The organism is Pseudooceanicola profundus, assembly GCF_054919315.1.
In genome coordinates, this window is the sequence record NZ_CM142898.1 from 4261897 (window position 1) to 4316901 (window position 55005).

At 68.5% G+C, this 55005-nt stretch carries 54 protein-coding genes (2 of these 54 cut by a window edge); 31 read left to right on the forward strand and 23 right to left on the reverse strand.

Going from position 1 to position 55005, the window contains the following annotated elements; translation table 11 throughout:
• Both ACX9MO_RS19455 and tgt read right to left on the reverse strand, forming a co-directional pair.
• Positions 1–918 carry the 5' portion of an alkene reductase gene (locus ACX9MO_RS19455; protein WP_462213050.1) on the reverse strand. The gene continues 180 nt to the left of window position 1, outside the view, so the window shows 918 of its 1098 coding nt (coding positions 1–918); it begins with the start codon at positions 916–918; its stop codon lies off the left edge, out of view.
• Positions 919–1281: 363 nt separating this feature from the next.
• Positions 1282–2409, reverse strand: a complete 1128-nt coding sequence (gene tgt / locus ACX9MO_RS19460) for a tRNA guanosine(34) transglycosylase Tgt (protein ID WP_462213051.1) — start codon at positions 2407–2409, stop codon at positions 1282–1284.
• Between the two features lie 338 nt (positions 2410–2747).
• Between tgt and ACX9MO_RS19465 the strand changes: the two genes are divergently transcribed.
• From ACX9MO_RS19465 to tpiA, 6 genes are all read left to right on the forward strand, one after another.
• The gene (locus tag ACX9MO_RS19465; RefSeq protein WP_222490213.1) at positions 2748–3110 is read left to right on the forward strand and encodes an SUF system Fe-S cluster assembly protein; all 363 of its coding nucleotides are present in this window, start codon (positions 2748–2750) and stop codon (positions 3108–3110) included.
• Positions 3111–3165: 55 nt separating this feature from the next.
• A complete protein-coding gene (locus tag ACX9MO_RS19470; RefSeq protein ID WP_462213052.1) occupies positions 3166–3795 on the forward strand; it encodes a hypothetical protein in 630 nt (209 codons plus the stop codon).
• A gap of 354 nt (positions 3796–4149) precedes the next feature.
• Positions 4150–4863 (forward strand): DUF3307 domain-containing protein, encoded by a 714-nt coding sequence (locus tag ACX9MO_RS19475; protein ID WP_462213053.1) that lies wholly within the window; start codon positions 4150–4152, stop codon positions 4861–4863.
• Positions 4864–4900: 37 nt separating this feature from the next.
• Positions 4901–5251, forward strand: coding sequence for a HesB/IscA family protein (locus ACX9MO_RS19480; protein WP_222490216.1), 351 nt, complete (start codon positions 4901–4903; stop codon positions 5249–5251).
• Entirely contained in the window at positions 5251–5646 is a 396-nt protein-coding gene (locus tag ACX9MO_RS19485; RefSeq protein WP_462213054.1) for a TfoX/Sxy family protein, read from the forward strand. The genes ACX9MO_RS19480 and ACX9MO_RS19485 overlap by 1 nt, the downstream gene beginning before the upstream one ends.
• A gap of 320 nt (positions 5647–5966) precedes the next feature.
• Entirely contained in the window at positions 5967–6719 is a 753-nt protein-coding gene (gene tpiA, locus ACX9MO_RS19490) for a triose-phosphate isomerase (protein WP_462213055.1), read from the forward strand.
• 170 nt (positions 6720–6889) lie between these two features.
• On the opposite strand, the gene ACX9MO_RS19495 is transcribed toward tpiA, so the two are convergent.
• Positions 6890–8704, reverse strand: coding sequence for an ABCB family ABC transporter ATP-binding protein/permease (locus tag ACX9MO_RS19495; RefSeq protein WP_462213056.1), 1815 nt, complete (start codon positions 8702–8704; stop codon positions 6890–6892).
• Positions 8705–9081: 377 nt separating this feature from the next.
• Positions 9082–10557, reverse strand: coding sequence for a LysM peptidoglycan-binding domain-containing protein (locus tag ACX9MO_RS19500; protein WP_462213057.1), 1476 nt, complete (start codon positions 10555–10557; stop codon positions 9082–9084).
• 107 nt (positions 10558–10664) lie between these two features.
• Here ACX9MO_RS19500 and ACX9MO_RS19505 point away from each other — a divergent pair, with 107 nt between their 5' ends.
• Positions 10665–11216, forward strand: a complete 552-nt coding sequence (locus ACX9MO_RS19505) for an LOG family protein (protein ID WP_462213058.1) — start codon at positions 10665–10667, stop codon at positions 11214–11216.
• Between the two features lie 412 nt (positions 11217–11628).
• Here the strand turns inward: ACX9MO_RS19505 and ACX9MO_RS19510 are convergent, their stop codons facing one another.
• From ACX9MO_RS19510 to ACX9MO_RS19520, 3 genes are all read right to left on the reverse strand, one after another.
• A complete protein-coding gene (locus tag ACX9MO_RS19510; protein ID WP_222490221.1) occupies positions 11629–12096 on the reverse strand; it encodes a baeRF12 domain-containing protein in 468 nt (155 codons plus the stop codon).
• Positions 12096–12317, reverse strand: coding sequence for a hypothetical protein (locus tag ACX9MO_RS19515; RefSeq protein ID WP_462213059.1), 222 nt, complete (start codon positions 12315–12317; stop codon positions 12096–12098). The genes ACX9MO_RS19510 and ACX9MO_RS19515 overlap by 1 nt, the downstream gene beginning before the upstream one ends.
• Positions 12318–12490: 173 nt before the next feature.
• Positions 12491–13090, reverse strand: coding sequence for a superoxide dismutase (locus ACX9MO_RS19520; protein ID WP_222490223.1), 600 nt, complete (start codon positions 13088–13090; stop codon positions 12491–12493).
• A gap of 429 nt (positions 13091–13519) precedes the next feature.
• Here ACX9MO_RS19520 and ACX9MO_RS19525 point away from each other — a divergent pair, with 429 nt between their 5' ends.
• Positions 13520–15370: an ABC-F family ATP-binding cassette domain-containing protein gene (locus ACX9MO_RS19525; protein WP_462213060.1), complete on the forward strand. Its 1851-nt coding sequence runs from the start codon at positions 13520–13522 to the stop codon at positions 15368–15370.
• Positions 15371–15693: 323 nt separating this feature from the next.
• Here ACX9MO_RS19525 and ACX9MO_RS19530 read toward each other — a convergent pair whose 3' ends face one another.
• The 3 genes from ACX9MO_RS19530 to ACX9MO_RS19540 all read right to left on the reverse strand — a co-directional run bounded on the left by ACX9MO_RS19530 (position 15694) and on the right by ACX9MO_RS19540 (position 17071).
• Positions 15694–16149 carry a hypothetical protein gene (locus ACX9MO_RS19530; protein ID WP_462213061.1) on the reverse strand — a complete coding sequence of 152 codons (456 nt, stop codon included), beginning with the start codon at positions 16147–16149 and terminating at the stop codon, positions 15694–15696.
• Between the two features lie 103 nt (positions 16150–16252).
• Positions 16253–16582, reverse strand: a complete 330-nt coding sequence (locus ACX9MO_RS19535) for a DUF2218 domain-containing protein (protein ID WP_462213062.1) — start codon at positions 16580–16582, stop codon at positions 16253–16255.
• Positions 16583–16600: 18 nt separating this feature from the next.
• On the reverse strand, positions 16601–17071 hold the full coding sequence (locus ACX9MO_RS19540) for a PadR family transcriptional regulator (protein WP_222490227.1): 471 nt from the start codon (positions 17069–17071) through the stop codon (positions 16601–16603).
• A gap of 449 nt (positions 17072–17520) precedes the next feature.
• Between ACX9MO_RS19540 and ACX9MO_RS19545 the strand changes: the two genes are divergently transcribed.
• From ACX9MO_RS19545 to ACX9MO_RS19560, 4 genes are all read left to right on the forward strand, one after another.
• Positions 17521–18501: a Hint domain-containing protein gene (locus ACX9MO_RS19545; protein WP_462213063.1), complete on the forward strand. Its 981-nt coding sequence runs from the start codon at positions 17521–17523 to the stop codon at positions 18499–18501.
• Between the two features lie 212 nt (positions 18502–18713).
• Positions 18714–19325, forward strand: coding sequence for a MarC family protein (locus ACX9MO_RS19550; protein ID WP_222490229.1), 612 nt, complete (start codon positions 18714–18716; stop codon positions 19323–19325).
• A 141-nt stretch (positions 19326–19466) separates the two neighbouring features.
• Entirely contained in the window at positions 19467–20051 is a 585-nt protein-coding gene (locus ACX9MO_RS19555) for a retropepsin-like aspartic protease family protein (RefSeq protein ID WP_462213064.1), read from the forward strand.
• Between the two features lie 47 nt (positions 20052–20098).
• Positions 20099–20536 (forward strand): NUDIX hydrolase, encoded by a 438-nt coding sequence (locus ACX9MO_RS19560; protein ID WP_462213065.1) that lies wholly within the window; start codon positions 20099–20101, stop codon positions 20534–20536.
• A 36-nt stretch (positions 20537–20572) separates the two neighbouring features.
• Here the strand turns inward: ACX9MO_RS19560 and ACX9MO_RS19565 are convergent, their stop codons facing one another.
• Together ACX9MO_RS19565 and ACX9MO_RS19570 are read right to left on the reverse strand one after the other, a co-directional pair.
• Positions 20573–21040 carry a DNA polymerase III subunit chi gene (locus ACX9MO_RS19565; RefSeq protein ID WP_462213066.1) on the reverse strand — a complete coding sequence of 156 codons (468 nt, stop codon included), beginning with the start codon at positions 21038–21040 and terminating at the stop codon, positions 20573–20575.
• The gene (locus tag ACX9MO_RS19570) at positions 21033–22502 is read right to left on the reverse strand and encodes a leucyl aminopeptidase (protein ID WP_462213067.1); all 1470 of its coding nucleotides are present in this window, start codon (positions 22500–22502) and stop codon (positions 21033–21035) included. The genes ACX9MO_RS19565 and ACX9MO_RS19570 overlap by 8 nt, the downstream gene beginning before the upstream one ends.
• Positions 22503–22681: 179 nt before the next feature.
• Between ACX9MO_RS19570 and lptF the strand changes: the two genes are divergently transcribed.
• Genes lptF through rsmA form a run of 5 tightly spaced genes read left to right on the forward strand, consistent with a single transcriptional unit; the run spans position 22682 to position 29266 of the window.
• Positions 22682–23806, forward strand: coding sequence for an LPS export ABC transporter permease LptF (gene lptF / locus ACX9MO_RS19575; protein WP_462213068.1), 1125 nt, complete (start codon positions 22682–22684; stop codon positions 23804–23806).
• Positions 23803–24906, forward strand: a complete 1104-nt coding sequence (lptG, locus tag ACX9MO_RS19580; protein ID WP_462213069.1) for an LPS export ABC transporter permease LptG — start codon at positions 23803–23805, stop codon at positions 24904–24906. Before lptF ends, lptG begins: the two co-directional genes overlap by 4 nt.
• Entirely contained in the window at positions 24906–27161 is a 2256-nt protein-coding gene (locus tag ACX9MO_RS19585) for an LPS-assembly protein LptD (protein ID WP_462213070.1), read from the forward strand. Before lptG ends, ACX9MO_RS19585 begins: the two co-directional genes overlap by 1 nt.
• Positions 27162–27187: 26 nt before the next feature.
• Positions 27188–28414: a peptidylprolyl isomerase gene (locus ACX9MO_RS19590; RefSeq protein ID WP_462213071.1), complete on the forward strand. Its 1227-nt coding sequence runs from the start codon at positions 27188–27190 to the stop codon at positions 28412–28414.
• A 9-nt stretch (positions 28415–28423) separates the two neighbouring features.
• The gene (gene rsmA, locus ACX9MO_RS19595; RefSeq protein WP_462213072.1) at positions 28424–29266 is read left to right on the forward strand and encodes a 16S rRNA (adenine(1518)-N(6)/adenine(1519)-N(6))-dimethyltransferase RsmA; all 843 of its coding nucleotides are present in this window, start codon (positions 28424–28426) and stop codon (positions 29264–29266) included.
• A gap of 93 nt (positions 29267–29359) precedes the next feature.
• On the opposite strand, the gene ACX9MO_RS19600 is transcribed toward rsmA, so the two are convergent.
• Entirely contained in the window at positions 29360–29944 is a 585-nt protein-coding gene (locus ACX9MO_RS19600; protein WP_222490238.1) for an HNH endonuclease, read from the reverse strand.
• 345 nt (positions 29945–30289) lie between these two features.
• On the opposite strand from ACX9MO_RS19600, the gene ACX9MO_RS19605 reads away from it, so the two are divergent.
• Positions 30290–30742 (forward strand): VOC family protein, encoded by a 453-nt coding sequence (locus ACX9MO_RS19605; RefSeq protein ID WP_462213073.1) that lies wholly within the window; start codon positions 30290–30292, stop codon positions 30740–30742.
• Positions 30743–30829: 87 nt separating this feature from the next.
• Here the strand turns inward: ACX9MO_RS19605 and ACX9MO_RS19610 are convergent, their stop codons facing one another.
• The 5 genes from ACX9MO_RS19610 to prfA form a co-directional block, all read right to left on the reverse strand.
• Positions 30830–31495: an alpha/beta hydrolase gene (locus ACX9MO_RS19610; protein ID WP_222490240.1), complete on the reverse strand. Its 666-nt coding sequence runs from the start codon at positions 31493–31495 to the stop codon at positions 30830–30832.
• Position 31496: 1 nt separating this feature from the next.
• The gene (locus ACX9MO_RS19615; protein WP_462213074.1) at positions 31497–32138 is read right to left on the reverse strand and encodes a DNA-3-methyladenine glycosylase family protein; all 642 of its coding nucleotides are present in this window, start codon (positions 32136–32138) and stop codon (positions 31497–31499) included.
• Positions 32139–32245: 107 nt separating this feature from the next.
• Positions 32246–32953, reverse strand: a complete 708-nt coding sequence (locus ACX9MO_RS19620) for a DUF4167 domain-containing protein (RefSeq protein WP_222490242.1) — start codon at positions 32951–32953, stop codon at positions 32246–32248.
• Between the two features lie 384 nt (positions 32954–33337).
• Positions 33338–34180 (reverse strand): peptide chain release factor N(5)-glutamine methyltransferase, encoded by an 843-nt coding sequence (prmC, locus tag ACX9MO_RS19625; RefSeq protein WP_462213075.1) that lies wholly within the window; start codon positions 34178–34180, stop codon positions 33338–33340.
• A complete protein-coding gene (gene prfA, locus ACX9MO_RS19630) occupies positions 34177–35226 on the reverse strand; it encodes a peptide chain release factor 1 (RefSeq protein WP_462213076.1) in 1050 nt (349 codons plus the stop codon). Before prfA ends, prmC begins: the two co-directional genes overlap by 4 nt.
• 496 nt (positions 35227–35722) lie before the next feature.
• Between prfA and ACX9MO_RS19635 the strand changes: the two genes are divergently transcribed.
• A complete protein-coding gene (locus ACX9MO_RS19635; RefSeq protein WP_462213077.1) occupies positions 35723–36097 on the forward strand; it encodes a hypothetical protein in 375 nt (124 codons plus the stop codon).
• On the opposite strand, the gene ACX9MO_RS19640 is transcribed toward ACX9MO_RS19635, so the two are convergent.
• Entirely contained in the window at positions 36045–36527 is a 483-nt protein-coding gene (locus tag ACX9MO_RS19640; RefSeq protein WP_462213078.1) for a hypothetical protein, read from the reverse strand. The two genes, ACX9MO_RS19635 and ACX9MO_RS19640, sit on opposite strands and share 53 nt — an antisense overlap.
• Positions 36528–36681: 154 nt before the next feature.
• Between ACX9MO_RS19640 and trkA the strand changes: the two genes are divergently transcribed.
• The 4 genes from trkA to hflX all read left to right on the forward strand — a co-directional run bounded on the left by trkA (position 36682) and on the right by hflX (position 41222).
• The gene (gene trkA, locus ACX9MO_RS19645; RefSeq protein WP_222490245.1) at positions 36682–38058 is read left to right on the forward strand and encodes a Trk system potassium transporter TrkA; all 1377 of its coding nucleotides are present in this window, start codon (positions 36682–36684) and stop codon (positions 38056–38058) included.
• A 4-nt stretch (positions 38059–38062) separates the two neighbouring features.
• The gene (locus ACX9MO_RS19650) at positions 38063–39583 is read left to right on the forward strand and encodes a TrkH family potassium uptake protein (protein WP_462213079.1); all 1521 of its coding nucleotides are present in this window, start codon (positions 38063–38065) and stop codon (positions 39581–39583) included.
• A gap of 128 nt (positions 39584–39711) precedes the next feature.
• Positions 39712–39951, forward strand: a complete 240-nt coding sequence (gene hfq, locus ACX9MO_RS19655) for an RNA chaperone Hfq (RefSeq protein ID WP_100162369.1) — start codon at positions 39712–39714, stop codon at positions 39949–39951.
• Entirely contained in the window at positions 39951–41222 is a 1272-nt protein-coding gene (gene hflX, locus ACX9MO_RS19660; RefSeq protein ID WP_222490581.1) for a GTPase HflX, read from the forward strand. The genes hfq and hflX overlap by 1 nt, the downstream gene beginning before the upstream one ends.
• Positions 41223–41563: 341 nt before the next feature.
• On the opposite strand, the gene mazG is transcribed toward hflX, so the two are convergent.
• A complete protein-coding gene (mazG, locus tag ACX9MO_RS19665) occupies positions 41564–42370 on the reverse strand; it encodes a nucleoside triphosphate pyrophosphohydrolase (protein WP_222490247.1) in 807 nt (268 codons plus the stop codon).
• Positions 42371–42436: 66 nt separating this feature from the next.
• On the opposite strand from mazG, the gene ACX9MO_RS19670 reads away from it, so the two are divergent.
• The 3 genes from ACX9MO_RS19670 to ACX9MO_RS19680 all read left to right on the forward strand — a co-directional run bounded on the left by ACX9MO_RS19670 (position 42437) and on the right by ACX9MO_RS19680 (position 45847).
• On the forward strand, positions 42437–43597 hold the full coding sequence (locus tag ACX9MO_RS19670; protein WP_462213080.1) for a M20 aminoacylase family protein: 1161 nt from the start codon (positions 42437–42439) through the stop codon (positions 43595–43597).
• A 75-nt stretch (positions 43598–43672) separates the two neighbouring features.
• Entirely contained in the window at positions 43673–44638 is a 966-nt protein-coding gene (speB, locus tag ACX9MO_RS19675; RefSeq protein WP_462213081.1) for an agmatinase, read from the forward strand.
• Between the two features lie 204 nt (positions 44639–44842).
• Positions 44843–45847: a Fe(3+) ABC transporter substrate-binding protein gene (locus ACX9MO_RS19680; RefSeq protein ID WP_222490582.1), complete on the forward strand. Its 1005-nt coding sequence runs from the start codon at positions 44843–44845 to the stop codon at positions 45845–45847.
• Positions 45848–46009: 162 nt separating this feature from the next.
• Here ACX9MO_RS19680 and ACX9MO_RS19685 read toward each other — a convergent pair whose 3' ends face one another.
• Entirely contained in the window at positions 46010–46912 is a 903-nt protein-coding gene (locus ACX9MO_RS19685) for a hypothetical protein (RefSeq protein ID WP_462213082.1), read from the reverse strand.
• 115 nt (positions 46913–47027) lie between these two features.
• On the opposite strand from ACX9MO_RS19685, the gene ACX9MO_RS19690 reads away from it, so the two are divergent.
• The 4 genes from ACX9MO_RS19690 (at position 47028) to eda (ending at position 50899) form a co-directional block, all read left to right on the forward strand.
• The gene (locus tag ACX9MO_RS19690; RefSeq protein WP_462213083.1) at positions 47028–47969 is read left to right on the forward strand and encodes a nucleoside hydrolase; all 942 of its coding nucleotides are present in this window, start codon (positions 47028–47030) and stop codon (positions 47967–47969) included.
• Entirely contained in the window at positions 47966–48412 is a 447-nt protein-coding gene (locus ACX9MO_RS19695) for a GNAT family N-acetyltransferase (protein WP_462213084.1), read from the forward strand. The genes ACX9MO_RS19690 and ACX9MO_RS19695 overlap by 4 nt, the downstream gene beginning before the upstream one ends.
• A 326-nt stretch (positions 48413–48738) precedes the next feature.
• Positions 48739–50169 (forward strand): protein adenylyltransferase SelO, encoded by a 1431-nt coding sequence (locus ACX9MO_RS19700; protein ID WP_462213085.1) that lies wholly within the window; start codon positions 48739–48741, stop codon positions 50167–50169.
• An 88-nt stretch (positions 50170–50257) separates the two neighbouring features.
• Positions 50258–50899, forward strand: coding sequence for a bifunctional 4-hydroxy-2-oxoglutarate aldolase/2-dehydro-3-deoxy-phosphogluconate aldolase (gene eda / locus ACX9MO_RS19705; protein ID WP_462213086.1), 642 nt, complete (start codon positions 50258–50260; stop codon positions 50897–50899).
• 366 nt (positions 50900–51265) lie between these two features.
• Here eda and ACX9MO_RS19710 read toward each other — a convergent pair whose 3' ends face one another.
• Complete coding sequence (locus ACX9MO_RS19710; protein WP_462213087.1) at positions 51266–51532, reverse strand: hypothetical protein; 267 nt, start codon at positions 51530–51532, stop codon at positions 51266–51268.
• On the reverse strand, positions 51532–54432 hold the full coding sequence (locus ACX9MO_RS19715; protein WP_462213088.1) for a bifunctional [glutamine synthetase] adenylyltransferase/[glutamine synthetase]-adenylyl-L-tyrosine phosphorylase: 2901 nt from the start codon (positions 54430–54432) through the stop codon (positions 51532–51534). The genes ACX9MO_RS19710 and ACX9MO_RS19715 overlap by 1 nt, the downstream gene beginning before the upstream one ends.
• Before the next feature lie 140 nt (positions 54433–54572).
• Here ACX9MO_RS19715 and ACX9MO_RS19720 point away from each other — a divergent pair, with 140 nt between their 5' ends.
• Positions 54573–55005, forward strand: the 5' portion of a protein-coding gene (locus ACX9MO_RS19720) for a YbaK/EbsC family protein (protein ID WP_462213089.1). It continues 35 nt past the right edge of the window; the window shows 433 of its 468 coding nt (coding positions 1–433); its start codon is at positions 54573–54575; its stop codon lies beyond the right edge, outside the window.

Below are 55005 nucleotides of genomic sequence, written 5' to 3' on the forward strand. Positions count from 1 at the left end.
GGCGTCCAGCGCCATCTGCCGGTCATAGCCGTTGTTGGCCATGTAGGGCCCGTCGAAGAGCTTGCGCAGCGCCTCGATGCTCTCGCCCTCGGCCAGTTCGCGCGGGCCGCCGGTGGCGCCCTCGACCATGTGCAGGTAGGCCAGACCGAAGCGGTTCAGCGCCTTCACGACGTATTCGAAATCCGCCTGCGGCTCCGCATCGCTGATCCCGTTCGCCGGCGAGAAGGGCGACAGACGCAGCCCGACATGGCCGCCGGGCCATTCCTCGCTCACCGCCTCCAGCACCTCCAGCAGCAGCCGTGCGCGGTTCTCGATCGGCCCGCCATAGGCGTCCTCGCGGTGGTTCGCGCCGGTCTTGAGGAACTGGTCCAGCAGGTAGCCGTTCGCGCCGTGGACCTCGACCCCGTCGAAGCCCGCCAGCCGCGCCATGCGCGTGGCATTGCGGTATTCCTCGATCAGCCGCGGGATCTCGTCCAGCTCCAGCGCGCGGGGCTCCGAGGTCTCGACGAAGCCCTCCTTCACGAAGGTCTTCGACTGTGCCCCGATCGCCGACGGCGCCACCGGCTTGGCCCCGCCGGGCTGCAGCGAGGTATGGCTGATCCGGCCCACGTGCCACAGCTGGACGACGATCTTGCCGCCCGCCTCGTGCACCGCGTCGGTCACCTTGCGCCAGGACATGGCCTGCTCACGGGTGAAGATGCCGGGGGTCTGGATATAGCCGCGCGCCTCCCAGCTGATGTTGGTGGCCTCGGTGATGATCAGGCCCGCGCCCGCCCGCTGGCGGTAATAGGCGACATGCATGTCCAGCACCTCGCCGGTCTCGTCATCGGCCCGGTTCCGGGTCAGCGGTGCCATGACGACGCGGTTGGACATCTCGATCGCCCCCGCGGTGAAGGGCGTGAAGAGGGGTTCTGCCATTTCGGCCTCCTGTGGGTTGTCCGGTCAGGTCGGACCTGCCGCGCCCCTCCTCCAAGACGCCGGCCCGTCAGACAGCCGAGGTAGGCTTTCTGCGACCGCAAACAACCCCCTCACTCCAGACACGCCCCCTGACGCCGGTGCCCCTGTCATCCACTGTTCCCAAGTATCCTCGGGGGGAGTCGCGCCAGCGACGGGGGGCAGACAGCCCCCCTCCGCCCCGTCAGGGGCACCGGGACGGATGACCCTGGGGAGCCCTCACAGACTATCAAGACGAGCCACTCAGACGGGCCCTCCAGACGGGCCAGCCAAGCAGTCCATCCCCCACAGGCCACCATCCACAGGCCACCATCCACTGGCCCACCCTCAGAGCGGCGGTATATCCCCTTCCGCGCGCCCGGCATGGAAGTCGGCCTCCCAGGCGCCGAACCGGCCCTCCGCGATGGCCGCCCGCATCCCCGCCATGATGTCCTGGAAATACTGCAGGTTGTGCCAGGTCAGCAGCATGCCGCTGATCATCTCCTGCGAGCGGTAGACGTGGTGCAGGTAGGCGCGCGAGTAGTTCCGGCAGGCCGGGCAGGCACAGCCCTCGTCCAGCGGCCGGGGATCGTCCGCATGGCGCGCGTTCTTCAGGTTCACCACCCCGTGACGGGTGAACGCCTGACCCGTGCGGCCCGAGCGCGAGGGCAGCACGCAATCCATCATGTCGACGCCGCGTTTCACCGCGCCCACGATGTCATCGGGCTTGCCCACCCCCATGAGGTAGCGCGGACGATCCGTGGGCAGCATGTCCGGGGCGTAATCCAGCACGCCGAACATCGCCTCCTGCCCCTCCCCCACGGCCAGCCCGCCGATGGCATAGCCGTCGAAACCGATCGCCTTCAGCGCCTCGGCGCTCTCGCCGCGCAGCTCTTCCGTCACGCCGCCCTGCTGGATGCCGAAGAGCGCGTGGCCCGGACGGTCCCCGAAGGCATCGCGCGAGCGCTGCGCCCACCGCATCGACATCCGCATGGACTGCGCCACGCGCTCCTCGGTGGCGGGCAACGCGGGGCATTCGTCGAAACACATCACGATGTCCGAGCCCAGCAGCTTCTGGATCTCCATCGAGCGCTCCGGCGTCAGGTGATGCTCCGAGCCGTCGATATGGCTCTTGAAGCGCACGCCCTCCTCGTTGAGCTTGCGCAACCCGGAGAGGCTCATCACCTGGAAGCCGCCCGAATCCGTCAGGATCGGCTTGTCCCAGTTCATGAACTTGTGAAGACCGCCCAGCCGGTCGATCCGCTCGGCCCCCGGGCGCAGCATCAGGTGATAGGTGTTGCCCAGCAGGATGTCGGCCCCGGTCGACGCCACGCTTTCGGGCATCATCGCCTTCACCGTCGCCGCCGTGCCCACGGGCATGAAGGCCGGCGTGCGGATCGTGCCGCGCGGCGTGGTGATCTCGCCCAGCCGGGCCTTGCCGTCCGTGGCCTTGAGGGTGAATTCGAAACGTTGCATCCGCTCTTTCCTGGTTCGGCCCTGGTTCGGCGCCCTCATGGGCCAATTGGGCGCAAAAGCCAAGCGAAACGGGGCGTCCGGCGCCTTGGCACCGCTCTCCGACCGGGCCCGTCCCCGGCCCCATGCGCAGAAGCGTTTTCCGTAAAACGCTTCCCAAAAATCTTTCTCAAGATTTTTGCCCGCCTGCCGCACCCGACCATCTCTTCAGCACTGGGCTCGTCAGCACCTGGCACAGGCCCGCCACGCGGAGAGACGCGCAGCGGCACGCAAGCCGCGCGGGCACTGGACCTCGGCCCCGGATATTCCTATATAATCGCTCAGGAAACCGGCAGGACGCAATGACAGACAGCCCCGAACAAATGGAAGGCGCGCCGCTGATCGCGCCGTCGAGCACCGATCATCCGCTCTACGACCAGGTGGTGGAAGCCTGCCGCACGGTCTATGACCCGGAGATTCCGGTGAATATCTATGACCTTGGCCTGATCTACACGATCGACATCTCCTCCGAGAACGAGGTCAAGGTGGTGATGACCCTCACCGCCCCCGGCTGCCCGGTGGCCGGCGACATGCCCGGCTGGGTGGTCGATGCGGTCGAACCGCTGGACGGCGTGAAGCACGTCGACGTCTCGCTCACCTGGGATCCGCCCTGGGGCATGGACATGATGAGCGACGAGGCCCGTCTCGAACTGGGCTTCATGTAAGGTCTTCACCAACCGGGATGCGAGAACGCCCATCCCCGGGCCGGAGGGTTTCACCATGGGACAGGCCGTGCTGACCGGCGATCTCGTCGGGTCCTCCCGCGCGGGGGCCGCTGCCACCACTTCCGCCATGGAGGTGCTCTCGCGCGAGTGCGCCACCATGGCCGACTGGGCCGGTGGCGACCTGCGCTTCACCCGCTTCCGCGGCGATGGCTGGCAGGCCGTCGTCCCGGCGCCCCAGAAGGCCCTGCGCGTGACGCTCACGCTTCTGGCCTGGCTGCGGGCCTCCGACCTGCCCACCAGCCGTGTCGCCATCGGCTTCGGCGAAATGCAGCTGCCTGCCACCCGCGATCTCTCCGCTGCGGCCGGCCCCGCCTTCGAGGCCGCGGGCCGCGCACTCGACGAGATGGGCCGCGACACCCGCCTTGCCTGCGCCGGGCCCGCCGACCGCGCCCTTGTCGGGGCGCTGCCGCTGGCCGATGCCATCGTGCGCGGCTGGACCGTGAAACAGGCCGAGGCGCTGATCCACACCCTGCCCCCCGAACCGCCGGCACAGATCCGCATCGCCGAGGCGCTGAACATCCGCCCCCAGTCGCTCAGCGAACGCCTGGAAGCCGCCCGGTTCTGGGCGCTGGAGGCCAGCCTCGCCGTGATCGAGAAGGGCAACGGATCAGGTCACAAGGCCTGATTTTCAATTATCAGGCCCTCAAGGCTGATTTCCGATCTAACCGAGAATACCCCCCGGCGCCGGGCCCTGCACCGGGGCCCGTCATTTCCTATGCCCCACCAAAGGCGACCCAAGCGGCCCGACTTCGCCACGGCGTCTTCCGTTCATGGCCCTTTGGCCGAAGCACGCTGTCCCCGCCGTCGTCCCTCGCCCGATCCCGCCGCAGACCACCTCCCCTTTGACCGCCTCTCACCTCACGGCCCCTTAGCTCAGTCCCTCAACCCTGATACGCGCGGATCAGGCCCCCAAACCTGATTTCAGCGCCCCCGGCACATTCCCCTTGCCCGCCCTGCGGCAAGAGGCCAGCTTCGCCCCATGATCGAGACCTTCGCCGCGCTGCTCTTCGCCCATGTGATCGCCGATTTCGTGCTCCAGACCGACTGGATCGCGCGCAACAAGGCGCGTCCGCTGGCCTTCCTGCTGCACGGGCTCCTCGTCCTGATCGCGGCGCAGGCGGCGACCGGGCAATGGGCCGCGCCGGCGCTCCTGATCCTCACCGGGCTGCACCTCGCCATCGACGCGGTGAAACTGGCCTCGAAGTCCAGCGGTCTGGCGGCCTTCCTCTGGGATCAGGGCGCGCACCTCGTCACACTCGCGGGGGTCGCCTGGCTCTGGCCCGGTCTCTGGGCCGCGGGGCCCTGGGCCGGGGCGCCCTGGCTGCTGCCGCTCATGGTGCTCGTCGCAGGGGCGGTGCTATCGATCCGGGCCGGGGAATTTGCCGTCGGCCTGCTGATGCGTCCCCATGCGATGCGGGTGCGCAACAACGGGCTGCGCAACGGCGGGCGGCTCATCGGCCAGCTGGAGCGCGGGATGATCTACGCGCTGATCCTGCTGAACCAGCCGCTCGGCGTCGGCTTCCTCGTGGCGGCCAAGTCGATCCTGCGCTTCGGCACCGCCACCCGGGACCAGCGGACGGCGGAATACGTGATCATCGGCACGCTGGCCTCCTTCCTCTGGGCGATCCTTGTCGCCTACGGGAGTGCCAAGCTGCTGGCGCTGCTTCCGCCGCTTGAGATCGGCGCCCAGTGACCTTACATTGACGGGAAGGTACGAAAGGATCCCTCCCATGTTCGGCATTCCCGGCAAACAGGCCGTGACGATCACCCCCGCGGCGGCCAGCCAGATCTCCAAGCTGATGAGCCGTGACGGCCATCAGGGCCTGCGCATCGGCGTCAAGAAGGGCGGCTGTGCAGGCATGGAATACACCATGGACTACGTGACCGAGGTCGACCCGATGGACGAGGTCGTGGAACAGGACGGCGCCCGGGTGATGATCGCCCCGATGGCGCAGATGTTCCTCTTCGGCACCCAGATCGACTACCAGACCTCGCTGCTGGAATCGGGCTTCAAGTTCAACAATCCGAACGTGTCCGAGGCCTGCGGCTGCGGCGAGTCGATCAAGTTCGCCAACATGTGATGGCGGTCGAGCGCGAGTTCCTCGACCACGTGCTCGAACTTTTCGATCCGCTCGGCCCGCTTCGGGTCAAGCGGATGTTTTCCGGCGCCGGGCTCTTCCTCGACGAGGATGCGATGATCGCTATGATCGCCTCCTCCGGCACGGTCTACATGAAAGCCGACGACGCCACGCGCCCCGCCTTCGAGGCCGCGGGCAGCTTTCCCTTCACATATACCCGCGGCGAGATCACCCGCGTGATCCCCAGCTGGATGGCCCTGCCCGAAAGCGCGCTCGACGATCCGGACGAGGCGCTGGACTGGGCCCGCATGGCGGTGGAACCGGCCCTCGCCGCCGCGCTGGAAAAACGCGCCGAAAAGGCCCGCAAGGCCGCACGGAAGGCGAAAGCCGCGGGCTGAAACGCCTGTCCGGAGCAGCCCCGAGAGGGGCCTCAAGGCAGGCTTCAATACGGACCCCGGGACAGGCCCAGATAGGGATCGCCCCATCCCGGCCCCCCGGACCGACACGCAGGGGCCGATCGCCCCCTGGCACCGGCACGCGCCCCGTTTCCCTCACCGCAGGCCGCAATCCGCCCGCAAGACACGCGCAGGCCCCGCCTGCTGCCCGCCGCGCCGTCACTTGGGGCGCTACCAGCCTTGACCGCGCCGCCGTAAGCCTCGAAAGATGCCCCCGAACGGCAGCCCCCAGAGGGGACGGCCAAAGGCAGGAAGGGATTGAAATGCGCAGGAAACTCGCCGCGGGCAACTGGAAGATGAACGGCACCAAGGCCGCGCTCTCGGAGCTGGAGGCCCTGCGCGACGCCCATCCCGATCCCGCCGTCGATATCCTGATCTGTCCCCCCGCCACGCTGCTGAGCCCGGCGCAGTCTCTGGTGGGCAACAGCCCCATCGCGCTCGGCGGGCAGGATTGCCACGCCAAGACCGACGGCGCCCATACCGGCGACATCTCGGCGCCGATGCTGGTGGACGCGGGTGCCACAGCGGTGATCCTCGGCCATTCCGAACGGCGCGAGGACCACGAAGAGGAAAGCCACGACATCCGCATCAAGGCCCGCACCGCGCAGGCCGCGGGGCTGATGACGGTGATCTGCCTCGGCGAATCCCTCGACCAGCGGGAGGCGCAGGACACGCTCGACATCATCGGCGCGCAGCTCTCGCTCTCGGTGCCCGACAGCTCGACGGGCCTGAACCTCGTGGTGGCCTACGAGCCGATCTGGGCGATCGGCACCGGCCTGACCCCCACTCCCGACCAGATCGGCGAAGTGCATGATTTCATCCGCGCCCGGCTGGAACGCCGCTTCGGCCCTGGCGTGGGACGCTCCGTCCGGCTGCTCTACGGCGGCTCGGTGAAGGCGGCCAATGCGGAGGAGATCTTTGCCATCTCGAACGTCGACGGCGCCCTCGTCGGGGGCGCTAGCCTGACCGAGGCGCAGTTCTCGCCGATCATCAAGGCGCTCGAAGCCGCCGTCTGAGAGGGCGTCCGAGGCCGCGCGTGAGGCGGCGTCGCGCAGGAGATTTCTGGCCTCCGGCGGGGATATTTGGGAAACGGAAATGAGAAGGCCCCGGTGATCCGTCTCACCGGGGCCTTCTCTATTTCCACGGGCGGGGCTTCATCTTTCCCAAAGTACTCATGTCCAGACCGTCAGGCCGCGTCTTCGGCCCGCTGGCTGTTCCACATGGCGGCGTATTTGCCGCCGCGGGCCAGAAGGTCCGCATGGGTGCCGCGTTCCACCACCAGGCCAGCCTCCAGCACGACGATCATGTCGGCGTCCGCCACGGTGGAGAGGCGGTGCGCGATCACGAGAACGGTGCGGCCGCGCCCCGCGTGGGCGAGTGCCTCGCCGATGCCGGCCTCGGTCTGGGTGTCGAGCGCCGAGGTCGCCTCGTCCAGCAGCAGGATCGGCGGGTCCTTCAGCAGGGTCCGGGCGATGCCCACGCGCTGCTTCTCGCCGCCCGAGAGCTTGAGCCCGCGTTCGCCGACCATCGTGTCGTAGCCGTCCGGCAGCGTCAGGATGAAGTCGTGGATCTGGGCGGCACGGGCCGCGGCCTCGACCTCCTCGGCCGTGGCATTCTCACGGCCGTAGGCGATGTTGTAGCGGATCGTGTCGTTGAAGAGCACCGTGTCCTGCGGCACGATCCCGATGGCGGCGTGGAGACTGTCCTGCGTCACGTCGCGCACGTCCTGGCCGTCGATCTTCAGCGCCCCGCCGGTCACCTCGTAGAAGCGGAAGAGCAGCCGCCCGATGGTCGACTTGCCCGCACCCGAGGGGCCGACGATGGCGACCTTCCGGCCCGCGGGGACGGTGACGGAGATGCCCTTGAGGATCGGGCGCGTCGGGTCGTAGGCGAATTCGACGTTGTCGAGTTCCACCGTGCCGCCGGTGACCTTCAGCGGCTTGGCGTCGGGCTTGTCCTCGATCTCGGCAGGCTGTTCAAGCAGGTGGAACATCTGCCCCATGTCCACGAGCGCCTGCCGGATCTCGCGGTAGACCGAGCCGAGGAAGTTCAGCGGCGTGGTGATCTGGAGCATGTAGGCGTTCACCATGACGAAATCGCCCACGGTGAGCTGCCCGTTCTCGACCCCGATGGCGGCCATGATCATGACGATGACGAGGCCCGTGGTGATCAGCAGGCTCTGGCCGAAGTTCAGGAAGGAGAGCGAATAGGAGGTCATCAGCGCGGCGCGCTCGTAGCCAGCCATGGCGCTGTCGTACCGCCCGATCTCGCGCTGTTCGGCGTTGAAGTATTTCACGGTCTCGTAGTTGAGCATGCTGTCGATCGCCTTCTGGTTGGCGTCGTTGTCCTGCTCGTTCATCTCGCGGCGCAGCTTCACCCGCCACTCGGTCACCTTGAAGGTGAAGGCGACGTAGAGCGTGACGGTGACCACCACCACGAAGAGATACCAGATGTCGAAGGCGATCCAGAGGATCACCGCCACCATGGCCAGCTCGACGATCAGCGGGCCGATGTTGAAGAGCAGGAAGCGCAGCAGGAAGTCCACGCCCTTCACGCCACGCTCCATGATCCGCGACATCGCCCCGGTGCGGCGCTGGATGTGGAAGCGCAGCGAGAGCCGGTGGATATGGGTGAAGGTTTCCATCGCCAGCTGGCGCAGCGCCCGCTGGCCGACCTTGGCGAAGACCGCGTCGCGCAGCTGCTGGAAGCCCACGTTCAGAAGCCGGGTGAGCCCGTAGAAGATCGTCAGCGCCACCGCGCCCACGCCGAGCAGCCAGGTGGCGCTGTCGCCCTCGCCCGCGAGCGCATCCACGGCCGCCTTGAAGAAGAAGGGCGTGGTGACGGCGATGACCTTGGCCAGGAACAGGATCGTCAGCGCGATGACCACGCGCCGCTTCACCCAGGGCTTGTCGGCGGGCCAGAGGTAGGGAAAGGCCTTGCGGAGGATCTCGCGCCCGTTTTCGGGCATCTCCTCGACGTTTCCGGAGGGGGTCTTGCGCATGGGTCGCCTTTCGCTGCCGTGGCCCGCGGGGCACCCGGGGGCGCGGTCGTCGTAAGGGATGGCGGAGGATATTTCAACAGCTGTCGAAATAAGGCGGCAGGGTTGGCAGATGAGACTGGCAGGCGGGGTGCGCGGCGGTGTGGTGGGGGTGGGCGGAGATGGCGGGCCGTCTGGCCAGGGGGGGCCGTCCGGCCGCGGTGCGTGGGGATGGGGCGCGGGGGGCTGTCTGCCCTCCGGGCTGCGCCCTCCCCCCGAGGATACTTGGGAAACGAAAATGGACGGGGCGGCCCGGAAGGCGGAGCTCAGACGGGCAAGGTCATCGGGCTGGTAACAGGGAAGGTCACGGGGAAGGCCGCAGGGAAGGCCAGGGCGCAGGCTTACTGGGCGGCGGGCATGGTGAAGACCTGCCCGGGGTAGATCAGGTCTGGGTTGCGGATGCGGTCGCGGTTGGCCTCGAAGACCCGGACGTAGAGGATCCCCTCGCCGTATTTCGCCCGCGCGAGCGCCCAGAGGGTCGAGCCCGGCTGGACCGTCACCTGGGTCACGCCCGAGGGCGGCAGGTCGGCGGCGGCGACGCGCTGGAACGGGGTTTCGATCCGGCTCTGGACGTTGCCCTCGGCATCGACCTGATCGACGCGCAACTCGTAGAGGCCCTGGTTGATTTCCGGCAGGGCAATGGCCCAGCTCCCGTCCTCGGCCACGCGGGAGGTCGAGACCGGGCGGTTGTCGATATAGACCCGCACGAAGCCGCCATCGGGGCTGCGTCCGGCGAGTTGCACGTCGCCCGCCGCGTCGTAGCTGATCGTGTCGAGGGCGACGCTGTCCATCACCTCGGGCGGGGCCTCGGCGCTCTGCAGCACGCGGACGCCCTGTGCGCCGGCCAGAAGGACGGTCGGCGCGGCAGGCTCGGGACGGGGGTCCGGCGCGGACGGGGCGTCGCCTGCGAGGGTGGGCGCGGTTTCGGTGCTGGCGCCCGCGGCGGGCGCCGCGGGGGCGCCGCTGGTCTGGGGGGCCGTGGGATCGGTCTGGGCAGCGGGGGCATTTTCAGGCCCGGTCATGGCGAGGGCCGCGGGGTTGGCGGCGGTGTTGCCATCGGGGCCCGGGGACGTGAGCATGGGCGCCTGGCCGGCGGTGCCGGCGGGACCTGCCGCCGGGGCGGCGGCGCTGATCTGAGGCTGCGCGGGCGCACGGCCGGGAGCGAGGATCACCTGGTCGGTCGAGGTGACCTCGGTCCCGGCGCCGGGTGCGAACATCACCAGCGTCAGCACCCGGGGGGTATCGCTGGGGGCGAGGTCGAGGAAGGTGACGAACTTGCCATCCGCGCCAGCGGTGCCGCGGCCGATCTCGGCCCCGTCGAGCTGCACCGCGACCGGCCAGTCGGGCGCCGCGCTGCCGGCGATCAGGGTCGAGCCGTCCGCCTCCACCCGCACCACGTCAAAGCGCGGCGGGGCTGGCAGATCCCCCGCCAGTTCCCCCGTGGCAGTCGGGTTGGCCGGCTGGCCGGCTGCGGGCGCCACATCTCCCGTCGCCGCGGCGATACCGGAGCCCGCCTCGGGGGGGGTGCCGGCCACCGGGGCGGCGGGCGCATCGCTCTGGGGGGCGGAGGGGGCGATGTCGGGCGACGTCGCAACCGGGGCCCGGGACGCGGTGGATGCGCTGTCCGTCGGAGATGTCACGGGGGTATCGTTGGCCGCAGGCGCGGCCGCATCGGCGGTGGCGGGCGCCTTCGCCGCAGGGGTCTGCGTCGGGGACGAGGACAGCAGGCCGTAGCCCACGATCACGACCCCGGCCACCGCCACGGTGGCAACGCCTGCAAAGACGGGCCAGCCGCCCGTGTTCATCGAATTCCCCATGTCTTCCCCTTCGTGCCTCACGGACACGTCATCCCCGGTTGAGCACATATACCAACAGGATTATCACGGGTCAAAAGCCCTTGATCCCGCTTTCGAAAGGAATTGCCATGGCCCGCGCCTCCGTCTGCGTCTTTTGCGGCTCGCGTCCCGGGGTGCACCCGGAGTATGCCGCGGCGGCCGAGACCCTCGGCACCGCCCTTGCCGGGGCCGACTGGCGCCTGGTCTACGGCGCGGGCGACGTCGGGCTGATGGGCATCGTGGCCCGGGCCGCACAGGGCGCGGGCGGCGAGACCTTCGGCGTGATCCCGACCCACCTGATGACGCTGGAAGTCGGCAAGACCGATCTGACGCGGTTCATCGTGACCGAGAACATGCACGAGCGGAAGAAGGTCATGTACATGAACTCCGACGCCATCGTGGTCCTGCCGGGCGGTGCCGGGTCGCTGGACGAGTTCTTCGAGGTGCTGACATGGCGCCAGCTGGGGCTGCACGACAAGCCGATCTGGCTACTGAACACCCGCGGCTACTGGGACCCGCTGAGCGGACTTCTGGATCACGTGATCCGCGAGGGCTTTGCCGGAGAGAGCCTTGCCACGCTGGTCGAGGTGGCGCCGGATGTGCCGCAGCTGATGCACGCGCTGCAGGCGAAGCTGGGCTGAGGCGGGGCCAAAGCATGTGTCCCGGGGGATGGGTCCGGATCGACGGGCTTCGTCAGCGGGACCGGTCGAGGCTTTGGTGTGCGCCTTGCCTCGTTCGCCCGCCCTATCCCGTCCGCAGCTCTGGGGAGGCCTCATGAGCGCCACGGTGGGCGCCGCAAAACGCGGCGGCACCAGTCGTGGCTTCGAGGTGATGGACGACGCGCGCAAGGAGAGGTGCCAGATGCGAAAAGCCGGGCAAGAGGTTCCTGCCCGACTTTGGTCTAGCCGATAGGCCCGGTCCGAAAACCCGTCCGAAAGGTGCTGTGCCCCCTTCCCGCACGCGGCACCCGATGAGCCGATAGGCCGCCCGCGCGTGAGGCGGGCGGCGCCACGGGTACGGTCGAGGCTGGCACGGTCTAGTCTGGTGCGACCGTCAGGCCGCCTCGTTCAGCTCACGCTTCAGCAGCTTCTCGATCTGGTCGAGCGGGTGGTTCGTGAGCGTCTTGGGGATCTCGCCCACCACGCGCGCCGTGACTTCCTTGTGCAGTTTCTGACGCAGGTCGCCCAAGGTCGCGGGCGGCGCGATCAGCAGGATGCGGTCGAAGCGCCCGGCATGGGCGTATTTGTAGAGCCGCTCTGCAATCTCGTCGGCGAAGCGTTCCTTGGCGATCTGGTGCCAGTCGGTCTCCTCCATGGCGGATCGCTGGCCGACCCCGGTATCCGCCTTGCGGCCCGGGCTGTCGGTGCCCTGCTCGCGGTCCGGCGGATTGTCCTGCTTCTTCTCGCGGACGATCTCGAACATCGGATCCTGCGCGTCGGTCACGTTGCGCATGAACAGCGCCTTCTCACCATCGGCCACGAGGACCCATGCGCCTTCGGGAAGTTTGATCGGATCGCTCATCACACGCCCTCCTTGTCGCCGCTGCCGCTCTGGTCCTGTGCCTTGGGGGCGGTCTGGCCCCTCTCGGTGACGCGCTTCAGCTCGTCGCGGGTGCCGACCTTGCGCTGTATCTCGCCGCCTTCGCGGCCCTCCGCCGAGGGGGTGTCGATCTCTTCCGGGGGGACACCCAGAACCTCTTCGGTCTCGCGGCGGTGATCGTGGGATCTGGCTCGCTCTGCCATCTTGGTTCCTCCTTCTCGATGCCCCCGGTCCGCGGGGGCTTCAGGGAGAAAACGCGCCCGTAAAGCCACGGTTCCAAAAGAAAAATCCCCCGCGCGGCATTCCGCACGGGGGACTTTGGCATAGACGTCTCGATGCTGCGGCGCGGCAGGCGCGCCGGCAGCACTCCACGCCCTCACATGCGCGAGGCGACGTTTTCCCAGTTCACCAGCTTGTCGAGGAAGTTCGACAGGTAGGCGGGACGCTTGTTGCGGAAGTCGATGTAGTAGGAGTGCTCCCACACGTCGCAGCCCAGCAGGGCAGTCTGGCCGAAGCAGAGCGGGTTCACGCCGTTCTCGGTCTTGGTGACCTTCAGCGACCCGTCGGTGTCCTTCACCAGCCAGCACCAGCCGGAGCCGAACTGGCCCGCGCCTGCGGCGGAGAAATCTTCCTTGAACTTGTCGACCGAACCGAAGGACTCGGTGATCGCCTTTTCAAGCTCGGAGGGCATCGCGCTTGCGCCCGGGCCCATCATTTCCCAGAACTGGTTGTGGTTCCAGAACTGCGAGGCGTTGTTGAAGATACCGTTCTGGGCGACGGCCTTGGGGTCGTAGGTGCCCTTGATGATCTCTTCGACGGACTTGCCTTCCCACTCGGTACCGGCGATCGCCTTGTTGCCGTTGTCGACATAGGCCTTGTGGTGGATATCGTGGTGATATTCCAGCGTTTCCTTGGACATGCCGAGGTCGGCGAGTGCGTCGTGGGCATAAGGAAGATCGGGAAGTTCAAAAGCCATGAGAGGGCCCCCTTTACTTGGAATGGGTTGACTGCCCCTAGATGTTACCCTCACCGGGCAGAGGTCAAGGGCATCCGTGCACGAAACCTCCCGGGGCCGGTGCACAGGGGTGTGCAGAGGGGTGTGCAGGCGGGACAGGAACCCGGGCGCCCCATGCGCCGCCCTGCCCGTTCTCTGCGAAGAAAACGGACCGGAAAATGCGCATTTTCCGGACAGCCCCTCGCGCACCGCGCCTCTTCGGGACCGGGTGCAGGGCCTCGCATCCGGCCGCGGCCGCTGCCCGCCCTCACTGCCGGGCAGCCCCCCGCCCCACGCGCTGCAAAAATCTTCGAAGATTTTTGGCAAGAATTTTCGAAAATTCTTCTGCGCCGTGCCGTGCCCGCGCGCGCCCCATTGACCGTCCCCCGGCGTTCAGGCATTGCGCGCATCATGCTGCGCATTGATGACATCACCTATTCCGTCGAAGGCCGCCCCCTGTTCGAAGGGGCCTCGGCCACCATTCCCGCGGGCCACAAGGTCGGCCTCATCGGCCGCAACGGGGCGGGCAAGACGACGCTCTTCCGCCTGATCCGGGGCGAGCTGGCGCTGGAGGGCGGCACCATCTCGCTGCCGCAGCGTGCCCGCATCGGCGGCGTCGCGCAGGAGGTGCCGGGCAACGAGGTCTCGTTGCTGGACACGGTGCTGGCCGCCGATACCGAACGCGCCGCCCTGATGGCCGAGGCAGAGACCGCGACCGACCCCGCCCGCATCGCCGATATCCAGACCCGGCTGGCCGATATCGACGCCTGGAGCGCCGAGGGCCGCGCCTCCGCCATTCTGCGCGGCCTCGGCTTCACCGCCGAAGAGCAGCTGATGCCCTGCTCCGCCTTCTCGGGCGGCTGGCGGATGCGCGTGGCACTTGCCGCCGTGCTCTTTGCCGAGCCGGACGTGCTGCTGCTCGACGAACCGACCAACTACCTCGACCTCGAGGGGGCGCTCTGGCTGGAAAGCTACCTCGCGAAATACCCGCATACGGTGCTGATCATCTCGCACGACCGCGGGCTGCTGAACCGCGCCGTGGGCGCGATCCTGCATCTCGAGAACCGCTCGCTCACCTATTACACCGGCCCCTATGACCAGTTCGCCCGCCAGCGGGCCGAACAGCGCGCCGTGCAGGCCGCGCAAGCCAAGAAGCAAGAGGCGCGCCGCGCCCACCTGCAAAGCTTCGTGGACCGGTTCAAGGCCAAGGCCTCGAAGGCGAAACAGGCGCAGTCCCGGGTCAAGATGCTGGAGAAGATGGACCGGATCACCGCGCCAGAGGATGCGGCGCGCACGGTCTTCACCTTCCCCGAACCGGAAGAGCTCTCGCCGCCCATCCTTGCCGTCGAAGGCGGCAAGACCGGCTATGGCGAGACCGTCATCCTGCGCAACCTGAACCTGCGCATCGACCAGGACGACCGGATTGCCCTGCTGGGCCGCAACGGCGAGGGCAAGTCGACGCTCTCCAAGATGCTGTCCGACCGGCTGGCGATGATGGAAGGCAAGATGACGCGCTCGTCCAAGCTGCGCGTCGGCTTCTTCGCGCAGCACCAGGTCGACGAGCTGCACATCGACGAAACCCCGCTGCAGCACATCCAGCGCGAGCGGCCCGGCGAACAGCAGGCCAAGCTGCGCGCGCGCCTTGCAGGCTTCGGCCTTGGCGCGGACCAGGCCGAGACAGAGGTCGGCCGCCTCTCGGGCGGGCAGAAGGCGCGGCTCTCGCTGTTGCTGGCGACGCTGGACGCGCCGCATATGCTGATCCTCGACGAACCGACCAACCACCTCGACATCGAAAGCCGCGAGGCCCTTGTCGAGGCGCTGACCGCCTATACCGGCGCGGTGATCCTCGTCAGCCACGACATGCACCTGCTCTCGCTGGTGGCGGACCGGCTGTGGCTGGTGAAGGACGGACAGGTCACGCCCTACGAGGATGACCTCGAAGCCTATCGCCGCATGCTGCTGACCCCGGACAAGCCCGCGAAACCGGCCAAGGAGGAGGCGCCGAAACCGAAACGCCCCTCCCGCGACCAGATGCTGGCGCTGAAGGCCGAGGTCCGCAAGGGCGAGGAGCGCGTCAACAAGCTGAACGAGATGCGCGACAAGCTGGCCAAGAAGCTGGCCGATCCCGCGCTCTACGAGAGCGAGAAGGTCGGCGAGCTGGAAGTCTGGAACAAGAAGTATGCCGAGGTCATGGACGCGCTGGAGCGCGCCGAAGGCCTCTGGATGAGCGCGCTCGAGAAACTGGACTCGGCGGAGGCCTGAGGCCCCCGCCGTTCCTCGCCGCTGCGGCGGCTGTGGCGACATGATGCGGCGGCACGCGCCCTCTCAGGCCAAGTCGGCCGCCTGATGCACCCCATTCCTGATGCCGTATCCGGGCGCACTCAGGAAAGCAGGGGCGGCGCCGCAGCCCGCCAGCTGCCGCGCCCCTCCTTCGTGACCTGGGCCTGGGGACACGGGGCTCGGAACACGGCCCTCGGCAAACCAGACTCGCGACACTGGTTCCGCGACACCAGGATCATGGCACCGGCGTCGTGACACTGGCCTCGTGGCACTGGCCGCAAGCGGCCAGCGCCCGCCCCCTGACCTCAATCGTCGTACTTGAACTCGCGCAGCCGTCCGCCGCGGCCGTATTCGGCCTCGAATCGGCGCGACTTGCCGTCGATGCCCTCGATCTCGATCTCGCCGTCGTCGTCGAACTCGATCTTGTAGAACCGCGCCTCCGGGCCCCAGGGGGCGCCGGTCAGCATGTCGGGGTGCAGCAGGCTCTCGACACTGCCGAGCGTGAAACCCGCGCGCTCCTCGGTTTCGATCTCCTCGATGGAGCCGTCACGGCGCACGTCGACCTCGACCTCGATCCCGTCGGGCAGACGGCCGTGGAGGTCGGGCATATGCGGGCCCTTGGGGAAGATGCGGATCTCGGTCAGGCCGAGCTTGGCCGCGGCGGCCTCGACCAGCGGTTCGTGGTCGGTGGCAAATGCCGGACCGGCCAGCACCGTGATGCCGAGAGCGAGGGAATGAAGGGGAGAGAACGGGGATTTCAAAGCGGCCTCCTTGCAGGGCTTTGGGAGAGCTGCGTCTGGCGGCGGCTTGAGCAGCAGCGGCGGGCCCAAGAGAAGGCCCGCAGGGAGAGAGCCGGTCGGGCGCTCAGGCGTCCGACCAGGTGATTGCAATCTCCTCGCGGAAGGCGAAGCGCACAAGGTGCCGCGCGATCACGTCTTCGAGTGCGGGCAAATCCGCCGGGTCCCGGGCCACGACCTCCAGAACCAATACAGCAGGTTCGGCGCGCAACTCGCTGATCCCCATGGAAAACTCGATCCTGCCCTCGGTGGGGTCGAACGTGACGGGGATCTTGTGCTGGAAGTGCTTGCACAGCTGCTGAAGGTAGCGGCTGGCCTGGGGCGTCGGGATCTCGGCGCGCCGGCGCAGGGTCGGGGTGGACGTGGTCAGGGCGGTCTGAATGGGGGTTTCGGTCATGGTCTGTCCTTTGACGTGTCAGGTATCTTGGGGATCGGTCTTGGAGGACGCGGCGATCTGTGCCGCGGCGCTTTCGATCACGGCGGCGATCTCGGCGGCATCCGCCTCGGTCCAGCTGCGGCCGCGGAACTGCTGGCGCAGGGCCGCCTTGAGGCTGTCCATGGCCGACATGACCACGGGCGGCACCCCGGCCCGGCCCGATCCGGCCATGCCGCCGATCCGGCTGCGCAGCCCCTCCAGCGCCGGCTGCTGCTCCTCCAGGTGCGCGCGGCCGGCCTCCGTGAGCTCGTAGGTCTTGCGGGTGCCTTCGGTCATCGCCACGGCAAAGCCCATGTCCTCGGCCCAGGCCAGGGTCGGATAGATCACCCCGGGGCTCGGCGTGTAACTGCCGCCGAAGAGTTCCTCCACGGCGCGGATCAGCTCGTAGCCATGGCGCGGCCCCTCGGTCAGCAACGAGAGCAGCAGCAAACGGATCTCGCCATAGTCCATCGGACGTTTGCCGCGCCGTCCGCCACCACCGTGCCGCCCTGACTGCCCACCGCCGTGAGGACCGCCATGACCTCCGCCATGCCGGCCATGCCGCCCCTCGCCCGGCCCGCGGCCGCCGCCCTCTGCCCCCCGGGCCAGCGGTGCCATACCGCCCAAGACCCTCTGCCGATGTCGCATCTGCCTCTCCATGTCCACAGGTTTCGATATATCTAAAATCGAGTCTCGATATATCGAAAAATCACGACGACACAAGTCGCGTGACGCGATTTCACGTCATGGTGAGCGTGCAACAGCGCGCCGCAAGCGGCCCGCCCCCCGCTTGACACCCCGGCGGCATTCAATAATTGTTTGTAAATCCCAAGCAGTTAACGATGCTTGCGGGGCGCCACCAGACAAGGCCGTCACAAGGTCGGGGCGAAAACGGGTAGAACAGCAGGCAACCATCCACGATGCCAACCTTCGATCTTGCGTTCTTTGATATTGACTGGATCTCGACCGATGATCCGGACGGCTTCAATGACAACGGCGGCTACCAGTTCGACTGGGGCACCAGCACCGTCACCATCACGCCCGGCGCCGAAAGCCGGCTGCTGCAGGTGAACGACGTCGACGCCTCCTTCGACGACGACCAGGGCACCGACCAGACCCTCGCCGGCGCACAGGAGATCAACGGGATCATGTGGTCCGATGGCACGATCATCGAGGCCGAGTACGAGATCATCGTCGAGGACAGTGTCGGCAACCAGTACACGCTGCAATTCGTCTCGCTGAACGATGACGCCTTCACCGCCCATGGCTTCGTGATCCAGGGCGAGGCGCCCCCGTACGGAGAGCCGCTGACCGTGGTCAGCAACCTCGACGGGTCCCATGGCCAGTACTATTACGCGGATGCCACCAGCCCCGCCTGTTTCGCGACCGGCACACGGATCGAGACGACCCGGGGCGAGATGCCGGTCGAGGCGCTGCGCCCGGGGATGTATCTGAAGCTGGCCGATGGCGGCACCACGCGGGTCGAGCTGGTGCTCACCGCGCAGAGCCGGTTGAGCGGGCACAACGGCGACGCCCCGATCCGCATCCATGCGGGCGCCATGGGCGATGACCTGCCCCGGCGCGATCTCGTCCTGTCGCCGCAGCACCGCGTCCGCCTGCCCGGCGGCGCCCTTGCCCCGGCGCGGGCCTTCAGCGTGCTGCCCCGGATCGGGCCGATGCGCGGATGGCTCTCCGTGCGCTACGTGCATGTCGTCACCCGCGATCACGCGGTGATCCTCGCCGAGGGCCTCCCCTGCGAGACGTTCTGGCCCGGCGACACCGTGATGGCCGACCTGCCGCGCGAGATGATGCAGCGCATCCTGCGGATCATGGGTCCCGCGCCGCGCCCCGCAGGCCCGCTCCTGCCGGTCTCGCAGGCCCGCCGCCGCCTCGCCGGCTGACGCGTCCCGAGACCCGGGCGCTGACGGTCTCTGTGGTCGGCGCTCCCTGAGCGCGCGCTCCCTGGCGCAGCCCCGGCCACCGCCCTGACGCGCCGACAGGCTTCACGAATCCGTCACCGCATGGTCCTATGACGCGGCTCCGCCCGGTGGCGGGGTCCGACCGGCCCGTTTTATCCGGGCCCTCGTTCCGCTCAAGACCCGCCGGGAGCCCCATGGACAGCGCCTTCCTCATCACGGCTTTCGTCACGCTCTTCGTGATCATCGACCCGATCGGGCTGACGCCGCTCTTTGCCGCGCTGACCCAGGGCCAGCACCCGCATGAGCGCCGCGCCATCGCGCTGCGCGCCTGCGGAATCGCCCTGCTGGTGCTGGTGGTCTTCGCCTTCCTCGGCGAGCAGGTCCTGGGGTTCGTGGGCATTTCCATGCCCGCCTTCCGGATCTCGGGCGGGCTGCTGCTGTTCCTCACCGCCTTCGACATGCTCTTCGAACGGCGCGCCAAGCGACGCGAGGATCAGGCCGACGAACGCCCCGACCCTTCGGTCTTCCCCCTCGCCACGCCGCTGATCGCGGGGCCCGGCGCCATCGCCACGGTGATCCTGCTGGCCGGTCAGAAACCCGGCGTGCTGGGGACGGTGATGGTTCTGGGGGTGACGCTGGCGGTGCTGATGGTGGTCTTCCTGCTCTTCATGACCACGGGCCTGCTGGAACGGGTCCTCGGCCGGACGGGCATCAACGTGGTGACACGGCTGCTGGGGATGCTGCTGGCCGCGCTCTCGGTGCAATTCGTCCTCGACGGGTTGAGAGCTTACGGGCTGTCGCTCTAGACCCCGGTGATCCCCGTGACCGGGCCCTGAAACGGGGCCCTCGTGGCGGATGCCACAGGGCAGATGCCCGGTCACTGGCCCCCTTGACTGGCGCCAGGCGGCTGCAGCGCCTATATTCGGGAAACCCCGCCGGAGACCCCCATGCCCCAGACGCTCGAGCCGCGCTTCTACTACCTTGTCGTCCTGCTGATCGCCCTGCTGGGCTGGATGCTGCTGCACCGGCGCGGCCAGTTCCACGCGATGCTCAGGCAGATGGCAGCCTGGGTGCTGATCTTCGTGGCGGTCGTGGCGGGCATCGGGCTTTGGCAGGACATCCAGTCGAGCTGGACCCCGCAGCAATCCGTGCTCCAACGCGGGGCCGTGATCCAGGTGCCGCGCGCGCGTGACGGGCATTACTACATGACCCTGTCGATCAACGATACACCGGTGAATTTCCTCGTGGATACAGGCGCTTCCGAGATGGTCCTCACCCAGAAGGACGCGACCCGGATCGGCATCAGACCCTCGGACCTGATCTATTCCTCCACCGCCGTCACCGCCAACGGGCAGATCCGGATCGCGCCGGTGCGGCTCGACGAAGTGGCGCTTGGTCCCAGCATCGTGGACCGCGGCTTCGAGGCCTGGGTGAACGACTCCGAGACCCGGCACTCGCTGCTCGGCATGTCCTACCTTCAGCGCTTCTCGACCATCGAGATCCGGGACGGCGCGCTGACCCTGACCCGCTGAGGCCGCACCCTTCGCCTCCGTATCCTCCGCCGCCGGAAAGGCCCGCCATGCATGACCATCCCCGCCTCGCCGCGCTCGCCGTCGTGATCCGGGGCGATGACGTGCTGCTGGTGCGCCGTCGAAACCCGCCCGATGCGGGGCTCTGGGGCTATCCTGGGGGCCATGTGGACCTTGGCGAGACCGTGCAGGCGGCCGCCGCGCGGGAACTGCTGGAGGAGACCGGCGTCACTGCCACGCCCCGGCAGATGATCGACGCGCTCGACATCATCGAACGCGACGAGAGCGGCGCAGTGCGGTTCCACTTTCTGCTGGTGGCGGTGCTCTGCGACTGGGTCGCGGGCGTGCCGCAGGCGGCAGACGACGTGCATGACGCCGCATGGGTACCGCTGCACGAGGTGGTCGCGGGCCTGCGCCCCAGCAGCAAGGACGTGGATCGGATTGCCCTCGCCGCACGCGACATTCTTGATTTGAAATCAAACACCTGAAGGCCGCAACGAAGGCAAAACCTGAGCCTCGGACAGTCAGCCCGCGGCCTCTTTGCGCGCCTTCTGCTCCCACTTGCCGCTCTCTTCCGACCAGTATTGCGCGCCGCAGCCCGCGCCGGTCAGCGCCTTCCATTGGCCGCGTGCGTGGTCCACGGCCATCTCGTCCATGCCGTCGAAGAGGATGCAGACCCGCTCCATCGCGCGCACCTCCTCCGCAGCGACCTCGGCGCCGTCCACGGCCATCAGGCACGCGGGATCATTGGCGGGCGCGCCGGTGGTCAGCAGCACAGGTTGCAGCGCGTCGTGGGGCCCGCCCGCGATGCCGTGCGGCAGGAAGTCCTCGTCCCGCCCCATCCAGAGCCGCTGATCCAGCCAGTCGAGCCGCCGCCCGTCTTGCGCGCGCACGGCGATCCGCCACTCCCGCGACAGCGCCATGGTCAGCAGGCGCGGCAGCGCCTCCTCGAGGGGCTGCCGCGTCAGGTGGTAGAAATAGGCCTCACCCATCTTTGGCTTCGAACCCGTCCGCCACCAGCCGGTCGAGCGCCAGAACGCCCCAGCCGGTCGCGCCCTTGGGCGCCAGCGTCGAGGGCGTCTTGAGCGAGGCAACCCCGGCGATGTCGAGGTGAATCCACGGCGTCTCGTCCTTGACGAAGCGCTTGAGGTACTGCGCCGCGGTGATCGAGCCCGCGGGCCGGCCGCCGACGTTCTTCATGTCCGCCACGCGGCTCTTCAGCTGGTCGTCGTAGGCCTGCCCCAGCGGCATCCGCCACGCGGCCTCGCCCTCGGCCTTGGCCGCGTCGAGGAACTGGCCGCAGAAGCCGTCATCGTTGGAGAAGACGCCCGCGTTCTCATGCCCCAGCCCGATGATGATCGCGCCGGTGAGCGTGGCGAGGTCGACCATGCCGACCGGCTTGAACCGCTCCTGCGCGTACCACATGACATCGCAGAGCACGAGGCGCCCCTCGGCATCGGTGTTGATCACCTCGACCGTGTCGCCCTTCATGCTGGTGACCACGTCGCCGGGACGGGTGGCATTGCCCGAGGGCATGTTCTCGACCAGCCCGACGAGGCCCACGACATTGGCCTTGGCCTTGCGCAGGGCCAGCGTCTTCATGACGCCCGCCACGGTGCCCGCGCCGCCCATGTCCATGGTCATGTCTTCCATGCCGCCCGCGGGCTTGAGCGAGATGCCCCCGGTGTCGAAGACCACGCCCTTGCCGATCAGCGCCAGCGGGGCCGCGTCGCCCGCGCCCTTCCACTGCATGACGACCACCTTGGACGGGCTGTCGGAGCCCTGCCCGACCGCCAGCAGCGCGCCCATGCCAAGCGCGGCCAACTGGTCCTCCTCCAGCACCTCGACCTCCAGCCCGGTGGCGCGCAGCGCCTCCAGACGGGCGGCGAATTCGGTGGTGGTGAGGACGTTGGCCGGTTCGTTCACGAGATCGCGGGTGAAGAAGACGCCCGCGGCCCGCGCGGTCAGCGCGGCGGTGTCCACCTCCGCCGGCGTCTTGCACATGATGCGCACGGGGCCGAGGGGATCGCATTTCCTGGTCTTCTGCGCGTCGTAGCCATAGGCCTTGAGCAGGATGCCGAGCGCCACGTCCGAGACCCGTTTCACAGGTCCCGCCAGCACCAGCAGCCCCGCCCCTCCCAGCTTGGCACCGAGGGCGGCACCGGCCTTGCGCGCGGCCTCCTGCGGGGCCGTCCTGGGCAGGTAGACCACGTCGATCGCCTCCGCCTCCAGCCCGGTGGGCCAGGCCAGCGTGGTGACATCGCCGGGCTTGGCCGCGGCAAAGGCATCGCTGTCGAGCAGACGGGCGATGGCGCCCTTGGTCAGGCGGTTCAGACGGCGGGCGGCGGAATCCATCTTGCCCTGTTCCGGCACCAGCAGCGCCACGCGGCCCTTCGCCGTGGCGATGCTGTCGAGATCGGTGGCGAGGAAACTCAGATCTGCGGGGGTGGTCACGTCGCGTTCTCCAATGTGCTGTCTCCCAGTCCGGACTGTCGCCGGGCAAGCTAGCGCCGCGCCGCCGGTTTGGCCAGTTACCAGTTTCCCCTCCCCGGCAGATCCGATAACCTCCCACGGCAAGGCGCAAAAGGCGTGAAGACCCGGGGGTACGGAACTTGGCTCGATTCGACAGATACATGCTGTCGCAACTGCTCGTCCTCTTCGGCTTTTTCGCGCTCATCCTGATTTCGATCTACTGGATCAACTCGGCGGTGCGGCTGTTCGACAGGCTGATCGCGGACGGGCAGACGGCGCTTGTGTTCCTCGAGCTTTCGGCCCTGACCCTGCCCAAGGTGGTGATCCGCGTGCTGCCCTTCGCCAGCTTCGCGGCGGCGATCTATGTCACCAACCGCCTGAGCAACGACAGCGAGCTGGTTGTGGTGCAGGCCACCGGCTTCTCGCCGTGGCGGCTGGCGCGGCCGGTGGCGACTTTCGGGGTGCTGGTCTTCCTGATGGGGTCGGTCCTGACGCAGTTCCTCGTCCCGGTGAGCGAACGGCAGATGGCCGAGCGCGAGGACGCGATCGCGCGCAACGTCTCGGCACAGCTGCTGACCGAGGGCACCTTCCTGCATCCCACCGACGGGATCACCTTCTTCATCCGCGAGATCAGCCCCGACGGTACGCTGCGCGATGTCTTCCTCTCCGACCGGCGCGATCCTGCCGCACCGCAAACCTTCACCGCGGCACAGGCCTACCTGCTGAACACCGCGGAGAGCGGCCAGGACCCGAGGCCGCAGCTGGTGATGGTCAACGGGCTGAGCCAGATGGTGCAGCAGCCCGGCTCGCGGCTCTTCACCACGCATTTCGCCGATTTCACCTATGACATCAGCGGCCTGCTGCAGCGGGGCGATGACGGGCTGACGAACTTCCGCTACATGTCCACGTGGCAACTCCTCTCCGACCCGGCCGAGGCCGCGCGTCTCTCCGGCACCTCCATGGGTCGCGTGCTGGAGGAGGCGCACGGGCGCTTTGCCGATGCGCTGCTCTGCCTCACCACCGCGCTGATCGGCTTTGCCGCGCTGATGCAGGGCACCTTCAGCCGCTTCGGCATGTGGCGCCAGATCGGGCTGGCGATGGTGCTGCTGGTGGTGGTCAAGGGCCTTGAGGGCATGGTGACCGGCCCGCTGCGCGACAACCCGATGCTCTGGGGGCTGATGTATGTGCCCACGCTTGCCGGGCTGCTGCTGAGTGCCGTGCTGCTGTGGTTCGCCACCCGCACCCGGCATCCCCGGCGCCGCAAGCAGCCGGAGGCCGTGGCATGACCCTTGATCTCTACTTCGCGCGGCGCTTCCTGCGATCCTTCCTTGCCGTCGGCGGGGCCTTCTTCCTGCTGCTCGCGCTGATCGACCTCGTGGAACTGCTGCGCAAGCTGACCGACACCAGCACCTCGCTGGCGCAGGTGGCCGGGCTGATCGTGCTGAACGCGCCCAAGGGGCTGAACCAGATCCTGCCGCTGATCATGATCCTCGCCACCGTGGCGCTCTTCATCGGCATGGCGCGGTCGTCGGAGCTGGTGGTGGCGCGGGCCGCGGGGCGCTCGGCGCTGCGCAGCCTGATGCCCACGATGGTCGTGGCCGCCGTCATCGGCGTGCTGGCGACGATCCTGCTGAACCCGATCGTGGCCGCGACCTCGAAACGCTACAACGCGCTCTACGAATACTACCGCACCGGATCGGTCGAGAGTTTCTCCTTCTCCTCCGAGGGGCTGTGGCTGCGCCAGAGCGGGCATGACGGCGAGGGACAGACGGTGATCCGCGCCGCCCGCGCCAACCCCGAGGGCACCCAGCTCTACGATGTGACGATGCTGACCTACGCGCCCGGCGCGGGCCCGGTCCGCCGGATCGAGGCCGATACCGCCGAACTGGGCAGCGGCGGCTGGCTGCTGCGTGGCGCGAAGGTCTGGCAGCTGGAGGGTGTCGTGAACCCCGAGGCCAACGCCGAGGTCCTGCCACAGCTCAACATCGCCACCAGCCTGACCGAGGATTCGATCCGCGACAGCTTTGCGCAACCCGACGTGATCTCGGTCTGGGAACTGCCCGCCTATATCCGCGACCTCGAGGCTGCGGGGTTCTCGGGGCGGCGGCACGAGGTCTGGCTGCAGCGCGAACTGGCGCGGCCCCTGTTCCTCGTGGCGGTCGTGCTGGCCTCGGCCGCCTTCACCATGCGCCATGCCCGCGGCGGGCGGACCGGGGTCTCGGTCCTGTCGGCGGTGATGCTGGGCTTCACGCTCTACTACATTCGCAACTTCGCGCAGATCCTTGGCGAGAGTGGGCAAATCCCCGTCATGCTGGCCGCCTGGGCCCCGCCGGTGGCGTCATTCCTGCTGGCACTCGGACTGCTGCTGTATAAAGAGGACGGGTGATGACGCTGCCTGCCCCGACTCGACCCGCCCTTCCGCTGCCCCGGCTTTTCCCGCGGGCCCACCGCCCTGCCAAGCGGTGGCTTGCGCTGCTGCTGGCCGCGCTGCTGCCGCCCCTGACGGCGTTTCCGCCGCTGCCCGTGCTGGCGCAGGCCACCCCGGTTGCAGGTGTGGAGGAGAGCGCTGCCCTCCTGATGGCCGACCGGGTCTACCTGCGCGACCGCGACACGCTGGTGGCGGAAGGCAACGTCGAGGCCGTCTATGGCGAGATGCAGCTGAGCGCCGCCAAGGTCACCTATGAACGCGCCACCGGCAAACTCTCCATCGAGGGGCCGCTCTACCTGACCCGCGGCGCGGATCAGAAGGCGGTGGTGCTGGCGGATGCGGCCGAACTGGACCGGGATTTCCGCAACGGGATTCTGAGCGGCGCCCACGTGGTGCTGAACCAGCAGGTGCAACTGGCCGCGCAGCAGATGAACCGCGTGAACGGACGCTACAACCAGCTTTACAAGGCCACCGTCACCTCCTGCCATGTCTGCGAGAACGGCAAGCCGCCGCTGTGGCAGATCCGCGCCCGCCGCGTGGTCCATGACGAGGCCGACCAGGCGCTCTACTTCGACCACGCGCAGTTCCAAGTCATGGGCGTGCCGATCCTCTACCTGCCGCGCCTGCGCCTGCCCGACCCGACCCAGACCCGCGCCTCGGGCTTCCTGATCCCCTCGCTCCGGCGCAACTCGGAGCTCGGGACCGGGGTCAAGATCCCCTACTTCCTGACGCTCGGCGAATACCGGGACATGACGATCACGCCCTACCTGGCGCAGAACTCCGACACGCTGGAGCTCACCTACCGGCAGAATTTCACCAACGGGGCGATCAGCTTCGAGGGCGCGGTGACGAAGGACGAGCTCGAACCGGGCGAGACCCGCGCCTACCTCTTCGGGACCGGGCGCTTCGACCTGCCGCGCGACTACAAGCTGAGCTTCGCGATCCAGACGGTGACCGATGACGCCTACCTGACGGATTACGACTATTCCGACGCCGACCGCCTCGCCAGCAACCTGACCCTGGCCCGGACCGAGCGGGATGAGAACATCCGCGCCGCGCTGACCTACTACCACACGCTGCGCGAGAACGAGGTCAACAGCCAGATCCCCTCGATCATCGGGGACGTCACCTACGAGCGGCGCTATTTCCCGCGCACCCCGGGGGGCGAGCTGCGCATGACGCTGGGGGCGCATACCCATTACCGCTACTCCGACGTCAACACCGACGGCTCGGACTACGACAGCTATGCCGACGGCCGGGATGTCACCCGCTACGAGCTGGAAGCGAACTGGCGCCGGGCGTGGATCCTGCCCGTGGGCGTCCATGCGGAACTTCAGACCGGCGCCGCCGTCGATCACTTCGAGACCCGGCAGGACGTGAGCCTGCCCTCCTCCGACACCGGCGTCACGCCCTACGTGGCCGGCACCCTGCGGATGCCGCTGGTGCGCCGTGGCGCGGGCGGCGTCATCGACGTGATCGAACCGGTGCTGCAATTCGCCTGGAGCGGCGGCGAGCAGCTGGACGTGTCCAACGATGAATCCGCGATCGTGGAATTCGACGAGGGCAACCTGCTGTCGCTGTCACGCTTCGCCGCCCCCGACCGGCGCGAGCATGGCCGCCGCCTGACCCTCGGCACGACCTGGACGCGGTACGATCCCAGCGGCTGGAACTCGACCCTCGCACTCGGCAAGATCCTGCGCGAAACCTCGGAGCAGGATTACTCCGACAGTTCGGGGCTGACCGGCACCGGATCGGACCTGCTGCTGGCCTACCAGGTCGCCATCGACAACGGGCTGACGGTGACCGCCCGGGGCCTCTTCTACAACGCCTTCGACGTCCACAAGGCCGAGGCCCGCGCGGCATGGCGCTCGCAGACGGTGGGGCTTGCGGCCAGCTATGTCTGGATCGAGGACGACCCGGACGAGAGCCGGTTCAACGACATCTCGGAGTGGACCATCGACGCCAGCTACCGCTTTGCGCCCAACTGGACCGGCGAGGCGCTGTGGCGCTACGACATCGTCCAGGACCAGACCGCGCGCGCCGGCTTCGGCGTGAGTTACCAGAATGAATGCGTCGACATGCGGTTTTCGGTCTCGCGCCGCTTCACCTCTTCCTCTACTGTCACGCCATCGACGGACTTCGCCTTTACCATCGGTCTGCGCGGCTTCCAGGCCGAGGCGGATGGGGTGAGCTACGACCGGACGTGCAAGTAAAAGAAACGACAATGATGAGACAGAGCATGACCCGCCTTCCCCGCATCGCCGTTCTCGTTTCCGCCAGTTTCCTGGCAATGGCCCCGCTGCAGACGCAGGCGCAGGGGCTGTTTTCGCCGGTGATCACGGTGAACGAGAAGGCCATCACGGGGTACGAGGTACAACAGCGCATGGCCCTGATGCAGGCGCTCGGCGCGCCGGGCAACCTTCAGGCGGACGCCCGCGAGGCGCTGATCGAGGACCGGCTGAAGCTGGAGGCCGCGCAGCGCTTCGGCTTCACAATCACCGAGGAACAGACCCAGGCCGCGATGGAGGAATTCGCGGGCCGCGCCAACCTGACCCTCGACCAGTTCTACAAGGTCCTTTCCGACGCCGGTGTCGAGCGTGAGACCTACCGCGACTTCATCATCTCCGGCGCCACGTGGCGCGAGTTGGTGCGCGCGCGCTTCGCCTCGCGCGTGGACGTGCAGGACGCCGAGGTGAGCCGGGCGCAGGCCGGGCTCAAGGGCGGCACCATGGCCGGCGCACAGATCCTGATGTCCGAGATCATCCTGCCGCTGCCGCCGGGGCGCGAGGCCGAGGCACAGGACCTCGCCCGCGAGATCTCGCAGATCACCAGCTACGAGGACTTCGCCGCCGCCGCACGCCGCTTCTCGGCCTCGCCGACGCGCGATCAGGGCGGGCGCATCAACTGGATGCCGCTGTCGAACCTGCCGCCGCAGCTGCGCACGACCTTCATGGAGATGGAGCCCGGCGACGTGAGCGAACCGGTGCCGCTGCCCAATGCGATCGCGATCTTCCAGCTGCGCGGTCTGCAGGAAGGCGCCGTGACGCCGGTAGACTATTCCGAGATCGACTACATGACCTACTACATCGACGGCGGTCAGAGCGTCGAAGCCATGACCCGCGCGGCCGAGATCAAGGCCGACATCGACCGCTGCGATGACCTCTATGCCGTGAACAAGGGCCAGCCGGCCGAACTGCTGGAACGCCACAAGGACGCCCCCGGCGCGATCCCCTCGGACATCGCGCTGGAACTGGCCAAGATGGACAACGGCGAGGTCTCGACCGCGCTGACGCGCAACGGCGGTCAGACCATGGTCTTCCTGATGCTCTGCGGCCGGACGGCGACCCAGTTCGCCGACGTGACGCAGGACCAGATCCGGCTGAACCTGCAGAACGAACGCCTCGGCGCCTATGCCGACGGCTACCTCGCGCAGCTGCGTGCCGAGGCGCGCATCATCGAGAAGTGAGCGCCCGCGATGCCCGCGATTGACGATCTCCCGCCCCTGCGGGAGGTCATTGCCACCCATGGTCTTTCGGCCCGCAAGTCGCTGGGTCAGAACTTCCTGCTCGACCTGAACCTGACCGCGCGGATCGCCCGCGTGGCCGGTGACCTGACGGGCTGCGACGTGCTGGAGATCGGCCCCGGCCCCGGTGGCCTGACCCGTGGCCTGCTCTCCGAGGGCGCGCGCCGGGTGCTGGCGATCGAGAAGGACCGCCGCTGCCAGCCCGCCCTCGCCGAGATCGCGGAGCGCTATCCCGGCCGGCTGGAGGTGATCGAGGGCGACGCGCTGGAGATCGATCCGCTGGCGCATCTGACGCCCCCGATCCGCATCGCCGCGAACCTGCCCTACAACGTCGGCACCGAACTGCTGGTCCGCTGGCTGACGCCGCCGGAATGGCCGCCGTTCTGGGAAAGCCTGACGCTGATGTTCCAGCGCGAGGTGGCCGAGCGGATCGTGGCCACCCCCGGCTCCAAGGCCTATGGCCGGCTGGCGCTGTTGGCTTCGTGGCGGGCCGAGACGCGGATCGCGCTGAACCTGCCGCCCGAGGCCTTCACCCCGCCGCCCAAGGTCTCCTCCGCCGTGGTCCATCTGACCGCCCTGCCCGAGCCGCGCTATCCGGCCGATCCCAAGGTGCTGGAACGCACCGTGGCGATGGCCTTCAACCAGCGGCGCAAGATGCTGCGCGCGGCGCTCAAGGGGCTGGCACCCGATATCGAGGACCGGCTGATCGCCTCGGGCATCAAGCCCACCGACCGGGCCGAGACCATCGGGCTGGAACAGTTCTGCGCCCTCGCCCGGAACGTGGCCGCCAAGTAAGCCCCCTCAGAGGCCGGGGCCACGCCCACTTGGACGCTCCACACCCGCAACGGCCCTTTCAGGGCCGCACGTGCGCCGATCTGATCGCGCCTGTCAGGCCTCCAGTTCGGCGTCCCAGTAGAGGAAGTCGATCCAGCTTTCGTGCAGGTGATGGGGCGGGAATTTCCGGCCCACGTTGCGCAGGTCCTCGGCGCTTGGCGCGCGGGGGGCCGAGCGCAGGTGCATCCCCGCCCGGCGCAGGCTCTTGGAGCCCTTGCGCAGGTTGCAGGGCGAACAGGCCGCCACGACGTTTTCCCAAGAGGTGATCCCACCCGCAGCGCGCGGCACCACGTGGTCGAAGGTCAGGTCGCCCTTGGCCCCGCAGTACTGGCAGGAGAATTCGTCCCGCAGGAAAAGATTAAAGCGCGTGAAGGCCACGCGCTTTCTGGGTTTCACATAGTCTTTGAGAACGACGACCGAGGGGATCCGTATCTCGGTACTGGGGCTTCGGACCCAGTGGTCGTATTCGGCCACGATGTCCACCCGGTTCAGCCAGGCCGCCTTGATCGCCTCCTGCCACGGCCAGAGCGACAGCGGGTAGTAGGACAAGGGCCGGTAGTCCGCGTTCAACACCAGCGCCGGGTGCTGCTTCAGCGCTGCCGGCTCCCTGACAAATTCCGTTCTGAAATCACCGTCCATGGTCGACTCTCTTCCCGCCCGTGCGACCCGCAGAGGGGTCGTTCCGTCAAAGGGGCGGGACGCGCCGCCCCAGTTGATTCGACTATATATCGGGGAGGCATTCTGACAAGACCCACGATATACAGATGCAGGCAAAGAGCTACCGCAGCCGGGTGACAGGCTCATGACAGTGGCACATGCGTTATCCACAGGACGATCCACAGGGCATTCCACAACTCACCCCACAGGCGCCACGGCCCCCGGACCGCGCGGCGAAGGCGGCCCGCCGTGACCCGCGCCCACACCGCACTATCTGACCGGACAGGTGTATGAGGCGGCCCCCGGTACGGGGCGCGGGAGGAGATCATGGGAGAGGATGTGACCCTGGATGCGGGGCTGCCGGCGGCACCGCCGCTCGCGGCCCTGCTGGAGGCGGCGCTTTACGTCGACGACCTCGACGCGGCGGAGGCGTTCTACGGCAACTTGCTGGGGCTGGAGCGGATCGTGCGTGTGGCCGACCGGCACGTGTTCTACCGACTGGGGGCGATGACGCTGCTGCTCTTCAACCCCGACCGGACGGAAGAGAGCCCGGGCTCGGCCACCCTGCCCGTGCCACCCCATGGCGCACGGGGTCCGGGGCACCTCTGCTTTGCCGTGACCGCGCCGGAGATCGACGCCTGGCACGACCGGCTGCACGCATCGGGCGTGGCGATCGAGGCGGATTTCGCCTGGCCCAACGGGGCGCGGTCGATCTACTTCCGCGATCCAGCCGGGAACTCGCTCGAGATGGCGGAGCCGCGGTTGTGGGCCGACAGCTGACGATGTGCGCCGGGCTGCGTGGGAATTTGAGTATTTTTGGAAAGATGAAGCCGGAGGGGCCGTATGGGGCCGCTCCGGTCTCGCCGGTCAGAAGCCGAGCTTGTCGCGCATGAAGGCGAGCGCGACGGAGAGGCCGTCGGGCGCGATGCCATGGGCGGTGCCCTTCATGACGTGGGCATAGACCTCCTTGAAGCCCGCGCCCTGCAGTGCCTCGGCGGCGGCGGGCAGCGACTGCGGCGGCACCACGTCATCCTGATCGCCATGCACCAGCAGGACCGGCGGCCGCGAGACGACCTCGTCGGCCAGCAGTTCCGGCTCCAGCAGGCGGCCCGAGAAGGCGACGATGCCCGCCACCGGGTCCTCGCGCCGGGGTGCGACCTGCAGCGACATCATCGTGCCCTGCGAGAAACCGAAGAGGACGACCTGTTCGGGCAGCAGGTCCTCGTCCACCATGAAGGCGTCTAGAAAGGCGTTCAGATCCTCCGAGGCGCGCGCCAGCCCCTGGGCGGCTTCCTCCTCGGAGGAGCCGTCGAGCCAGGGGATCGGGAACCACTGGAAGCCGAAGGGCGCGCCGGGCACGCTTTCGGGGGCATCGGGGGCCACGAAGAGCGTGTCGGGCAGATGTTCGCCCAGCACGTCCGCCAGCCCCAGCAGGTCGGCCCCGTTGGCCCCGTATCCGTGCAGGAAGACCACCGCGGAGCGCGTGTCACCCGATTGGGGCTCTTTCCGGCCCGCCTGCAAAACCCGTGTCATATCAAAGGGTCCCTTCCCTGTTCTTCACCACCCGGTAGTAGGCCCAGAGAATCCGGGCCGCCACCGCGCGCCATGGGGTCCAGGCCTGCGCTATCTCGCGCAGCGCCGCCTCCGCCGGGCGCGCGTCCAAGCCGTAAAGGACACGGGCCGCTTCCTGCAAGGCCAGATCGCCCGCTGCCAGCACATCGGCCCGGCCAAGGGCGAACATGGCATAGATCTCGGCGGTCCAGAGGCCGATGCCCTTCTGGGCCACGAGGGTGGCGATGACCTCCGTGTCGGGCGCCTGCCGGAGGGCCACGTAATCGAGATCGGCCCCGGCAAGGGCGAGCGCGTAGCGGATCTTGGGACGCGAGAAGCCCTGCGCGCGCAGCCCCTCTTCGCCCGCGGCCAGCACCTGCGCGGGATCGGTCAGCCCCGCGGCCTCGACCCGGGCCCAGATGGCGGCGGCGGAGGCGGTGGAGACCTGCTGTCCGACGATGGCCTGAAGCAGGGCGGGAAATCCGTCCGCCCGGCGGCGCAGCGGCAGCGGGCCGGTCTGGGCGCAGGCCGCGGCGAGACGCGGATCGCGGGCACAGAGCCAGGCGGCCCCTTCGGCCACGTCGGCATCTGTCTCGATCAGGCGGGCGGTCTGGGAGAGGCGCATGGGCGGCTCGCGGCTCGGATGCAGGAGGGCAGAGACGAAACGGGCCCGGACAGACTGGCTGCCGGGCCCGTTGAGTTCCGTGCGGCTGCCTCACTCGGCGGCCTGCCTTACTCGGCGGCCTGCGTGTCGCTGTTGCCGAGCGGCAGTTCGCCATTGGCGGGCGCGTCGGCATCAGCCTTCTTCTTGCGGGTATAGGTCCGCTTCTTGGGCTTCGGCGCCTCTTCGCCGGAGGCCTCCCCTTCGGCTGCCTGCGCGGGCTTGGCCTTGGCACGCGGCGACCGGCTGCGCGGCGGCTTGGGCGTGCTGGCGCGGTCTTCGGGCGTCTCGACGAGGCCACTTTCCTCTTCCGCGCCGTTCTCGATCACGTCGCCGGAGGTGTCCGCCCCGGCGGGCTGAGTGGAGGCCTGCGCGGCGGGCTGCGGCGCGGGCTGGCTTGCGGGTTCGGAGGGTTGCTCACTCGCGTTGGCGGCGTCGCCCGACTCGCGTTCCTGGCGCTGTGCGCGCTCACGGTCGCGGTCCGACTGCCGCTGGCGGTTCTCGTTTTCCTGCTGCTCGCGGCGCTGGTCCTGCTCACGCTGCGCCTCGCCCAGCATGCGGAGGTAGTGCTCGGCATGCTGCTGGAAGTTCTCGGCCGCCACGCGATCGTTGGCCAGCTGTGCATCGCGGGCAAGCTGGTTGTATTTCTCGATGATCTGCTGCGGCGTGCCGCGCACCTTGCCCTCGGGACCCGAGGAATCGAAGACGCGGTTAACGATATTGCCGACAGAGCGATTGCGGTTCGACTTCGACCGCGAACGGGATTTAGACGATCTCATGTATCCGGTTGTCCAGCCTTAAGTGTCTGGCTGCCGTTTGCCCCCCGCGTGCGCCTCATTGCGCGTGTCTTCGGGAGTTTCGGCATTTTATGGGCTTGTCGGTCCGGCGGGCTGCTGTGTCAGCGCCCTGGCCGTGACCTGTAATAGGAATAAGCACGGTCCCCCCGTCCTGACAAGGGCAAATAGGGTAAAAACGGACGGATTTAGCTAAATTCCGCATGAGTTCCTGTGGAAATCAGCGGATTTCCCCTGCCACGGGGGCCTCAGCCCCGTGAATTGCAGCCGCTGCGCTGCGGCAATCTGCCTCGCCAACCGGATGCGCGGAAAATGGACGGATGGCCGGGGATCGGGCCAAAGTTTAAGGCCCGGTTAACACCTGCGCGTTCAGGCCGGGGCCCGGCCCGTCACCACGCGGTCGCGGCCATCCATGTCGGGCAGCACAGCCACCTCCGCCAGACCCGCCGCGCGGAAAAGCGCCGCCACATCAGCACCCTGCCGCCAGCCGATCTCCACCAGCAGCCGCCCGCCGGGGGTCAGGTGCTCCCGGGCACGGGCCGCGATGATCCGGTAGGGCGCCAGCCCGTCCCCGCCCGGGGTCAGCGCACCTGTCGGGTCGAAATTGGCCACTTCCGGCGCAAGCTCGGCCATTTCGGCCTCGGTGATATAGGGCGGGTTCGAGGCGATCAGGTCAAAGCGCCCCGCGACGCCCTGCCACCAGTCGGCCTCGACGCAGGTCAGCCGGTCGGCCACGGCGAGGGCCGCCGCGTTGTCCCCTGCCACGGCGAGCGCGGCGGGAGAGACATCGGTGGCCATCCCGGTGGCGCCCGGCCATTCCGCCAGCAGGGTCGCGGCAATGATGCCGGACCCGGTGCCGAGGTCGAGCAGGCGCTGCGCCGCGCCGCCCTCCAGCGCCGCGGCGATCAGGCTCTCCGTTTCCGGGCGCGGGTCGAGCACATCGGGCGTGACGCGAAAGCTCCGCCCCCAGAAGAGCCGCTGGCCCAGGATCCGCGAAACGGGTTCATGGGCGATGCGCCGGTCAAGGTACGCGTTGAACGTCCCGGTCACCGTGTCGGCGGCCGGTTGCCCCAGTTCCAGCGACAGCCGGTCGGGCCGCAGACCCGCCGCCCCCGCCAGAAGCAGCCGTGCATCGCGCGGCGCCCCTGCGATACCGGCCTCGGTCAGCCGCAGCGTACCCCGGCGCAGCAGCGCGTCGAGCCGCTCGCTCACCCTTCCATCTCCGCCAGCAGGGCCGCCTGATCCTCGGCGATCAGCGCGTCGATGATCTCGTCCAGGTCGCCCTGCATCACCTGGTCCAGCTTGTAGAGCGTCAGGTTGATGCGGTGATCGGTCATCCGGCCCTGCGGAAAGTTGTAGGTCCGGATGCGTTCCGAACGGTCACCCGAGCCGACCTGGCTCTTGCGGGCGGCGGCGCGGTCGGCGTCGGCCTTCTGGCGCTGCATGTCGTAGAGCCGGGTGCGCAGCACCTGCATGGCGATGGCGCGGTTCTGGTGCTGGGACTTCTCGGACGAGGTCACCACGATGCCGGTGGGAACATGGGTGATCCGCACGGCGGAGTCGGTGGTGTTCACGTGCTGGCCGCCCGCGCCGGAGGCCCGCATCGTGTCGATCCGCAGGTCGTTCTGGTCGATGACAAGGTCGACCTCCTCCGCCTCGGGCAGGACGGCGACAGTGGCGGCGGAGGTGTGGATGCGACCGCCGGATTCGGTGGCCGGCACGCGCTGCACCCGGTGGACACCGGATTCGAACTTCAGCCGGGCAAAGACCCCCTCGCCCTGCACGTTGGCGATGACCTCCTTGATGCCACCCAGTTCGGTCTGGCTCTCCTCGACGATCTGGAAGCGCCAGCCGCGCCGCTCGGCGTAGCGTTGGTACATGCGCAGCAGGTCGCCCGCGAAGAGCGCCGCCTCGTCGCCGCCGGTTCCGGGGCGGATCTCGATCATCGCGGGGCGGGCGTCGGCGGCGTCCTTGGGCAGCAGCGCCAGTTGCAGGGCCTTCTCCACCTCCGGCAGACGGGCACGCAGCCGGGGCAGTTCCTCCTCGGCGAGGGCCTTCATCTCGGGGTCGGAGAGCATCTCCTGCGCCTCGTCCAGCTCGGCACGCAGGGCGCTGTATTCGGCGATCTGGGCCACCACGGGGCGCAGCTCCGCATATTCGCGGCCAAGGGCTGCGATGTCGCCTCCGCCCTCGGCGAGGCGCGCCTCGAGATACTCGGAACGCTGGGTGATCTGGCGGAGCTTGTCGTCGGAAACCATGGGACTGCTTCCCCTATCGGTTGGTTTTGGTCAAGGGCCCGCGGCGTGGTAGGATACGCGCGGCAGAGGAGGAGGACCGATGCCCGAGAGTTCCCGTATATGTACAGCCGCGCCGCCGGTGTCGCGCCGCGCCACGGGCCCGCTTTGGCGGGTTGCACTGACCGTGGTCACCTGCGCCGCGGCGCTATGGCGGACTGTGGCCGCTGGTGAGTTCTTGCGGTCCCTGACCGCCGGGGCGCTGTTCCGGATGGCCATCGCCGGTACGCGACGCTGGTTGCTGGGTATCAGGACACTGTCCCCGTCGTCTGTCCCGCCCGGCCGTGAGGCCGGGCCGCGCCCGACCCTCCCCACAGGGAGGGCGCTGTCCGCCCCCCCAAGGGTCGGGCGCGTCCCTTGGGGCTGGCTGGTGGGGCTGTCATTGCGGACGGTCAGCGCGAAGCGTTTTCTTGCCGAGGCGGGACGCGGCGAGGCGCGTCGCAGAGGTGCACCAAGGCCCGTGGCCCCCCTCCTCAGCCTCGCCTTTCTCGGCCTTGCCCTCGCCAGCCTCGCGCCGCTCCCGGCGCAGGCCGACATCAAGCGCGGCACCAAGGTGATCGAGTGCTATTGCACCGGCACCCGGGGCGAGCGGCACGAGTTGGGCGACATCATCTGCCTGCATGTCGACAGCCGCGATTTCACCGCGCAATGCCAGATGTCGCTGAACGTGCCGATGTGGCGCGAGCTGAACGAGGGGTGCGCCAATGCGCGCCTGACACCACGGCCTGCGACACCCGACCTTGCGCCCGGCTTCACCCCCGTTCCCCGCCGGGGCCGAGCCCTCAGCCCGGGGTGGTCTGGACGATCTGGTACTGGTCCCCGCCGCGGCGGATGACGCAGGTGCCCGACGCGCGGGCCGGCAACACCCGGGTGATCCCCGGCTGCACCTGGGAGGCGACCTGCTCGGAGCAGACTGGCAGGCTGACCCGCTCGTAGCCGCGCTCGGCCATGCACTGGCGCTCCACCGTGGCGCGCAGCCCGGCATTCGCATCATAGGTGTAGACCCGCGGCGGCAGACGGCGATAGCCGCCCGGGCGGCAGGACCCGTCGGGGCTGCAGACCGGCGGCAGCGCGATCACGTCGCCATAGTCGATGTCCCGCTCGATCCGCACCGGCGCCTGCTGATAGGCCGTCGTCTCGCAGGCGAGTTCATCAGCCTTGGCGCGGCTCACCTCGGCCCCGTCACGGTAATAGAGCGAATAGCTGCCGCAGGCTCCCAGGGCCAAGAGCAGGGCCAGTCCCGCAACACTCCGGATCGGTTTCATGGCAGGTTTCTCCCGTTATCTTTCCTCACCTTAGCCCCGCCCCCCGGCCCGAGACAATTGAATTGACCGGCCCGGAGCCATCTGTCATGCAAGGAGGTCATGGGACGGGTGCCTTGCGCGCCCGCACACGCCCCGAGGATCCAAGGCGAGCTTCATGAAGGTCATCATCTGCGGCGCGGGCCAGGTCGGCTGGCAGATCGCCCGCCACCTTTCCGGCGAACGAAACGACGTAACGGTGGTGGACAACAACCCCGAACTCGTGCGGCGCGCGACGGAAACGCTCGACGTGCAGGGCATCGCGGGCTTTGCCTCCTACCCCGACGTGCTGGACCGGGCCGGGGCGCGGGATGCGGACATGATCATCGCCGCGACCTATTCCGACGAGGTCAACATGGTCACCTGCCAGGTGGCCCACTCGATCTTCTCGATCCCGCGCAAGATCGCCCGCCTGCGCTCGAAATCCTACCTCGACGCGATCTATTCCGACCTCTACCGCCGCGATCACATGCCCATCGACGTGGTGATCAGCCCCGAACGCGAGGTGGCCGAGGCCGCGCTGCAGCGCCTGTCCGCCCCCGCCGCCTTCGACATCGAGACCTTCATGGACGGCCAGGCGCAGCTCCTCGGCATCTCGATCGAGGCCGACTGCCCGGTGGTAAACACGCCGCTGCGCCAGCTGACCGATCTCTTCTCGACCCTGCGCGCCGTGGTCGTGGGGATCCGCCGCGAAGGCCGCCTCTTCGCACCCGAACCCGGCGACCAGCTCTTCCCGGACGACGATTGCTATGTCTTCGTGGTGAACGAGGACGTGCACCGCACGCTGGAAATCTTCGGCAAGACCACCAAGACGCAGGAACGCCTCGTGATCGTGGGCGGCGGCAACGTCGGGCTCGCCGTGGCGCGCACGCTGGAGGAGAAGGCGCAGCGCATCCGCTCCAAGGTGATCGAGAAGAACCGCAAGATCGCCGAGAAGGCCGCCGATGCGCTCGAGCGGACCATCGTGCTGAACGGCGACGGGCTCGACTCGGCGCTGCTGGCCGAGGCCGGGATCAACCGCGCCGATGCGATCCTCTGCGTCACCGACGACGACAAGACCAACATGCTGGCCGCGGTGCGGGCCAAGGCGCAGGGCTGCCCGATGGCCATCGCCCTCGTGAACGACCCGACGCTGGTGCCCTTGATGGGCCCGCTCGGGATCGATGCCTACATCAACCCGCGCGCCACCACCGTCAGCTCGATCCTGCGCCACGTGCGCCACGGGCGGGTGCGCGGCGTCTATTCCATCGGCGACGCCGAGGCCGAGGTGATCGAGGCCGAGGTGCTCTCCACCAGCCCCATCGCGGGCCAGATCATCCGCGAGATCGACTTCCCCGAAGGCGTGCTCGTCGGCGGCATCCTGAAGAACGGCGTGGTGAAGAAGCCCGCCGGCAACACCCGCGTGGACGAGGGCGACGTGATCGTGATCTTCTCGCTCACCTCGGACGTGCCGGAGGTCGAGCGCCTGCTGCAGGTCTCGATCGACTACTTCTAGACCGATGCGCGCGCAGCTGGAAAAACAGCCGATCCTGATCCTGCTGACCGGGATCACCTGCCTGTCGATGCTGGCGCCCGCGCTCTGTGCGCTGATCCAGCAGGACCACCTCGTCGCGCGGTCCTTCCTCTACACCTCTCTGCTGGGGCTTTTTGCCTGCGTGATGATCGGCATCGCGCGGTCCACCACGCCGCGGCCGCGGCGCAAGGCCGACCTGCAGGCGCTGCTGGGGCTGTTCCTCGCCTTCCTGCTGCTGCCCCTGGTGCTGGCCGTGCCGGTCCACGAGGGGCTGCGCACCACCTCCTTCATGAACGCCTACTTCGAGATGGTCTCGAGCTTCACCACCACCGGGGCGACGCTGTTCCGCGATCCCGGCCGGCTGCCCGATGCGCTGCACCTGTGGCGGGCGCAGGTGGGCTGGATGGGCGGGCTGCTGATCTGGCTGGCGGCAGCGGCGATCATGGCGCCGCTTTCGCTCGGCGGGTTCGAGGTGACCTCCGCCGCCCCGCTCGACGAGATCCAGACCAGGCTCGACCGGTTCGACCGCCCGCCGCCCGCGCGGCGCCTGATCCGGCTCGCGCTGCAACTCGGCCCGGTCTACATCGGGCTGACCGCCCTGCTCTGCCTGCTGCTGCTGATCAGCGGCGAGCGCCCCCTGCTGGCCGTCACCCACGCCATGTCGACCCTCGCCACCAGCGGAATTTCGCCGGTGGGCGGGCTGGAGAACGGCACCTCCGGCTTCTGGGGCGAGGTGCTGATCTTCCTTTTCATGATCTTCGCGCTCTCGCGCTCCACCTTTGCCAACGACACCGCCGTGCAGCGACAGGCGATTCACCGCGACCCGGAACTGCGCCTCGCCGCGGTGATCATCCTCGGCGTGCCGCTGCTGCTGTTCCTGCGGCACTGGATCGGCGCCTTCGACGTTCAGGCGGCCGAGGAACTGGGCAATGCGCTCAACGCGCTCTGGGGCAGTATCTTCACGGTGATCTCCTTCCTCAGCACCACCGGCTTCGAAAGCGCCAGCTGGGACACCGCGCAGAACTGGTCCGGGCTGAACACGCCCGGCGAGATCCTGATGGGCCTTGCGATCATGGGCGGCGGCGTGGCCACCACCGCCGGCGGGGTCAAGCTGATGCGGGTCTTCGCGCTCTATCTCAACGGCCTGCGCGAGATGGAGCGGCTGGTGCACCCCTCCTCGATCAGCGGCATGGGCACGCTCAACCGCCGCATGGGCCGTGACGGCGCGTTCCACGCCTGGCTCTTCTTCATGCTCTTCGCGGTCACCATCGCCGTCGGCACGGCCGTCCTCGCCCTGCTCGGCTCTTCCTTCGAGGCGGCCATGGTGCTGGCAATCGCCGCCCTGACCAACACCGGCCCCCTGATCACGCTGGCCGCGGACATTCCCGTGCCGCTGATCGAACTGGGCGATCCCGCCAAGCTGGTGCTCTGCCTGATCATGATCATGGGGCGGCTCGAATTGCTGGCAATTATCGCACTTGCGAACGCCGACCTCTGGCGTGACTGACGCAAAGAAGTTACATGCGTGCTACGGTCCTGATTTGGGCTGGAAACTCCCAATCCGGCACAGCATAATCAGCCGGAAGGAACACGGGGCGAGCCGATCGCGGCCGAAGAAAGAAAAAAGGTATAGAAATGGCTTCCGACCGCCAGAATTTGCAAGACGCATTCCTCAACCATGTGCGTAAAACGAAGGTCCCAGTTACGATCTTCCTCATCAACGGTGTGAAGCTGCAGGGCGTGATCACCTGGTTCGACAACTTCTGCGTGCTTCTGCGCCGCGACGGTCAGTCGCAGCTGGTCTACAAGCACGCGATCTCGACCATCATGCCGGCCCAGCCGATCAGCCTCTACGAAGGCGAAGACAACTCTTGATCCCACACGACAAGGCGCCGACCCGCGCCTGGGTTCTGCATCCCGACATCGCGCGCTCCGAGCTGCGCCACGCCCCCGAATATGCCCTGGCAGAAGCGGTCTCTCTGGCCCATGCCCTGCCCGGGCTCGAGGTCGTGGGCCAGAACATCGTGCGGTTGGCAAAACCCGTTCCCGCGACGCTCTTCGGTTCCGGCAAGGTGGCCGAGCTGAAGGAGCTGCTGAAGGCCAACGAGATCGAACTGGTTCTCGTCGACGGCCCGGTCACCCCGGTGCAGCAGCGCAACCTCGAAAAGCAATGGGGCGTGAAGCTCCTCGACCGGACCGGGCTGATCCTCGAGATCTTCTCGGACCGTGCGCGCACCCGTGAAGGCGTGCTGCAGGTCGAACTGGCGGCGCTGGCCTATCAGCGGACCCGGCTGGTGCGGGCCTGGACCCACCTTGAGCGGCAGCGTGGCGGGCTCGGCTTCGTCGGCGGCCCCGGGGAAACCCAGATCGAGGCCGACCGCCGTGCCATCGACGAACAGATGGTGCGCCTGCGCCGCCAGCTCGAGAAGGTGGTGAAGACGCGCGAACTGCACCGCTCGGCCCGGGCCAAGGTCCCCTTCCCGATCGTCGCCCTCGTGGGCTACACCAACGCGGGCAAGTCCACGCTCTTCAACCGGCTCACCGGGGCCGACGTTCTGGCCAAGGACATGCTCTTCGCCACGCTCGACCCGACCATGCGGCGGCTGAAGCTGCCCGAGGGCACCGAGGTCATCCTGTCCGACACCGTGGGCTTCATCTCCGACCTCCCGACCCAGCTCGTCGCGGCCTTCCGCGCCACGCTGGAGGAAGTGCTGGAGGCGGACGTCATCCTGCACGTGCGCGACATCGCCCACCCCGAGACCCGGGAACAGGCAGCGGACGTGGACGACATCCTCGCCTCCCTTGGCGTGCGCGAGGAAGTGCCGCAGATCGAGGTCTGGAACAAGATCGACCTGGTCCCCGCCGAGGACCGCCCCGCCCTCGAAGGCCGGGCGGAGCGCGAGGAAAACGTCATGGCGATCTCCGCGATCACCGGCGAAGGGCTCGACGCGCTGCTGGCGGAGGTCTCGGGCGCGGTGGCCACGGAACGCCGCGAAGAGCGGCTCACGCTCGCCTTTTCCGACGGCAAGCGCCGCGCCTGGCTCTTCGAACAGGGCGTGATCCAGTCCGAGCGCCAGACCGAGGAAGGCTACGAGATCGACGTGATCTGGACCCCCACCCAGGCCCGCCGCTACGAGAGCCTCTGAGCCTCATCCAGTGTTCACAAATATCCTCGGGGGGATTGGCCCCTCCGGGGCCAAGGGGGGCAGACAGCCCCCCGTCCGCCCTCTCCAAAGGCAGCCGCTCGACGTCAGTCCCCAAGAATTTTGAGAAAAATTCTTGAGAAAAGTCTTGTTCCAAGACTTTTCATCGCCCCCAGCGAACCGGTCCGCGTGCCTCCCGGAAAATTCGAATTTTCCGGTCCGGAATTTTTGAAAATTCCGTTAGGCGCTTTCCGCGAAAGCGCCCGGGGGCTCTGCCCCCTTGCCCCGCAGCGCGGGGCAATTCCCCCGGAGTATTTCAGGAAAGATGAAGCTGAGGGGGCGCGCTATTCCGCGGCCTTCGCGGCGTCCCAGAGGCGATCCATCTCCTCCAGCGAACTGTCCTGCGGGCTGCGCCCCTCGGCGGCAAGGGCGGCTTCGATGGCGCGGAAGCGGCGGGTGAACTTGGCGTTGGTGCGCCGCAGCGCGGCTTCCGGATCCACGTCGAGGTGGCGGGCAAGGTTCGCCATGACGAAGAGCAGGTCGCCGAACTCATCCTCGATCTCGTCCGGGCCCATGGTGTCGCGCGCTTCCACCAGTTCGCGGCTTTCCTCCGCGATCTTGTCGAGCACATCCGACACATCGGTCCAGTCGAAGCCCACCCGCGCGGCGCGCTTCTGCAACTTCACCGCGCGCATCAGCGCCGGCAGGCCCATGGCCACGCCGTCGAGCACCCCGGTCTCGGCCTTGGCGGCGCGTTCCCGCGCCTTGATCGCCTCCCAGTCCTTCGTCTGCTGCGCGGCGGATTTGTCCCGGCTCTCCTCCCCGAAGATATGCGGATGACGGTCGACCATCTTCGTGCCCACGCCATTGGCCACGCTGTGGAAGGAGAAGAGCCCGGCCTCCTCGGCCATCTGGCCGTGGAACACCACCTGCAACAGAAGGTCGCCCAATTCGCTCTCCAGCTCGCCCATCTCGCCGCGCTCGATGGCGTCGGCAACCTCGTAGGCCTCCTCGATCGTGTAGGGCGCGATGGAAGCGAAGTCCTGTTCGATATCCCAGGGGCAGCCGGTCTGGGGATCGCGCAGGCGGCGCATGATCTCCAGCAGGCGCGGAAGGCCGCCATCGGGGTTCTGGATCAGATCGTCGGCCATTGCGGCGGCTCCTGCTTTGTGGTCTCTCGCGGGCAACCTGAACCGCCCTGAAACCGGAGTCCACCCATGCCCGTCATCAACCGTATCGCTGGCTTTGCCGATGAGATGAAGGCATGGCGGCAGCATCTCCATGCCCACCCCGAGCTGACCTTCGAACTGCATGAGACCGCGGCCTTCGTGCAGGAGCGGCTGGCGGAATTCGGCGTGGACGAGGTGCATCCCGGCATCGCCAAGACCGGCATCGTCGCCATCATCGAGGGCCGCGAGCCGGGGCCGACCATCGGGCTGCGCGCCGACATGGACGCCCTGCCGATCACCGAGACCTCGGGCGTGGACTACCCCTCGCAGAACGCGGGCGTGATGCATGCCTGTGGCCACGACGGGCACACCGCCATGCTGCTCGGCGCGGCCAAGTACCTGGCCGAGACGCGCAATTTCGCGGGCCGCGTGGCGCTGATCTTCCAGCCCGCGGAAGAGGACGGCGGCGGCGCGGGCGTCATGGTCGAGGAAGGCATCATGGACCGGTTCGAGATCGCGCAGGTCTATGGGTTGCACAATACGCCCGGCATGCCGGTGGGGCATTTCCTGACCTCGCCGGGCGCGATGCTGGCGGCGGTCGACACCTTCCACGTCCACGTGAAGGGCGAAGGCGGCCATGCCGCGAACCCGCAGGAAACCCGCGATCCGATCCCGGCCGCCGTGGCCACGATCCAGGCGATCCAGACGATTTCCAGCCGGAACCACTACGCGCTCGATGACCTCGTGATCTCGGTCACGCAGATCCACGCGGGCTCGGCCGAGAATATCGTGCCGGAAACCGCCTATATCAACGGCACCGTGCGCACCTACGACCCGGCCGTGCAGGACATGGTGGAAAAGCGCATGAAGGAGATCGTGGCGGGCACCGCCGCCGCCTTCAACGTTGAGGCGGAGCTGATCTATGAACGCTGGTACCCGGCGACGATCAACCACGCCGACAAGGCCGCCTTCGCGGTCGAGGCGGCCCGGGCGGTGACGGGCGAGGCGCAGATCGAGGACTTCCGCGAAATGGGGGCCGAGGATTTCTCCTTCCTGTTGCAGGCCCGCCCGGGTGCCTTCATCTTCATGGGACAGGGCGACACCGCCGGGCTGCATCAGCCGGATTACGACTTCAACGACGAGGTGGCCCCGATCGGGGCGAGCTACTTCGTGAAGCTGGTCGAGATGGCGCAGCCGCTCGGCCGGTGAGGCCGGCGGACGACCGACAGCGGGGCCGCCTGCCCCGGACATGACCGGACATGACACGCGAGCCAGGGGGAACGGATGGCACTCGAAGACGCGAAGACACAGGTCGATCAGGCCTTCACCCGGGCAGAGCTGCGCGGGCTCAGCTACGAGAACGCCTTCGGCGGCGCGCCCTCCTTCCTGCGGCGCAGGTACACCAAGGACCTGACCGGCGTGGACCTCGCCGTCACCGGCGTGCCCTTCGACCAGGCGGTGACCAACCGCACCGGCACCCGCCTCGGCCCCCGGGCAATCCGCGAGGCCTCGACCCTGCAACCCTACGATCCGCCCTACGGCTGGGGCTTCGACCCGCTGGGAGGCTTCGCCATCGCGGATTACGGGGATCTCGCCTTCGACTACGCCAAGGTGGCGGAATTTCCCGATGCGCTGACCGCGCATATCAAGGGCATCCTCGATCAGGGCGCGGCCTCGGTGGCGCTCGGCGGGGATCACTACATCTCCTTCCCGATCCTCAAGGCCTATGCGGAGAAGTTCGGCCCGCTGTCGCTGGTGCATTTCGATGCCCATTCCGACACATGGCAGGATGACGACCTGACCCGGATCGACCACGGCACGATGTTCTACAAGGCGATCAAGCTGGGTCTGATCGACCCGGCGACCTCGGTCCAGATCGGCATCCGCACGGTGAACGACAACGCCTGGGGCATGAACATCATCGACGCGCCCGAGGTTCACGAGATCGGCAACAGGGCCGTGGCGGACAAGGTGAAGCAGATCGTCGGCGACCGGCCCTGCTATCTCAGCTTCGATATCGACTGCCTCGACCCCGCCTTCGCGCCCGGCACCGGCACGCCGGTCTGGGGCGGGCTCTCCTCCGCGCAGGCGGCGGCGATCCTGCGGGGCCTGGCAGGCATCAACCTGCAGGGCGGCGACATCGTCGAGGTCTCCCCGCCCTTCGATACCACCGGGGCCACGGCCATCGCGGGCGCCCATGTGGCGATGGAGATCATCTGCCTCTGGGCCTGGACCCGGCGCAAGATCTGAACGGCACTGTCCGCTTCTTCATCTTTCCCGAAATACTCATCTCACGGGCGGAGCCGCAGGCTTCGCCCGTTCTGCGCCGCCCTACCCCGTGCGATCACGGCGACGTGACCGAAAACCTGTCCGTTTTAGTCAAGCTCAGTTGACCCGACAATTTCGCTCAAGTATCAGGCGGGAAATCATCCCAGGGAGGATCCCATGAAACAGATGCTGCGTACCACCATTCTTGCCGCAGGCGCGTCCCTGCTGGCCGCCCCCGTGCTGGCGGACGAGGTGAACCTCTATTCCTATCGTCAGCCCGAGCTGCTGAAGCCGCTGACCGATGCCTTCACCGAAGAGACCGGCATCACGGTGAACGTGGCCTTCCTCGACAAGGGCATGGTCGAGCGTCTGCTGGCCGAGGGCGACCGTTCCCCCGCCGACCTGGTGCTGACCGTGGACATCTCGCGTCTGGCCTCCGTGGTCGAGGCCGGCGTGACCCAGCCGGTGCACTCCGAGGTTCTGGCCAGCCATGTCCCGGCCGAGTTCCACGATCCCGAGGGCCAGTGGTGGGGTCTGACCACCCGCGCGCGCATCGTCTATGCCTCCAAGGAGCGCGTGGCCGAGGGCGAAGTGACCACCTACGAGGACCTCGCCGATCCCAAGTGGGAAGGCCGCATCTGCACCCGTTCGGGCATGCACCCCTACAACGTCGCGCTGACCGCCGCCTACCTGCACCACCATGGTGAAGAGGCCACGCTGGAGTGGCTCAAGGGCCTGAAGGCGAACCTCGCGCGCAAGCCGCAGGGCAACGACCGCGCGCAGGTCAAGGCGATCTGGGCCGGCGAATGCGACATCTCGCTGGGCAACACCTACTACATGGGCGAGATGCTGGAAGACCCCGAGCAGGTCGAATGGGCGAACTCGGTCAACATCGTCTTCCCGGTCTTCGAAGGCGGCGGCACCCATGTGAACATCTCGGGCATCGCCATGACCAAGGCGGCCCCGAACAAGGAGAACGCGCTGAAGCTGATGGAATTCCTCGTCTCCCCCGAGGCGCAGGAAATCTACGCCGAGGCCAACCACGAGTACCCGATCGCACCGGGCTCCGAGCCGTCCGATCTGGTGAAGGGCTGGGGCAGCTTCGACGCGGACGAGGTCAACCTGATGGAACTCGCCAAGCTGCGTCCCGACGCGCTGCGCCTGATGGAGACGGTGGATTTCGACGGCTGAGCCTGTCGGACGACCGGCCCGACGGGTCGGAGAGACATGGACACATTGAAATGGAAGCGGCGGTCCCGAGGGGCCGCCGTTTTCGTGTGGGGGATCAGGGGGCGGCGTGTCGTCCGGACCGGGGCGGTGATATCAGGGGTGCGTATGGCGGGCTACGGCGCGCTACCGCAAGACGGTCACCCCGGCCATCCGTGCCAGCCGCTCCATGTCCGCCTCGTAGCGCCCGCGCAGCACGGCCGCCTCCTCCGCCGGGAAGGCGGCGAAGCCACGCGGCGCACGATCCTCGGCATGTTCCGCGATCACCGCCTTCCACGCCGCCCGCTCCAGCGTCCCGCCCGAGGCATAGACCGCCTGCAACGCCTCCAGCGCCGCATCGGTGGCCGAGAGGTTCACCACCTCCTCCGGCTCCTCCAGCCCGGCGGGCCCGCCCTCCAGCAGGTGCGCCAGCAGAGCGGCACTCGTCCCGCGCGCGGCGTAGTCCACGACGGTCACCCGCGCGGGCGTCAGCCGCTCCACGAGGGTCTCCACCATGTCCACCCAGCCCCGGTCCATGGCCATCAGCCGCGGGCGGATCGCGGCGAAGGGCTCCACCGGGCGATCTTCCGCCCGCTTGCGGTAGGCCGAGACATAGAGCGTGTCATAGGGCCGGATCACGTAGACCAGATGCGCCACCGGCCCCGGCAGCGCCGCCTTAAGCGCCCGGAGCCGCGCCGCCGCCGCCGGGTAGAACCGGCCCTGGTAGAAATGCAGCATCCGCCCGGGGATGTTCTCCTCCGACAGGATCAGCGGACGCCCCTCGCCGCCCTGCAGCCCCGCCAGATGCGCCCGTGCCGCCTCGCCCAGACGGCGGATCTTCTTGGGCCCGTGGCGGGGCGCAGGCAGCCGCAACTGCAGATCGCCGCCCGGAATGCCGTCGCGCCCGGGATAGGCGAGGTCATAGCCCGCCGCCCGCAACCGCCCGGCATTCACCGAGAGGCACATCTGGAACGAGGAGGTGCCGGTACGATGGGCGCCCGCGTGCAGGTAGACCGGCGCCGCATGGGCAAGGGGAGAGCTGTCGGACATGGCCGCAGACTGCGGCGATCGGCGGGGCTCCGCAATGGAAATCCGCCTGCCCTTGCACCAGCGATGGACATGAGGCACGGCCCACGCCAAGGTCGGCACCAAAGACGAGGGGACCATGACTGCCAGAAAGATCATCATCGACACCGATCCCGGACAGGACGATGCCATTGCCATCCTGCTGGCCCTTGCCAGCCCGGCGGAAATCGAGGTCCTCGGCCTCACCTGCGTGGCGGGCAACGTGCCGCTGGCGCTGACCGCGAAGAACGCGCGCATCGTCTGCGAGTTGGCGGGCCGGCCCGAGGTGAAGGTCTTTGCCGGGGCCGACCATCCCCTCGTGCGCAACCTGCGCACCGCCGAACATGTCCATGGCGCCACCGGGCTCAACGGGCCGAAACTGCCCGACCCCGCGATGCCGCTGCAGGACCAGCACGCGGTGGATTTCATCATCGAGACCCTGCGCCGCGAACCGGCGGGGACGGTCACGCTCTGCCCGCTGGGGCCGCTGACGAACATCGCCATGGCCTTCCGCAAGGCGCCCGACATCATCGACCGCGTGCAGGAGATCGTCCTCATGGGCGGGGCCTATTTCGAGGTCGGCAACATCACCCCCGCGGCGGAGTTCAACATCTATGTCGATCCCCATGCAGCGGACGTGGTCTTCCGGGCCGGCGTGCCGCTCGTGGTCATGTCGCTGGACGTGACCCACAAGGCGATGGTCACGCCCGCGCGCAACGAGGCCTTCCGCGCACTCGGCAACCGGGTCGGCGTGGCCGTGGCCGAGATGACGGATTTCTTCCAGCATTTCGACCTCGAGAAATACGGCTCCGCCGGGGCGCCGCTGCACGATCCCTGCGTCACGGCCTACCTGATCCGGCCCGATCTCTTCACTGGGCGCCACATCAACGTCGAGATCGAGATCACCTCGGAACTCACCATGGGCATGACCGTGGCCGACTGGTGGGGTGTCTCGGGGCGCGCGCCCAATGCGCTCTTCATGGGCACCATCGATGACGAGGGCTATTTCGCCCTGCTGCGCGAAAGGCTGGCCCTGCTGTGACCTCGGTTCACCTCTGTTCCCCGGACGATCTGACCCGCCTGATGCCCATGGTGTCGGCCTTCCACGAGGAGATGGGCATCACCCAGACCGACGAGGCCCGCGAGGCGGCGCTGATGCCGCTGCTGGAGGGCTCGCCGCACGGCGTGGCCTATCTAATCGGGCCCGCGCGGGCGCCCATCGGCTATATCGTGATCACCTTCGGCTGGTCGCTGGAACTGGGCGGCATGGAGGGCTTCGTGGACGAGTTCTACATCCGCGCCGGTGTGCGCGGACGCGGCATCGGGGCGGAGGTGCTCCACTCCCTGCCCACCGCGCTCTCCAAGGCCGGGCTCAAGGCGCTGCACCTGGAGGTGCGCAAGAGCGATGCGCGGGTGGTGGCCTTCTACAAGCGGCAGAAGTTCGCGCTGCGCGATGACTACGTGCTGATGACGCGCCGGTTCTGAGGCGGCTGGCCCGATCCGGGCACCTGACACGCTACCCGAAGGGACGGCGCATCAAGGGCCCCGCATCGGGCAACGCCCGCTCGGGGAGGCGCAGATGCGCCTTCCGGTGGGCATGCAGGCCCCTCACAGCCGCGTGGGACATCTGAATGGCGGGACGGCAGGGCTTGGCCCCGCCACTGCCCCGTCAGGCACCCCATTCGCCCGACAGTCTCCGCCTCCCTCACAACCGCCCGCCCGGAGCCTCCCCACGCGACGCACCCCCACCGCCGCGCCCCTTCCACGCCACTCAGATTGGCAAACCGCCTCCCCGGACATATCTTATCCCCATGACCCTGCAGATCCCCTTTGACAACAGCTACGCCGCCCTGCCGCCCGCCTTCTACAGCCGGCAGGTGCCCGTCCCCGTGGCCGCCCCGCGGCTCCTCGCCTTCAATCGGCCGCTGGCCGATCTGCTGGGCCTGGGCGACCTGCCCGACGACGAGACGCTGGCCCGGCTCTTCTCCGGCAACGAGGTCCCCTCCGGCGCAACGCCCCTGGCGCAGGTCTATGCCGGCCACCAGTTCGGCGGCTTTTCGCCCCGGCTCGGCGATGGCCGCGCGCTGCTGCTCGGTGAAACCCTCGGCACCGACGGGCTGCGCCGGGATATCGCGCTCAAGGGCTCCGGCCCGACGCCCTATTCCCGCCGGGGCGATGGCCGCGCCTGGCTCGGCCCCGTCCTGCGCGAATACGTGGTTTCCGAGGCGATGCATGCTCTCGGCATCCCCACCACCCGGGCCTTGGCCGCCGTCGCCACCGGCGAGACGATCTACCGCGAAACCGCCCTGCCCGGCGCGATCCTGACCCGCGTGGCCCAAAGCCACATCCGCGTCGGCACCTTCGAATATTTCGCCGCCCGCGGGGACCGCGACGGGCTGCAACAGCTCTATGAGCACACCCGCGCGCGGCACTACCCCGAAGCCGGAACCCCGCTGGAACTGCTCCACGCCGTCATCGCCCGGCAGGCCAGCCTGATCGCGCAGTGGATGGCCGTGGGCTTCATCCATGGCGTCATGAACACCGACAACTGCCAGGTCGCAGGCGAGACGATCGACTACGGCCCCTGCGCCTTCATGGACACTTGGCACCCGGACACGGTCTATTCCTCGATCGACCAGCAGGGCCGCTACGCCTATTCCAACCAGCCCCACGCGGCGACCTGGAACCTGGCCAAGCTCGCCTCGGCCCTCGTCTCGCTGGAGGCCGATCCGCAGGCCGCCGTCCCGCCCTACCAGCAGGCCATCGAGGCGATGCCCGGCCAGATCACCGCGCAGTGGCTCACCCGCTTTCGCGCCAAGATCGGCCTGACCGACCGTCCGGGGGCCGAAACCGGGGACGCAGAGCTCATCGCCGACCTGCTCGACCTGATGCAGGCCCAGAAGCTCGACTTCACCAACACCTTCCGCGCCCTCTCCGGGTCCGCGCCCCGCGATGCCTTCCTCGACCGCACCGCCTTCGACGACTGGCACGCCCGCTGGCAGGCGCGCCTCGACGGAGAGACCGCCGCCCAGTCCCGCATGGAGGCTGCCAACCCCTGGGTCATACCCCGCAATCACCGCATGGAAGAGATGATCGCCGCCGCCGTCGCAGGCGACATGGCCCCCTTCCACCGGCTGATGGAGGTCCTCTCCACCCCCTACAGGGCGCAACCGGCCCAAACCTCCCTGACCCTGCCCCCGACCGAGGAACAGATCGTCCCCGCAACCTATTGCGGCACCTGACCGGCGACGCTTGGGGCTTCGCACCCGCCCGATGACATGCTAGGGAAGACCCATGTTAGGGCTAACACGTGACCGCGAGGAGAGTGACATGACCCCCGAAGCCGCCAGCCAGCAGACCGAGGCGCTCTGCCGCCTCGCCCCGGTGATCCCGGTTCTGACCGTGAAGGACGCCGCCAAGGCCGCGAAGCTGGCCGAGGCGCTCGTCAAGGGCGGCCTGCCCGTGCTGGAGGTGACCCTGCGCACCCCCGCAGCCCTCGATGCGATCCGCGAGATGGCGCAGGTCGAAGGCGGGCGCGTGGGCGCAGGCTCGCTCCTGACCCCCGACCACGTCGCGCAGGTGCTGGAGGCCGGGGCCACCTTCGGCGTCTCCCCCGGCTCCACGCCGAAGCTCCTCGATGCGGCGGAAACAGCGGGCCTGCCCATGCTGCCCGGCGCCGCCACCGCCTCCGAGGCCATGGCCCTGCTGGAGCGCGGCTATCGGGTGCAGAAATTCTTCCCGGCAGAACAATCCGGCGGTGCCGCCGCGATCAAGTCGATCGGCGCTCCCGTCCCGCAGATCCTCTTCTGCCCGACCGGCGGCGTGACACCCGCAAACGCCCCGACTTACCTCTCGCTTGCCAATATCGCCTGCGTCGGCGGCAGCTGGGTCGCCCCCGAAGCCCTGATCGAGGCCGGAGACTGGGCCGCCATCGAAGAGCTCGCCCGCACCGCCTCCCAGCTCGCCGGCTGACATCCACTGTCCCCAATATCCACTGTTCCGAAATATCCTCGGGGGTGAATTGCGGGCCCCGCCCGCAAGAGGGGGCAGACAGCCCCCTCCCACGCCCTACCGGCACGGACCAGGGGTCCACGGCGTGCCCTCGCGCGCGCCGCGTGCCCAAAATTCTTCCAAGAATTTTGCCAAGAATTTTCCAAAATTCTTGACCCCACGGCGCCGTCACGCGCGCCCCCTCCCCGCGTGATGCGCTCCCGGCCGCACCCGTTTTCTGCACAGAAAACGGACCGGAAAATGCGCATTTTCCGGACAGCCCCGACCTGTCCGCGACAGGCTCCAACCGGTCCCTGCGCCCTCCAGACCGCGCCCAGACCGTTCCGCCTAGGTCCGGCGTCCGCGCCAGCCGCCGCGCCGACGGCCCGTGACCGGGGCGCCCTGCGCCTCGCGCAGGATCCCCGTCATCGGATGGTCCGGTGCCACGGGCCCATGCCGCGCCACCAGATCGGTGAGGGCAGCCTGCACATCCGCGCCCTCGGGCAGCGACAGCGCCCAGTCCATGAAGACCGTTCGGCATTCCTCCGTGTTGATCCCTTCGATCCGGTAGGCCTCGCGGATCAGGGCCTTGGGGTCCTGTGCATCGCCTTTCATCACGCCTCCGTCCCGTCCGTTTCAGCAGGGCCCGCCTGAGTCCGCCAAGTCTCACTCCCGCCCGTCTCAGTCCCGCCCGTCTGCGCGCCATCAAACTCGGTTTCGAGCGCCGCCGGGTCCAGCGCCAGCGCCGCCCCGATCCGCGCCGCTGCGGCGGCACAGGCCGCCTCCAGCTGCGTCTCCAATCCGGCGATGTCCTCCGCCCCGGTCTCGCGCAACAGGAACGCCCGCCCGCCCTCGCCGATCGCCTCCGGGTCGAGCGGCTTGTCACTCAGCAGCTTGGCCACCTGCCCGACCCGCCAGCAGAGCCGGTAGGCCGCGCGCAGGTCGGCGCCCGCCTCGGCCGGCAGCCAGCCGATCCGCTCCGCCGCGGCCAGGCCCGCCTCGAAGCTGCCTGAGATCTCGCGCCCCATCAGCGCGGCCGCCTGCACCGTCAGTTCGATGTCCTGGTTGTGCCCGGGCCCGACCTTCACGTCCCAGGGCCCCGCCGGCGCCTTGGCCCGGGCAATCCGCTCCCGCATCTCGGACAGCGCGGGCAGCACCTCCTCCGCCGGGCGGCCCTGCCCCAGCACCTCGGCCCGGAGCGCGGTCACCTCCTCGGCCAGCCCGGCGTCTCCGCACATGACGCGCGCGCGGGTCAGCGCCATGTGTTCCCAGACCCAGGCCTCGCCGCGCTGATACTCGGTGAAGGCCGCAAGCGAGGTCGCCACCGGGCCCTGGTTGCCCGAGGGCCGCAGCCGCATGTCGACCTCGTAGAGCCGCCCCTCCGCCATCTGCGCCGAGAGCCCGGTGACAAGCGCCTGCGTCAGCCGGGCATAGTAGGTCCGCGCCGCCAGCGGTCGCGTGCCCTCGGAGGTTTCCACCCCGGCCGCGTCGTAGATCACGATCAGGTCGAGGTCCGAGCGGGCGTTGAGCCGCCCCGCCCCCAGCGAGCCCATGCCCACCACGACGGCCCCGCGTCCCGGCGGCGGCCCGTGGCGGCGCGAGAAATCGGCGACCACCACGGGCCAGAGCCCCCGCAGCACCGCCTCGGCGATGTCTGCGTAGTGCATCCCGGCTTCCTCGGCCTCGATCAACCCGCGCAGGTGATGCACGCCGACACGGAAGTGCCATTCCTTCAGCCAGCGACGGGCGGCGTCGAGCCGGGTCTCGTAGTCGTCCTCGTTTTGCAAAACCGCCGTCAGCTCTTTGCAAAGGGCCTCCAGTCCCGGCCAGGGCGCAAAGAACCGTCCCCCGATCACCGCGTCGAAGACAGAGGCATTGCGCGACAGGTAGCGCGCCAGATCGGGCGCGGTGCCGACGATATCGCCCAGCAGGTCGATCAGCTGCGGGTTGGCCTCGAAGAGCGAGAAGACCTGCACCCCCGCGGGCAGCCCGGCCAGGAACCCGTCAAGCGCCAGCAGCGCCTCGTGCGGATGGGCGGCGCGGGCCAGGCGGGTCAGGATCTCGGGCTTGAGACGCTCGAAAATCTCCTGCGCGCGGGAGGAGCGCAGCGCCGGATAGCCGCGCCACCGGGCGATCACCTCGGCGTCGTAGTCCGGCATCTCGCAGGCCTCGGCCGGGGCGGCCCGGCCGCCGCCGTTCTCCTCGCGGGCAAAGAAATGCTCGACGATCTCGTGCACCTCGGTCAGCCGGGCACGGATGTCCTGCGCCAGCTCCGCCTCCTCGCGGCCCATCAGCGCGGCGATCCGGGTCAGCCCCTCGCCGCCCGAGGGCAGCGCATGGGTCTGGGCGTCGTTCACCATCTGGAGCCTGTGCTCCACCTCGCGGTGCGCGCGGTAATGGCCGGTCAGCACCTCGGCCACCTCGCCGGGCACCCAGCCCTTTTCGGCCAGGGCCGCGAGGGCGGGCACGGTGCCCCGGATGCGCAGCTCCGGATCCCGGCCCCCGGCAATGATCTGGTGGAACTGGGTGAAGAACTCGACCTCGCGGATGCCGCCGCGCCCCAGCTTCATGTTGTGGCCGTCCAGCGTGATCGGCCCGTGCAGCCCCTTGTGATCGCGGATCGCGCGGCGCATGTCGTGGGCGTCGCGGATCGCGGCGAAATCCAGATGCCGCCGCCAGACGAAGGGCCGCAGGTCGTCGAGGAACCGCTGCCCCGCCGCAAGGTCGCCCGCACAGGGCCGCGCCTTGATATAGGCCGCCCGCTCCCACGTCCGCCCGAGGCTTTCATAGTAGCGCTCCGCCGCCTCCATCCCGACGCAGACCGGCGTGACGGAGGGATCGGGCCGCAGCCGCAGATCGGTGCGGAAGACATAGCCCTCGGCGGTGATCTCGCTCAGCGTGGCGGCCATGCGCCGGGTCGCGCGGATATAGGCAGGCCGGGCCTCGAGGAAGGCATCGGCGTCGAACCGCGCCTCGTCGTAGAGCACGATCAGGTCGATGTCGGAGGAATAGTTCAGTTCCCGCGCGCCGCCCTTGCCCATGGCCAGCACGACCATGCCTGCGCCGTCCTCAAGCGCCGCCTCGTCCATGCCGGGCAGCTTGCCACGCTTCACTTCCCGGGCGAGCGCCGCCTTCAGCGCCACGTCGGTGGCCAGATCGGCAAAGCCGCTCAGCCGGCCCGTCACCTCCTCCAGCGCCCAGACCCCGCCGAGATCCGCAAGCGCGGTCAGCAGCGCCACCCGGCGTTTGCCCTGCCGCAGGGCGCTCTCGACGTTGTCCTGCCCCGGCAGGTCGGCGTGGAGCCCGTCCAGCGCCGCCTCGGGATCGTCGAAGGCGGCCCGCAGCCAATCGGCTTCGCGGTGCATAAGGCCGAGGAGATAGGGGCTGCACCCTCCCGTCCCCTCGATCAGCTCGAGCAGTTCCGGGGCGAGATCGGGCAGCAGCGCCCGCGCCTCCGCGCCCCTCTCGGGGTCGAAGGGCCGGGGGCAGCGGGTCATACGGGCAGCGAATGTCATGGCCGGAAGATGCGCCGGGCGGCAGGGCTGGTCAACAGCGGCCCGACGCGGAATAACGGGCGCGACAGAGGGGCGCAGCGCCCCCACGGGACAGGGGTGCCCCCGCGCCCCGGTCCTGCCCGACACTGAAGGAGACGCAGATGAGCAAGAGCAAGGCCCGCGTGGCCCGCGCATTGGAAGAGGCCGGCATCGCGACCGAGATCGCGGACGTGGGCAAGGCGCGCACCGCGCAGGAGGCCGCCGACTCGGTCGGCTGCGAGATCGACCAGATCGCCAAGTCGATCATCTTCCGCGGCGAGGCCTCGGGCGAGGCGATCCTCTTCCTCACCGCGGGCGGCAACCGGGTGGACGGCGCCAAGGCCTCGGAGCTGGCGGGCGAAGAGTTGGGCATGGCAGACGCGGCGCTGATCCGGGCGCAGACCGGCTTTGCCATCGGCGGCGTGGCCCCCGTCGGCCACCTGAACCCGATCCGCGCCTTCCTCGACCCGCGCCTGCTGGAGTTCGAGACGATCTGGGCCGCCGCGGGCACGCCGACCCATGTCTTCCCGATGAAATCCGCCGACATGGCCCAGC

Bases quoted from the DNA above. Each gene is read 5' to 3' on its own strand.
- tgt (WP_462213051.1), bottom strand. From the start codon at position 2,409: ATGCAACGTTTCGAATTCACCCTCAAGGCCACGGACGGCAAGGCCCGG.
- ACX9MO_RS19465 (WP_222490213.1), top strand. From the start codon at position 2,748: ATGACAGACAGCCCCGAACAAATGGAAGGCGCGCCGCTGATCGCGCCG.
- ACX9MO_RS19470 (WP_462213052.1), top strand. From the start codon at position 3,166: ATGGGACAGGCCGTGCTGACCGGCGATCTCGTCGGGTCCTCCCGCGCG.
- ACX9MO_RS19475 (WP_462213053.1), top strand. From the start codon at position 4,150: ATGATCGAGACCTTCGCCGCGCTGCTCTTCGCCCATGTGATCGCCGAT.
- ACX9MO_RS19480 (WP_222490216.1), top strand. From the start codon at position 4,901: ATGTTCGGCATTCCCGGCAAACAGGCCGTGACGATCACCCCCGCGGCG.
- ACX9MO_RS19485 (WP_462213054.1), top strand. From the start codon at position 5,251: ATGGCGGTCGAGCGCGAGTTCCTCGACCACGTGCTCGAACTTTTCGAT.
- tpiA (WP_462213055.1), top strand. From the start codon at position 5,967: ATGCGCAGGAAACTCGCCGCGGGCAACTGGAAGATGAACGGCACCAAG.
- ACX9MO_RS19495 (WP_462213056.1), bottom strand. From the start codon at position 8,704: ATGCGCAAGACCCCCTCCGGAAACGTCGAGGAGATGCCCGAAAACGGG.
- ACX9MO_RS19500 (WP_462213057.1), bottom strand. From the start codon at position 10,557: ATGGGGAATTCGATGAACACGGGCGGCTGGCCCGTCTTTGCAGGCGTT.
- ACX9MO_RS19505 (WP_462213058.1), top strand. From the start codon at position 10,665: ATGGCCCGCGCCTCCGTCTGCGTCTTTTGCGGCTCGCGTCCCGGGGTG.
- ACX9MO_RS19510 (WP_222490221.1), bottom strand. From the start codon at position 12,096: ATGAGCGATCCGATCAAACTTCCCGAAGGCGCATGGGTCCTCGTGGCC.
- ACX9MO_RS19515 (WP_462213059.1), bottom strand. From the start codon at position 12,317: ATGGCAGAGCGAGCCAGATCCCACGATCACCGCCGCGAGACCGAAGAG.
- ACX9MO_RS19520 (WP_222490223.1), bottom strand. From the start codon at position 13,090: ATGGCTTTTGAACTTCCCGATCTTCCTTATGCCCACGACGCACTCGCC.
- ACX9MO_RS19525 (WP_462213060.1), top strand. From the start codon at position 13,520: ATGCTGCGCATTGATGACATCACCTATTCCGTCGAAGGCCGCCCCCTG.
- ACX9MO_RS19535 (WP_462213062.1), bottom strand. From the start codon at position 16,582: ATGACCGAAACCCCCATTCAGACCGCCCTGACCACGTCCACCCCGACC.
- ACX9MO_RS19540 (WP_222490227.1), bottom strand. From the start codon at position 17,071: ATGGACTATGGCGAGATCCGTTTGCTGCTGCTCTCGTTGCTGACCGAG.
- ACX9MO_RS19545 (WP_462213063.1), top strand. From the start codon at position 17,521: ATGCCAACCTTCGATCTTGCGTTCTTTGATATTGACTGGATCTCGACC.
- ACX9MO_RS19550 (WP_222490229.1), top strand. From the start codon at position 18,714: ATGGACAGCGCCTTCCTCATCACGGCTTTCGTCACGCTCTTCGTGATC.
- ACX9MO_RS19555 (WP_462213064.1), top strand. From the start codon at position 19,467: ATGCCCCAGACGCTCGAGCCGCGCTTCTACTACCTTGTCGTCCTGCTG.
- ACX9MO_RS19560 (WP_462213065.1), top strand. From the start codon at position 20,099: ATGCATGACCATCCCCGCCTCGCCGCGCTCGCCGTCGTGATCCGGGGC.
- ACX9MO_RS19565 (WP_462213066.1), bottom strand. From the start codon at position 21,040: ATGGGTGAGGCCTATTTCTACCACCTGACGCGGCAGCCCCTCGAGGAG.
- lptF (WP_462213068.1), top strand. From the start codon at position 22,682: ATGCTGTCGCAACTGCTCGTCCTCTTCGGCTTTTTCGCGCTCATCCTG.
- lptG (WP_462213069.1), top strand. From the start codon at position 23,803: ATGACCCTTGATCTCTACTTCGCGCGGCGCTTCCTGCGATCCTTCCTT.
- ACX9MO_RS19585 (WP_462213070.1), top strand. From the start codon at position 24,906: ATGACGCTGCCTGCCCCGACTCGACCCGCCCTTCCGCTGCCCCGGCTT.
- ACX9MO_RS19590 (WP_462213071.1), top strand. From the start codon at position 27,188: ATGACCCGCCTTCCCCGCATCGCCGTTCTCGTTTCCGCCAGTTTCCTG.
- rsmA (WP_462213072.1), top strand. From the start codon at position 28,424: ATGCCCGCGATTGACGATCTCCCGCCCCTGCGGGAGGTCATTGCCACC.
- ACX9MO_RS19600 (WP_222490238.1), bottom strand. From the start codon at position 29,944: ATGGACGGTGATTTCAGAACGGAATTTGTCAGGGAGCCGGCAGCGCTG.
- ACX9MO_RS19605 (WP_462213073.1), top strand. From the start codon at position 30,290: ATGGGAGAGGATGTGACCCTGGATGCGGGGCTGCCGGCGGCACCGCCG.
- ACX9MO_RS19610 (WP_222490240.1), bottom strand. From the start codon at position 31,495: ATGACACGGGTTTTGCAGGCGGGCCGGAAAGAGCCCCAATCGGGTGAC.
- ACX9MO_RS19615 (WP_462213074.1), bottom strand. From the start codon at position 32,138: ATGCGCCTCTCCCAGACCGCCCGCCTGATCGAGACAGATGCCGACGTG.
- ACX9MO_RS19620 (WP_222490242.1), bottom strand. From the start codon at position 32,953: ATGAGATCGTCTAAATCCCGTTCGCGGTCGAAGTCGAACCGCAATCGC.
- prfA (WP_462213076.1), bottom strand. From the start codon at position 35,226: ATGGTTTCCGACGACAAGCTCCGCCAGATCACCCAGCGTTCCGAGTAT.
- ACX9MO_RS19640 (WP_462213078.1), bottom strand. From the start codon at position 36,527: ATGAAACCGATCCGGAGTGTTGCGGGACTGGCCCTGCTCTTGGCCCTG.
- trkA (WP_222490245.1), top strand. From the start codon at position 36,682: ATGAAGGTCATCATCTGCGGCGCGGGCCAGGTCGGCTGGCAGATCGCC.
- ACX9MO_RS19650 (WP_462213079.1), top strand. From the start codon at position 38,063: ATGCGCGCGCAGCTGGAAAAACAGCCGATCCTGATCCTGCTGACCGGG.
- hfq (WP_100162369.1), top strand. From the start codon at position 39,712: ATGGCTTCCGACCGCCAGAATTTGCAAGACGCATTCCTCAACCATGTG.
- mazG (WP_222490247.1), bottom strand. From the start codon at position 42,370: ATGGCCGACGATCTGATCCAGAACCCCGATGGCGGCCTTCCGCGCCTG.
- ACX9MO_RS19670 (WP_462213080.1), top strand. From the start codon at position 42,437: ATGCCCGTCATCAACCGTATCGCTGGCTTTGCCGATGAGATGAAGGCA.
- speB (WP_462213081.1), top strand. From the start codon at position 43,673: ATGGCACTCGAAGACGCGAAGACACAGGTCGATCAGGCCTTCACCCGG.
- ACX9MO_RS19680 (WP_222490582.1), top strand. From the start codon at position 44,843: ATGCTGCGTACCACCATTCTTGCCGCAGGCGCGTCCCTGCTGGCCGCC.
- ACX9MO_RS19685 (WP_462213082.1), bottom strand. From the start codon at position 46,912: ATGTCCGACAGCTCTCCCCTTGCCCATGCGGCGCCGGTCTACCTGCAC.
- ACX9MO_RS19690 (WP_462213083.1), top strand. From the start codon at position 47,028: ATGACTGCCAGAAAGATCATCATCGACACCGATCCCGGACAGGACGAT.
- ACX9MO_RS19700 (WP_462213085.1), top strand. From the start codon at position 48,739: ATGACCCTGCAGATCCCCTTTGACAACAGCTACGCCGCCCTGCCGCCC.
- eda (WP_462213086.1), top strand. From the start codon at position 50,258: ATGACCCCCGAAGCCGCCAGCCAGCAGACCGAGGCGCTCTGCCGCCTC.
- ACX9MO_RS19710 (WP_462213087.1), bottom strand. From the start codon at position 51,532: ATGAAAGGCGATGCACAGGACCCCAAGGCCCTGATCCGCGAGGCCTAC.
- ACX9MO_RS19715 (WP_462213088.1), bottom strand. From the start codon at position 54,432: ATGACATTCGCTGCCCGTATGACCCGCTGCCCCCGGCCCTTCGACCCC.